General features: G+C 68.0%; 50 protein-coding genes (2 of these 50 only partly in view). 31 read left to right on the forward strand and 19 right to left on the reverse strand.

Going from position 1 to position 55025, the window contains the following annotated elements; translation table 11 throughout:
* On the reverse strand, positions 1 to 628 hold the 5' portion of the coding sequence (gene minC / locus ACLSSQ_RS04975; protein WP_287873909.1) for a septum site-determining protein MinC. It extends 221 nt beyond the left edge of the window; 628 of the gene's 849 nt are visible here — the first part of the coding sequence; it begins with the start codon at positions 626 to 628; its stop codon lies off the left edge, out of view.
* A 308-nt stretch (positions 629 to 936) separates the two neighbouring features.
* On the opposite strand from minC, the gene ACLSSQ_RS04980 reads away from it, so the two are divergent.
* The gene (locus tag ACLSSQ_RS04980; protein WP_014238465.1) at positions 937 to 2820 is read left to right on the forward strand and encodes a potassium transporter Kup; all 1884 of its coding nucleotides are present in this window, start codon (positions 937 to 939) and stop codon (positions 2818 to 2820) included.
* Between the two features lie 74 nt (positions 2821 to 2894).
* Here ACLSSQ_RS04980 and ACLSSQ_RS04985 read toward each other — a convergent pair whose 3' ends face one another.
* Positions 2895 to 3272, reverse strand: a complete 378-nt coding sequence (locus ACLSSQ_RS04985) for an oxidoreductase (RefSeq protein WP_014238464.1) — start codon at positions 3270 to 3272, stop codon at positions 2895 to 2897.
* A gap of 188 nt (positions 3273 to 3460) precedes the next feature.
* On the opposite strand from ACLSSQ_RS04985, the gene ACLSSQ_RS04990 reads away from it, so the two are divergent.
* The 3 genes from ACLSSQ_RS04990 to ACLSSQ_RS05000 all read left to right on the forward strand — a co-directional run bounded on the left by ACLSSQ_RS04990 (position 3461) and on the right by ACLSSQ_RS05000 (position 6931).
* Entirely contained in the window at positions 3461 to 3664 is a 204-nt protein-coding gene (locus ACLSSQ_RS04990) for a hypothetical protein (protein WP_287873908.1), read from the forward strand.
* A 46-nt stretch (positions 3665 to 3710) separates the two neighbouring features.
* Positions 3711 to 6437 (forward strand): HD domain-containing phosphohydrolase, encoded by a 2727-nt coding sequence (locus ACLSSQ_RS04995; RefSeq protein ID WP_416243951.1) that lies wholly within the window; start codon positions 3711 to 3713, stop codon positions 6435 to 6437.
* Positions 6438 to 6514: 77 nt separating this feature from the next.
* Positions 6515 to 6931 (forward strand): YbhB/YbcL family Raf kinase inhibitor-like protein, encoded by a 417-nt coding sequence (locus tag ACLSSQ_RS05000; RefSeq protein WP_152089673.1) that lies wholly within the window; start codon positions 6515 to 6517, stop codon positions 6929 to 6931.
* 85 nt (positions 6932 to 7016) lie between these two features.
* On the opposite strand, the gene ACLSSQ_RS05005 is transcribed toward ACLSSQ_RS05000, so the two are convergent.
* Together ACLSSQ_RS05005 and rfaE2 are read right to left on the reverse strand one after the other, a co-directional pair.
* Positions 7017 to 7925: a cation diffusion facilitator family transporter gene (locus tag ACLSSQ_RS05005; protein ID WP_152089672.1), complete on the reverse strand. Its 909-nt coding sequence runs from the start codon at positions 7923 to 7925 to the stop codon at positions 7017 to 7019.
* Between the two features lie 9 nt (positions 7926 to 7934).
* Positions 7935 to 8426 (reverse strand): D-glycero-beta-D-manno-heptose 1-phosphate adenylyltransferase, encoded by a 492-nt coding sequence (gene rfaE2, locus ACLSSQ_RS05010; RefSeq protein WP_014238460.1) that lies wholly within the window; start codon positions 8424 to 8426, stop codon positions 7935 to 7937.
* 172 nt (positions 8427 to 8598) lie between these two features.
* Here rfaE2 and ACLSSQ_RS05015 point away from each other — a divergent pair, with 172 nt between their 5' ends.
* The gene (locus ACLSSQ_RS05015) at positions 8599 to 9882 is read left to right on the forward strand and encodes an MFS transporter (RefSeq protein WP_152089671.1); all 1284 of its coding nucleotides are present in this window, start codon (positions 8599 to 8601) and stop codon (positions 9880 to 9882) included.
* A gap of 73 nt (positions 9883 to 9955) precedes the next feature.
* On the opposite strand, the gene ACLSSQ_RS05020 is transcribed toward ACLSSQ_RS05015, so the two are convergent.
* Both ACLSSQ_RS05020 and ACLSSQ_RS05025 read right to left on the reverse strand, forming a co-directional pair.
* The gene (locus tag ACLSSQ_RS05020; protein WP_130459022.1) at positions 9956 to 11251 is read right to left on the reverse strand and encodes an acetyl-CoA hydrolase/transferase family protein; all 1296 of its coding nucleotides are present in this window, start codon (positions 11249 to 11251) and stop codon (positions 9956 to 9958) included.
* 139 nt (positions 11252 to 11390) lie between these two features.
* Positions 11391 to 13514 carry a putative bifunctional diguanylate cyclase/phosphodiesterase gene (locus ACLSSQ_RS05025; protein ID WP_130459021.1) on the reverse strand — a complete coding sequence of 708 codons (2124 nt, stop codon included), beginning with the start codon at positions 13512 to 13514 and terminating at the stop codon, positions 11391 to 11393.
* 86 nt (positions 13515 to 13600) lie between these two features.
* Here ACLSSQ_RS05025 and ACLSSQ_RS05030 point away from each other — a divergent pair, with 86 nt between their 5' ends.
* Both ACLSSQ_RS05030 and ACLSSQ_RS05035 read left to right on the forward strand, forming a co-directional pair.
* Positions 13601 to 14299: a winged helix-turn-helix domain-containing protein gene (locus ACLSSQ_RS05030; RefSeq protein ID WP_287873902.1), complete on the forward strand. Its 699-nt coding sequence runs from the start codon at positions 13601 to 13603 to the stop codon at positions 14297 to 14299.
* Entirely contained in the window at positions 14299 to 15669 is a 1371-nt protein-coding gene (locus ACLSSQ_RS05035) for an ATP-binding protein (protein WP_416243952.1), read from the forward strand. Before ACLSSQ_RS05030 ends, ACLSSQ_RS05035 begins: the two co-directional genes overlap by 1 nt.
* 228 nt (positions 15670 to 15897) lie before the next feature.
* Here the strand turns inward: ACLSSQ_RS05035 and ACLSSQ_RS05040 are convergent, their stop codons facing one another.
* Genes ACLSSQ_RS05040 through aroG form a run of 3 tightly spaced genes read right to left on the reverse strand, consistent with a single transcriptional unit; the run spans position 15898 to position 19561 of the window.
* Entirely contained in the window at positions 15898 to 16806 is a 909-nt protein-coding gene (locus tag ACLSSQ_RS05040; protein WP_014238454.1) for a decaprenyl-phosphate phosphoribosyltransferase, read from the reverse strand.
* A complete protein-coding gene (locus ACLSSQ_RS05045; RefSeq protein WP_416243953.1) occupies positions 16806 to 18452 on the reverse strand; it encodes an ArnT family glycosyltransferase in 1647 nt (548 codons plus the stop codon). Before ACLSSQ_RS05045 ends, ACLSSQ_RS05040 begins: the two co-directional genes overlap by 1 nt.
* Before the next feature lie 11 nt (positions 18453 to 18463).
* Positions 18464 to 19561: a 3-deoxy-7-phosphoheptulonate synthase AroG gene (gene aroG / locus ACLSSQ_RS05050; RefSeq protein WP_014238452.1), complete on the reverse strand. Its 1098-nt coding sequence runs from the start codon at positions 19559 to 19561 to the stop codon at positions 18464 to 18466.
* A 328-nt stretch (positions 19562 to 19889) separates the two neighbouring features.
* On the opposite strand from aroG, the gene ACLSSQ_RS05055 reads away from it, so the two are divergent.
* From ACLSSQ_RS05055 to ACLSSQ_RS05130, 16 genes are all read left to right on the forward strand, one after another.
* Complete coding sequence (locus ACLSSQ_RS05055; protein ID WP_416243954.1) at positions 19890 to 20924, forward strand: efflux RND transporter periplasmic adaptor subunit; 1035 nt, start codon at positions 19890 to 19892, stop codon at positions 20922 to 20924.
* 82 nt (positions 20925 to 21006) lie between these two features.
* Entirely contained in the window at positions 21007 to 22281 is a 1275-nt protein-coding gene (locus ACLSSQ_RS05060; protein WP_416243955.1) for an NAD(P)/FAD-dependent oxidoreductase, read from the forward strand.
* Between the two features lie 26 nt (positions 22282 to 22307).
* Positions 22308 to 25559: an efflux RND transporter permease subunit gene (locus tag ACLSSQ_RS05065; protein ID WP_152089663.1), complete on the forward strand. Its 3252-nt coding sequence runs from the start codon at positions 22308 to 22310 to the stop codon at positions 25557 to 25559.
* Positions 25556 to 25765, forward strand: a complete 210-nt coding sequence (locus ACLSSQ_RS05070; RefSeq protein ID WP_014238448.1) for a DUF2892 domain-containing protein — start codon at positions 25556 to 25558, stop codon at positions 25763 to 25765. Before ACLSSQ_RS05065 ends, ACLSSQ_RS05070 begins: the two co-directional genes overlap by 4 nt.
* Before the next feature lie 127 nt (positions 25766 to 25892).
* Positions 25893 to 27542 carry a methyl-accepting chemotaxis protein gene (locus ACLSSQ_RS05075; protein WP_416243956.1) on the forward strand — a complete coding sequence of 550 codons (1650 nt, stop codon included), beginning with the start codon at positions 25893 to 25895 and terminating at the stop codon, positions 27540 to 27542.
* A gap of 145 nt (positions 27543 to 27687) precedes the next feature.
* Positions 27688 to 28587 carry an NAD(P)-dependent oxidoreductase gene (locus ACLSSQ_RS05080; RefSeq protein ID WP_130459013.1) on the forward strand — a complete coding sequence of 300 codons (900 nt, stop codon included), beginning with the start codon at positions 27688 to 27690 and terminating at the stop codon, positions 28585 to 28587.
* Between the two features lie 13 nt (positions 28588 to 28600).
* Positions 28601 to 31633: a PAS domain-containing protein gene (locus tag ACLSSQ_RS05085; protein ID WP_416243957.1), complete on the forward strand. Its 3033-nt coding sequence runs from the start codon at positions 28601 to 28603 to the stop codon at positions 31631 to 31633.
* Positions 31630 to 32520, forward strand: coding sequence for an NAD(P)-dependent oxidoreductase (locus ACLSSQ_RS05090; RefSeq protein ID WP_130459011.1), 891 nt, complete (start codon positions 31630 to 31632; stop codon positions 32518 to 32520). The genes ACLSSQ_RS05085 and ACLSSQ_RS05090 overlap by 4 nt, the downstream gene beginning before the upstream one ends.
* A gap of 690 nt (positions 32521 to 33210) precedes the next feature.
* Entirely contained in the window at positions 33211 to 33528 is a 318-nt protein-coding gene (locus ACLSSQ_RS05095) for a hypothetical protein (protein ID WP_416243958.1), read from the forward strand.
* Between the two features lie 86 nt (positions 33529 to 33614).
* Positions 33615 to 34277 (forward strand): hypothetical protein, encoded by a 663-nt coding sequence (locus ACLSSQ_RS05100; protein ID WP_416243959.1) that lies wholly within the window; start codon positions 33615 to 33617, stop codon positions 34275 to 34277.
* Between the two features lie 70 nt (positions 34278 to 34347).
* Positions 34348 to 34755, forward strand: a complete 408-nt coding sequence (locus ACLSSQ_RS05105) for a lysozyme inhibitor LprI family protein (RefSeq protein ID WP_416243960.1) — start codon at positions 34348 to 34350, stop codon at positions 34753 to 34755.
* A gap of 96 nt (positions 34756 to 34851) precedes the next feature.
* Positions 34852 to 35505, forward strand: coding sequence for a hypothetical protein (locus ACLSSQ_RS05110; protein WP_416243961.1), 654 nt, complete (start codon positions 34852 to 34854; stop codon positions 35503 to 35505).
* Positions 35506 to 36060: 555 nt separating this feature from the next.
* Positions 36061 to 36168: an excalibur calcium-binding domain-containing protein gene (locus ACLSSQ_RS05115; protein WP_416244286.1), complete on the forward strand. Its 108-nt coding sequence runs from the start codon at positions 36061 to 36063 to the stop codon at positions 36166 to 36168.
* A 217-nt stretch (positions 36169 to 36385) separates the two neighbouring features.
* Positions 36386 to 36784: a hypothetical protein gene (locus tag ACLSSQ_RS05120; RefSeq protein WP_416243962.1), complete on the forward strand. Its 399-nt coding sequence runs from the start codon at positions 36386 to 36388 to the stop codon at positions 36782 to 36784.
* A 1095-nt stretch (positions 36785 to 37879) separates the two neighbouring features.
* Entirely contained in the window at positions 37880 to 38137 is a 258-nt protein-coding gene (locus ACLSSQ_RS05125) for a YjhX family toxin (protein WP_416243963.1), read from the forward strand.
* An 83-nt stretch (positions 38138 to 38220) separates the two neighbouring features.
* Positions 38221 to 38727, forward strand: a complete 507-nt coding sequence (locus tag ACLSSQ_RS05130) for a GNAT family N-acetyltransferase (protein ID WP_416243964.1) — start codon at positions 38221 to 38223, stop codon at positions 38725 to 38727.
* A gap of 124 nt (positions 38728 to 38851) precedes the next feature.
* Here ACLSSQ_RS05130 and ACLSSQ_RS05135 read toward each other — a convergent pair whose 3' ends face one another.
* From ACLSSQ_RS05135 to ACLSSQ_RS05155, 5 genes are all read right to left on the reverse strand, one after another.
* Entirely contained in the window at positions 38852 to 40120 is a 1269-nt protein-coding gene (locus ACLSSQ_RS05135) for a TolC family protein (protein ID WP_416243965.1), read from the reverse strand.
* An 8-nt stretch (positions 40121 to 40128) separates the two neighbouring features.
* Positions 40129 to 40449: a DUF3240 family protein gene (locus ACLSSQ_RS05140; RefSeq protein WP_014238439.1), complete on the reverse strand. Its 321-nt coding sequence runs from the start codon at positions 40447 to 40449 to the stop codon at positions 40129 to 40131.
* A complete protein-coding gene (locus tag ACLSSQ_RS05145) occupies positions 40446 to 43532 on the reverse strand; it encodes an efflux RND transporter permease subunit (protein ID WP_416243966.1) in 3087 nt (1028 codons plus the stop codon). Before ACLSSQ_RS05145 ends, ACLSSQ_RS05140 begins: the two co-directional genes overlap by 4 nt.
* Positions 43532 to 44680: an efflux RND transporter periplasmic adaptor subunit gene (locus ACLSSQ_RS05150; protein ID WP_416243967.1), complete on the reverse strand. Its 1149-nt coding sequence runs from the start codon at positions 44678 to 44680 to the stop codon at positions 43532 to 43534. Before ACLSSQ_RS05150 ends, ACLSSQ_RS05145 begins: the two co-directional genes overlap by 1 nt.
* 219 nt (positions 44681 to 44899) lie before the next feature.
* Positions 44900 to 45859, reverse strand: a complete 960-nt coding sequence (locus ACLSSQ_RS05155; protein ID WP_416243968.1) for a helix-turn-helix domain-containing protein — start codon at positions 45857 to 45859, stop codon at positions 44900 to 44902.
* A 118-nt stretch (positions 45860 to 45977) separates the two neighbouring features.
* Here ACLSSQ_RS05155 and ACLSSQ_RS05160 point away from each other — a divergent pair, with 118 nt between their 5' ends.
* Positions 45978 to 46502 (forward strand): cysteine hydrolase family protein, encoded by a 525-nt coding sequence (locus ACLSSQ_RS05160; RefSeq protein WP_416243969.1) that lies wholly within the window; start codon positions 45978 to 45980, stop codon positions 46500 to 46502.
* A gap of 137 nt (positions 46503 to 46639) precedes the next feature.
* Here the strand turns inward: ACLSSQ_RS05160 and ACLSSQ_RS05165 are convergent, their stop codons facing one another.
* Positions 46640 to 47542: a LysR substrate-binding domain-containing protein gene (locus tag ACLSSQ_RS05165; protein ID WP_416243970.1), complete on the reverse strand. Its 903-nt coding sequence runs from the start codon at positions 47540 to 47542 to the stop codon at positions 46640 to 46642.
* Between the two features lie 188 nt (positions 47543 to 47730).
* Between ACLSSQ_RS05165 and ACLSSQ_RS05170 the strand changes: the two genes are divergently transcribed.
* Positions 47731 to 48129 carry a RidA family protein gene (locus ACLSSQ_RS05170; RefSeq protein WP_416243971.1) on the forward strand — a complete coding sequence of 133 codons (399 nt, stop codon included), beginning with the start codon at positions 47731 to 47733 and terminating at the stop codon, positions 48127 to 48129.
* 82 nt (positions 48130 to 48211) lie between these two features.
* Here ACLSSQ_RS05170 and ACLSSQ_RS05175 read toward each other — a convergent pair whose 3' ends face one another.
* On the reverse strand, positions 48212 to 48790 hold the full coding sequence (locus ACLSSQ_RS05175; RefSeq protein WP_416243972.1) for a cob(I)yrinic acid a,c-diamide adenosyltransferase: 579 nt from the start codon (positions 48788 to 48790) through the stop codon (positions 48212 to 48214).
* Between the two features lie 85 nt (positions 48791 to 48875).
* Here ACLSSQ_RS05175 and otnI point away from each other — a divergent pair, with 85 nt between their 5' ends.
* Positions 48876 to 49670 (forward strand): 2-oxo-tetronate isomerase, encoded by a 795-nt coding sequence (gene otnI, locus ACLSSQ_RS05180; RefSeq protein ID WP_416243973.1) that lies wholly within the window; start codon positions 48876 to 48878, stop codon positions 49668 to 49670.
* Between the two features lie 289 nt (positions 49671 to 49959).
* Here otnI and ACLSSQ_RS05185 read toward each other — a convergent pair whose 3' ends face one another.
* Entirely contained in the window at positions 49960 to 50436 is a 477-nt protein-coding gene (locus ACLSSQ_RS05185; RefSeq protein WP_014238430.1) for a bacteriohemerythrin, read from the reverse strand.
* Positions 50437 to 50795: 359 nt separating this feature from the next.
* On the opposite strand from ACLSSQ_RS05185, the gene ACLSSQ_RS05190 reads away from it, so the two are divergent.
* The gene (locus tag ACLSSQ_RS05190; RefSeq protein ID WP_416243974.1) at positions 50796 to 52115 is read left to right on the forward strand and encodes a glycerate kinase type-2 family protein; all 1320 of its coding nucleotides are present in this window, start codon (positions 50796 to 50798) and stop codon (positions 52113 to 52115) included.
* 13 nt (positions 52116 to 52128) lie between these two features.
* Here ACLSSQ_RS05190 and ACLSSQ_RS05195 read toward each other — a convergent pair whose 3' ends face one another.
* A complete protein-coding gene (locus ACLSSQ_RS05195; protein ID WP_416243975.1) occupies positions 52129 to 52266 on the reverse strand; it encodes a hypothetical protein in 138 nt (45 codons plus the stop codon).
* 77 nt (positions 52267 to 52343) lie between these two features.
* Between ACLSSQ_RS05195 and ACLSSQ_RS05200 the strand changes: the two genes are divergently transcribed.
* Positions 52344 to 52469: a hypothetical protein gene (locus ACLSSQ_RS05200; RefSeq protein ID WP_416243976.1), complete on the forward strand. Its 126-nt coding sequence runs from the start codon at positions 52344 to 52346 to the stop codon at positions 52467 to 52469.
* Positions 52470 to 52494: 25 nt separating this feature from the next.
* Here ACLSSQ_RS05200 and ACLSSQ_RS05205 read toward each other — a convergent pair whose 3' ends face one another.
* The gene (locus ACLSSQ_RS05205) at positions 52495 to 53394 is read right to left on the reverse strand and encodes a LysR family transcriptional regulator (protein ID WP_416243977.1); all 900 of its coding nucleotides are present in this window, start codon (positions 53392 to 53394) and stop codon (positions 52495 to 52497) included.
* 109 nt (positions 53395 to 53503) lie between these two features.
* Here ACLSSQ_RS05205 and ACLSSQ_RS05210 point away from each other — a divergent pair, with 109 nt between their 5' ends.
* The 3 genes in view from ACLSSQ_RS05210 to ACLSSQ_RS05220 are tightly spaced (at most 56 nt apart) and all read left to right on the forward strand, a layout consistent with a single transcriptional unit that may run on beyond the window.
* On the forward strand, positions 53504 to 54238 hold the full coding sequence (locus ACLSSQ_RS05210; protein WP_416243978.1) for a sulfite exporter TauE/SafE family protein: 735 nt from the start codon (positions 53504 to 53506) through the stop codon (positions 54236 to 54238).
* Positions 54231 to 54626 carry a hypothetical protein gene (locus ACLSSQ_RS05215; protein WP_416243979.1) on the forward strand — a complete coding sequence of 132 codons (396 nt, stop codon included), beginning with the start codon at positions 54231 to 54233 and terminating at the stop codon, positions 54624 to 54626. The genes ACLSSQ_RS05210 and ACLSSQ_RS05215 overlap by 8 nt, the downstream gene beginning before the upstream one ends.
* A 56-nt stretch (positions 54627 to 54682) precedes the next feature.
* Positions 54683 to 55025, forward strand: partial view of a FadR/GntR family transcriptional regulator gene (locus tag ACLSSQ_RS05220; protein WP_130458994.1) — the start only. Its footprint extends 467 nt past the window's final position; 343 of the gene's 810 nt are visible here — the first part of the coding sequence; its start codon is at positions 54683 to 54685; its stop codon lies off the right edge, out of view.

Consider the following 55025-nt stretch of genomic DNA (forward strand, 5'->3'; position numbering starts at 1 on the left):
TGCCGTCGGCGATGACCTCGGCACCCGGGCTGACCATGGCCAGCACCACCAGGTCGCCGCCTCGGGCATAGACCTGCTGGCCGCTGCGCAGGGGCTTGTCCAGCACCAGGGTGCCTCTGGGGGCCGCTTCTGCTGCCGGGGCGGGGGCCGGGGCGGCAGCGGGCGCTTCATTGGCCGGGGCGTTGGCGGGGGCGATGTCCAGCTCGGCCTGGGCCGGCGCGGCGGCGGCTGCCGTCGGGGCTGCGGGGGCGGCCGGAGTCTCGGCTTCGGCCCGGCGCGGGCTGTGGCGCACCTGGGTTTCCGCCTCTTCGACCACGATCAGGCCGACGTTGCGGGCCGCTTCGGCCTGGGCCGGGGAGGCGTTGCGCACGCCGATGGGGGCCACCTGGTAGCGGCGCAGCAGGGGCAGCAGGCCGGCCCAGTCCAGCTCGATGTCGGCGGGCAGTTCGCCCAGGTCGATGACGGTGGGCTCGAAACTGAAGAAATCCGAACTGGGGCCATACTGGTCGGTCAGGCTGTCGGCCAGGGAGGGCAGGTCCGCCGAACGGAGGGCGGCCTGCAGCACCGTCATGGCCAGGGTGGTGCCTTTGATTTCGAGCAGGGGGACGGACTTGGGGGCTGACTTCATGGGGGCCCGGGGGCATGGACGTGAGAAAACGCGAGTTTACCAGACAGTTGGGGCCTTTCCGCCACCATCGGCGGCAACATTCAGGACGCGGTCATTTGCCGCCCTGCCGGGGCCGTACGGAGGGGAATGTTGCGTCGCAATAAATGGGTGTAGACTGGCGCACCCCGGTTGCCTCCATGCTGTAGCGGAAGGTTGGCCGGATGTCGGTATGCCCCTGGGCAAGGGGCGCCGGCCCGTCTTCCAAACCGCGGCAAAAGCGGGGAAGACCCAGCGCTGTCATTACTTTCGACACCCCTGCGGGAGTTCGCATGCACGATTCCGTTCAGACCACCAAGGCGCGGCTGGCAGCTCTGGCCCTGGCCGCCCTCGGCGTGGTCTATGGCGACATCGGGACCAGTCCCCTGTACGCCATGAAAGAAGTTTTCGCCGGCAACCATCCTATCCCCCTGACCGAGACCAACGTCCTGGGCAGCCTGTCCCTGTTCTTCTGGGCGCTGATCATCGTCGTTTCCCTGAAGTACGTGGTCTTCATCATGCGGGCCGACAACCGGGGCGAAGGCGGCATCATGGCCCTCATCGCCCTGGCCCTGCACGAGGCCCAGGACCGCAAGCGGCGCCAGCAGATCATCATGATCATCGGCATCCTCGGTGCCGCCATGTTCTACGGTGACGGCATGGTGACCCCGGCCATTTCCGTGCTCTCCGCGGTGGAGGGCCTGGAGATCGTCACCCCGGCCTTCAAGCCCTTCGTCATCCCCATCACCCTGGTGGTGCTGTTCGGCCTCTTCTTCATCCAGCGCCGCGGCACCGCCACGGTGGGCGTCATGTTCGGGCCGGTGATGATGCTGTGGTTCTCCACCCTGGCCCTGCTGGGCCTGTGGAACATCATGGCCAACCCCCACGTGCTGCTGGCCGCCAACCCGGTCTACGGCTTCGAATTCCTCCTCGCCAACAAGGCCATGGCCCTGGTGGCCATGGGCAACGTGGTGCTGGCGGTGACCGGGGCCGAGGCCCTCTACGCCGACATGGGCCACTTCGGCCGCAAGCCGATCCAGCTGGCCTGGTTCAGCTTCGTGCTGCCGGCCCTGATGCTCAACTATTTCGGCCAGGGCGCCCTGATCCTGGCCGACCCCGCCGCCGCCACCAATCCCTTCTTCAACCTGGCTCCTGAATGGGCGGTCATGCCCCTGGTCTGCCTGGCCACCCTGGCCACGGTGATCGCCTGTCAGGCGGTCATTTCCGGCGCCTTCTCGGTGACCCGCCAGGCCATGCAGCTGGGCTTCGTGCCGCGCATGGAAGTGCAGCACACCTCGGAGAAGGAGCAGGGCCAGATCTACCTGCCGGGCGTGAACTGGGGCCTCTTCGGCGCCGTGGCGGTGCTGGTGCTGGGCTTCAAGTCCTCCAACAACCTGGCGGCGGCCTACGGCATCGCTGTCACCGGCGACATGGTCATCACCTCCCTGCTCGCCACCGTGGTGGCGGCCAAGGTCTGGCGCTGGGGCTGGAGCCGGGCGGTGCTGCTGTTCACCGGCTTCCTGGTGGTGGAACTGACCTTCCTCACCGCCAACATCCTGAAGATTCCCGACGGCGGCTGGTTCCCCCTGGTGGTCGGCGTCTTCGTCTTCGTCCTCATGACCACCTGGAAGCGGGGCCGCCAGCTCCTGGCCGACCGCCTCAAGGGCGAGGCCCTGCAGCTGCTGCCCTTCATCGACAGCATCGCCGTCTCGCCGCCGACCCGGGTGCCCGGCACCGCCGTCTTCCTCAATGCGGACCCCAACGGCGTGCCCCATTCCCTGCTGCACAACCTGATGCACAACAAGGTGCTGCACGAGCGGGTGATCATGGTCTCGGTGCAGATCTTCGACGTGCCCTACGTGCCGGAGATCGACCGGGTGGAGGTGCACAAGCTGAAGGAAAACTTCTTCCGCGTCATCGTCCAGTACGGCTTCAAGGACGATCCGGACATTCCCCAGGCCCTTTCCCTCTGCGCCGACTACGGCCTCTCCTTCGAGATGCTGGAGACCTCCTTCTTCCTCGGCCGGGAGACCCTGATCCCCCGCCTCGGCTCGGAAATGGCCTTCTGGCGCGAGAAGCTGTTCATCGCCCTGTTCCGCAACGCCGGCAGCGCCACCAGCTTCTTCAAGATTCCCTCCAACCGGGTGGTGGAGCTGGGCACCCAGGTGGTGCTGTAAGCCCTTTGCCCCGGCCTTCCGGCCAAAGAAAAAGCCGCCCGCGGGCGGCTTTTTTCATGGTCCGGGACCTGGCCTCAGACGTATTCCTGGTCGCCGTGCTTGCCGCTCACCAGCTTGCCGGCGGAGAGGGACATCATCAGCAGGGCGATGGACTCGTGCATGATCAGGGTGTGGGTGTTGCCGCTGTCCACCATGTGCTTGCGCAGGGCTTCGCGCACCTTGGGGGCGCCGGTGACGTCGATGATGATGTCGACTTCGTTGCCCAGGGCGGCCAGCTCCATGAAGTTGTTGGTGACCTTGACGCCGTGCTCCTTGGCCAGGGCGATGCCGGGCATGGACAGGTCCAGGTCGGCGACGCCGAGGACGGTGACGAAGGGGGCGGTCAGCAGCTGCTTGAGCAGGGGGGTGCCGGTTTCGCCGGCGCCGACGACGGCAATGCGGAATCCTTGCATGGTGGAAATACTCCGGGATCGGGAAAAGCGCCAGTCTGCCGCCAGAATCGATCGCCAGGCTTGACCTAAATCAACGCCGGCGCCCCCGTCCCCGGCCACTTCGTGACGGATGTGGCGTTTCCCCCCGGCGTCCCGGTGTTAGCCTGTGACCATGTCGCGGCCCCGACGGGCCTCAGCGGAGAATGGTCATGGCACTTCAGGCAGCAGTCTTTCCCAGGGGCCAGCGGGGCCGCCTCTATCCCCTGCACATCCACATCGCCTACCTGTTCACCCTGCTCATTTTCGTTGCCTGCTCGGTGATCGGCTGGTTCAATTTCCACCAGTCACGCCGCATCGTCCTGACCGCCGCCAGCGACGTCTTCGAGCGCACCGCCCGCCAAGACCGGGGATGACCTGCAGCGCCTCTACGGCCCCCTGGAAACCCTGGTCGAACTGCTGGTGCACCATCCCCTGGCCGCGGCTCCCAGCCTGGATTCCCGGCTGCAGGCCCTGCCCATGCTGCGGGAGGCCCTGGAAAAGAACGCCCATCTCTCCGCCGTCTATGTGGGCTACGGCAACGGGGACTTTTTCCTTATCCGCTCCCTGGCCAGCCGGGCCGTGGCCCTGGCAGTGCAGGCGCCGGCCGGCGCCCGTTTCCTGGTGCAGAGCATGGAGCGCCAGGGCAGGGCGGCGCGCCCCACCTTCATCTTTTTCGACGAGTGGCTGCAGGAACTGGAGCGGCGCCATCCGGCCGCCTACGATTTCGATCCCCGGGGCCGTCCCTGGTTCATCCGGGCCCAGACCGCCACCGCCCTGGTGCGCACCGAGCCCTACGTCTTCTTCACCACCCGGGAGGTGGGCAAGACCTTCGCCCGCCTCGCCGGCAGCGGCGCCGTGGTGGCGGCGGACCTGACTCTGGAAGAGATTTCCGCCTCCCTCGCCGGTGCCGGCATCACCCCCGGTTCCCAGCTGGCCCTGGTAGATGCCCGGGGCCGGGTTCTGGCGGAGCGGGACCGGGAACGGCTGCACCGGGCCAATGCCCGGGCCGGCGGCCAGCTGCCGACCCTGGACCAGCTGGGAGTGCCGGTGCTGGGGGCCCTGGCCGCGGCTGGCGCCGGGAATTCCCGGGTGATCGAGGCTGCCGGCCAGGTCTGGCACGGGCGGGCGGTGGCGGTCCCCGAGGCCGGGGACGAGCCCAACTACCTGCTGGTGGCGGCGCCGGAAAACGAATTGCTGGCCGAGGCGGTGCGCATCCGCACCTGGACCCTGTGGGTCACCCTGGCCCTCATCGCCCTGGCCATTCCCGGCACCTGGTGGCTGGCCCGGCGCATCTCCGGCGAGCTGAAGGACCTGATCCGGGAGTCGGCGGAAATCCGCCGCTTCCGCTTCGACGGCACCCCGGCCAAGGGCTCCCCCATCTGGGAGATCGACGAGCTGTCCCACTCCATGAACCAGATGAAGGGCACCATCCGCAAGTTCCTCGACATCAGCGCCACCCTCACCGCCGAGCGCAATTTCGACCGGCTGCTGGAACGGGTGCTGCAGGAGACCCTGGCCAGCGCCGAGGCCAGCGGCGGCATCGTCTACCTGATGGCGGAGAACGGCCGCGGCCTGCTGCCGGCGGCCCTGCGCTGGGAGGTGGGGACCACCGCGGAAGAACAAGGGGCGCCGGCCAGCGGCGAGGTGGCGGGGCTGCCGGGCCTGGTCTTCCTGCCGACGGCCCGGGAGACCCATCCCCTGCTGCTGGCGGTCCTGGAGGCACGCACCCAGGTGCTGGATGTGCCGCCCCAGCGTCCCCCCGGCATGGAATTCCTCGATGCCCCGGGCAGCCCCCTGGTGGGCCTGCCGGTGCTGCTGGTGGCCCTGCCCCTGAAAAACCGGGCCCAGGAGGTGGTGGGGGTGCTGGCCCTGTTTCTGCCGGGCAGCGCCGAGGCGCCGTCGCCGGAGCGCATTTCCTTCATCGAGGCCCTCTCCGGGGCTTCCGCCGTGGCCATCGACAACCAGCGCCTGATCCAGGCCCAGAAGGCCCTGCTGGAAAGCCTGATCCAGCTGGTGGCCGGTGCCATCGACGCCAAGAGCCCCTACACGGGCGGCCACTGCCAGCGGGTGCCGGAGCTGACCAAGATGCTGGCCCGGGCCGCCTGCGACGCCACCGCCGGCCCCTACGCCGACTTCACCCTCAGCGACGAGGAATGGGAAGCCCTGCACATTGCCGGCTGGCTGCACGACTGCGGCAAGGTGACCACGCCCGAGTACGTGGTGGACAAGGCGACCAAGCTGGAAACCCTGTATGACCGCATCCACGAGGTGCGCATGCGCTTCGAGGTGCTCAAGCGGGACGCGGAGATCGAGTTCTGGCAGCAGGTGGCCGCCGGCGGCGACGGTGCGGCCCTGCGCCAGGCCCTGGAAGCCCAGTGGCAGGTGCTGGACGAGGAGTTCGCCTTCGTCGCCAGCTGCAATCAGGGCGGCGAATTCATGGCGCCGGAGAAGCTGGAGCGCCTGCAGCGCATCGCCGGCCGCACCTGGCGGCGCACCCTGGACGACCGTCTGGGTCTGTCCTGGGAAGAGGGGCGGCGCAAGGCCCAGCTGCCGCCGGTGCCCCTGCCGGCTCCCGAGCCCCTGCTGGCGGACAAGCCGGAGCATCTCCTGGAGCGGGGCCCGCGGGACCTGATGCCGGCCGACAATCCCTGGGGCTTCAAGCTGCAGGTGCCGGCCTGGAAGTTCAACCGGGGCGAACTGCACAACCTGGCCGTGGCCCGGGGCACCCTGTCCGAGGAGGACCGCTACATCATCAACGACCACATCGTGCAGACCATCATCATGCTTACCGCCCTGCCGTTCCCGCGGCATCTGCAGAACGTTCCCGAGCTGGCCGGCGGCCACCACGAGAAAATGGACGGCAGCGGCTACCCGAGGCGCCTGCGGCGGGAGGAAATGAGCGCGCCGGCCCGCATGATGGCCATCGCCGACATCTTCGAGGCCCTCACCGCCGTGGACCGGCCCTACAAGAAGGGCAAGACCCTCTCCGAAGCCGTCCGCATCATGGTGGCCATGAAGCGGGAAGGGCACATCGATCCGGAACTGTTCGACCTCTTCCTCACCTCGAGCGTGTACCGGGAATACGGCGAACGCTACCTGCGCCCGGAGCAGATCGATTCGGTGGATGTGGGGAGTTGTATCGGCTGAGGCTTTTGTCACGTCACCGAAGCTGCCGGTGTCATAAACTGGCGCCGCTGTTTCTTCTTTCTTCTTTGGAGCCTTGCATGCCGTCCCTGCGCACCCTTCTCGCCGTCTCCGCCTTGCTCGTCAGCCCCCTGGCCCTGGCCCAGTCGTCCCTCAGTGTGAACTGGGAGTGGCTGAAAAAGCACCGCTGCGACAACACCTCCCCTGCCCTGGAGATTTCCGGCATTCCCGAAGGGACTGCCTCCCTGGCGGTGGTGATGAACGACCTGGATTTCCAGAACAAGGACCATGGCGGTGGCACGGTGCCCCATGCCGGCGGCGCCACTGCGAGCCTGCCCGAGGGCGCCCTGGGGCGTTATCTGGGTCCCTGTCCCAACAACTTCGGCACCTTCGGCCACGATTACAGCATCACGGTGCGGGCCCTGGCCGCCGACGGGCAGACGGAACTGGGCCGGGGCAGCGCGACCAGGAATTTTTCCGCCAGCAAGGCCAAGTAGGAACGCTATCCCGGGAGAGCATCCGGCTTTCCCGGCGTGAAAAAGGCCCCGCCAGCGGGGCCTTTCGCTTTCCTGCGGGCGGCTTTCAGGCCGGGCGGTGCAGCGGTTCGATGGGGCCCGTTTCGGGCTGCAGGGTGACGTGGCGGATGTGCCAGCGCTGCTGCAGTACCTGGCGCAGCCCGGCCAGGGTCTGGGGCCAGGCGGCCAGGTCGGCCACCTGCAGATGGGCCGAGAGCATCACCTCGCCGTCGCCCACCGTCCACACATGCAGGTCGTGGACCCCGAGCACACCGTCCACCTGTTCCATGGCGGCGCTGACCTCGGCGGCGGAGATGTGGGGCGGCGTGCCTTCCATCAGGGCGTGTAGCGCCTCCCGCAGCAGACGCAGGCTGGAGACGGAGATGAGCAGGGCGATGCCGGCGGCCAGCAGTGGGTCGGCCTGTTTCCAGCCGGTGAAATAGACGATGGCGCCGGAGGCGATGGCGGCCACGGAGCCGAGCATGTCGCCCAGCACGTGCAGCAGGGCGGCCCGGGTGTTGAGGGAGCTTTCGCCGCGGCTGAGCATCCAGGCCACCAGGGCGTTCATCAGCAGCCCCACCACGGCCACCGCCATCACCGCCGGGCCGGCCACCGGGGCGGGGTCCTGGAAGCGTTGCACCGCCTCCACCAGGATCGCCACCACCAGGGCCAGCATGGCCAGGCCGTTGAGCAGGGCGGCTAGCACTTCGGCCCGGCCCCAGCCGTAGGTGTGGCGATGGCTCGGCGGGCGCCGGGCAACCCAGGCGGCGGCTGCAGCCAGGGCCAGGGCAACGCCGTCGTTCACCATGTGGCCCGCATCGCCGATGAGGGCCAGGGAACCGCTCCAGGCGCCGGCCACGGCCTCCACCCCGGCAAAACCCAGGGTCAGCAGGGTGGCCAGCAGCAGGCCCTTGCCGCCGTGGTGGTGGCTGTGGGCGTGCCCGTGGCCGCAGTCGTGGTGGTGGGCGTGAGCCATGGCGTGCCTTTAGAGGGCGCGGATCTTGGTCAGCAGGGCGGTGGTGGATTTTTCGTGGAGGAAGGGGATGGAGTGGACGCTGCCGCCCCAGCCCAGGACCTCGCTGGCACCGACGATGCGTTCCGGCGCCCAGTCGCCGCCCTTCACCAGGACTTCGGGGCGGGCCTCGAGGACGCGCTGCAGGGGCGTGTCCTCGTCGAACCAGGTGACCAGGTCCACACAGCCGAGGGCGGCCATCACCGCCAGCCGGTCTTCCAGCCGGTTTACCGGCCGGTCGTCGCCCTTGCCCAGGCGCTTGACCGAGGCGTCGGTGTTGAGGGCCACCACCATGGCGGCGCCCAGGGCCCGGGCCTGGGCCAGATAGGTGACGTGGCCCCGGTGCAGGATGTCGAAACAGCCGTTGGTGAATACCAGGGGGCGGGCCAGGCGGGCGGCGCGCTCGGCCAGTTGGTCGGGGGGGCAGATCTTGGCTTCGAAATCGGGCAGGGCGTAGGTGGTCATGGCGGCGGCAATGGGATTGGGTGCGGCAGGGCGCTCAGGGGGCCAAGGATAGCACGGCAGGGGCCGCCCTTTCTGGGCCCCGGACCGACCGCGGGCATTCCCCAATGGCGTGACATACGGTTGCGTATGCTACGATGCCGTTCCCCCAAAGGAGACAAGAGGAGAGGCATAAATGCCCCCACATCAAAGCGGCGGTTCTTCCGCCCGCACGGCCCGTGCCGTGACCCTGGCGGTGGTCATCGCCGCCTACATGCTGTCCTTCTTCCACCGCTTCGCCCCGGCGGGCATCGCCCACGACCTGACCCTGGCCTTCCAGACCACGGCGGCGTCCCTCGGCGCCCTGGCGGCCACCTATTTCTACGTCTACACCATCATGCAGGTGCCCACCGGTATTCTGGTGGATACCCTGGGGCCGCGGCGCATCCTCTTCCTCGGCGGCCTGGTGGCGGCGGCGGGCAGCGTTCTCTTCGGCCTCGCCGACACCCTCAACGAGGCCCTGGTGGGGCGCACCCTGGTGGGTCTGGGGGTGTCGGTGACCTTCATTGCCATGCTCAAGATCATCGCCGTCAACTTCGACGAGCGGCGCTTTGCCACCCTGGTGGGGGCTTCCATGCTGGTGGGCAACCTGGGCTCGGTGCTGGCCGGTGCCCCCCTTTCCCTGCTGGCCCAGAGCATTTCCTGGCGCGGCATTTTCGTCGGCGCCGGCGCCCTCTCGGCCCTCCTGGGCGTGGCCTGCTGGTTCTTCGTCAAGGACGGCGGCGGCGAGCGGCCCCGCTTCGACCGCACGGTGATCTTCGGCGGCCTGGCTTCGGTGCTGAAGAACCGCTCCACCTGGCCGGCGGTGGTGGTCAATTTCGGCCTGGCCGGCAGCTTCTTCTCCTTCGCCGGCCTGTGGGCCACGCCCTACCTGATGCGGGTGCATGAGCTGACCCGGGCCCAGGCCTCCTCCCATCTTTCCCTCTATTTCGCCGGCTTCGCCCTGGGCTGCTTTTTCATCGGCACCCTCTCGGACCGGCTCGGCAAGCGCAAGCCGGTGGTCATCGCCGGGGCCTTCCTCTACTGCCTGCTGTGGCTGTTCTGGCTGACCAACATCCGCCTGCCCCTGGCGGCCACCTACTGCCTGTTCGGCCTCATGGGCCTGACCACGGCCAGCTTCGCCCTCACCTGGGCCTGCGCCAAGGAGGTCAATCCGCCCATGCTGTCCGGCATGTCCACCAGCGTCACCAACATGGGCGGCTTCCTCGCCGGCGCCCTGCTGCAGCCCCTGGCCGGCTGGGCCATGGACCAGGTGTGGGACGGCACCCTGGCCAACGGCGTGCGCGTCTATGGGCCGGACACCTTCCGCGTCGGCATGGCCTGCATGGCCGCCGCCGCCTGCATCGGCTTCGTCGCCAGCTTCTGGGTCAAGGAGACGGGCTGCCGCAACATCTGGCAGGCGCCCCGGCCGGGGCCATGAAAAAGGGCGCGGTGGTGACCGCGCCCTGTCGCTCCAGCGAGTCCCGCCAGCCTGCGCTGCCGGGGCTTTCGTTTTAGAGCAGGTTCATCTTTTTAGCCGCTTCCCGCAGTTCATTGCGGAAGTTGGGGTGGGCGATGCCGATCAGGGCTTCCACCCGCTGCTTGGCGCTCTTGCCGCGCAGCTGGGCGACGCCGTACTCGGTGACCACGTAGTTGATGTCGTTCTTGCTGGTGGTGACGTGGGTGCCCGGAGTCAGGGTGGGGACGATGCGGGAGATGGTGTCGTCCTTGGCGGTGGAGGGCACCACGATGAAGGCCTTGCCGTCCTTGGAACGGTTGGCGGCGCGCACGAAGTCGGCCTGGCCGCCGGTGCCGGAGTAGGGGGAGAAGCCCAGGCTCTCGGAGCCGCACTGGCCCAGCAGGTCCACCTGCATGGTGGCGTTGATGGCGATCAGCTTGTCGTTGCGGGCGGCGATGTAGGGATCGTTGGTGAATTCCACCGGATGCATTTCCAGGGCCGGATTGCGGTGCATGAACTTGTACAGCTTGTTCGATCCCAGGGCGAAGGTGGCCACGGACTTGCCGGGCATGAAGGTCTTCTTCTTGTTGGTGACGGCACCGGACTCGATCAGGGAAAGGATGCCGTCGCCGATCATCTCGGTGTGGATGCCCAGGTCGTGCTTGTGCTGGAGCTGCATCACCACGGCGTCGGGAATGCCGCCGTAGCCGATCTGCAGGGTGGAGCCGTCCTCGATCAGGTCGGCCACGTATTTGCCGATGGCTTCCTGCACCGGACCGATGGTGGGCAGGCCCACTTCCAGCACCGGGTCGCTGCTTTCCACCAGGGCGGCGACCTTGGAGATGTGCACGTAACAGTCGCCGTAGGCGAAGGGCACGTTGGGGTTCACTTCGAGGACGATGGCCCGGGCCTTCTTCACGGCGGCCATGGTGTAGTCGGCGGCCAGGGAGAGGGCGAAGTAGCCGTGCTCGTCCATGGGCGAGGCCATGGTGAAGACCACGTCGGCGGGCGACAGGCCGCGCTCGATCAGCTGGGGCAGCTCGGCGAAATAGTTGGGGATGAAATCGACCCAGCCGGCCTGGCCGCCGGGGCGGGTGGCGCCGCCGAAGAAGTAGGCGGTGTGGCGCACGTGGTCCCGGGTTTCCGGGTCGATGTAGCCGTATTTGCGCAGGGCCAGGATCTGGGAGACGGTGACGTCCCGGTAGTTGCGCCGGGCATCGGAGAGAGCGGTGAGCAGGGCGGGCGGTTCGCCGACCCCGGTGGGAACGACGATGGTGTCGCCATTCCTGACGCAGGCGATGGCGTCGGCGGGAGTTACGAGTTTTTCCTGGTACAGGGCCTGCAGGTCCATGCTGTCTCCTTTTTTAGATCGCGGGGAATCTTTGTCGCGCAACATTATACGTACACTCCATACGATTGCGTATGGAGTCTTGCCGACGCGCGAAAATCCGCCGGACGGCCGTACGGGATCTACCGGGAGGGAGCGGGGTTCAGGCCGGGGACGAGGTGCTGGCGGCGGCCGGGGCGTGGCCCAGCATGGCCGCCACTTCCACGGCGCCGATGGCCTTGGAGAAGAAGTGGCCCTGGATTTCGGCGCAGGCCCGGGCCTTGAAGAAGCCGGCCTGGTCGGCCGTTTCCACGCCCTCGGCCACCACCTTGAGGTTCATGGACTGGGCCATGGAAATGATGGCGTCCACGATCACCGCGTCGTCCTCGTTACGGGTCACGTCGGTGACCAGGGAGCGGTCGATTTTCAGGGTATCCACCGGCAGGCGGCGCAGGACGTTGAGGTTGGAATACCCGACGCCGAAGTCGTCCAGGGTGATGCCGACCCCCAGACGCTTCAGGGCCGAGAGCACCCGCAGGTTGCGCTCGGTGTCGTGCATGAGGGCGCCTTCGGTGAATTCCAGCTCGATCCAGCGCCCTTCCACCCCTTCCTCGCTCAGGATGCGGCCCAGGGCCTCGGCGAAATCGGGCTGGCGCAGCTGGGCTTCGCACAGGTTGATGGCCACCGGCACCAGGGTCAGGTTCTGCCGCCGCCAGTCGGCCAGCTGTCGTGCCACCCGGCGCAGTACCCAGAGGGAAATAGGCAGCACCAGGCCGCTTTCCTCGGCCAGGGGGATGAACTGGCTGGGCAGGAGCAGGCCCCGCTCCGGGTGCTGCCAGCGGATCAGGGCTTCCAGGCTGAGCAGGCGGCCCGAGGGGTTGTCCACCTGGGGCAGGTAATGCAGTTCGAACTCGTCCCGGTCCAGGGCCCGGCGCATGGCGTTTTCCAGGGTCAGGCGGGTGAGGGCGCCCTGTTCCAGCTCGGGGCTGAAGAACTGGTAGTTGTTGCGGCCCACGCTCTTGGCCCGGTACATGGCCAGGTCGGCGTTCTTCATCAGGGTGTCCGGGTCGGCGCCGTCGCTGGGGTAGCAGGCGATGCCGATGGAGCAGGTGACGCTCAGTTCGTGGCCCTCGAAGTACATGGGCTCGGCCAGGGCCTCGAGGATCTTGTCGGAGACCACGGCGGCGTCGGCGGACATGTCCAGGTTGGCCAGCAGCACCACGAACTCGTCGCCGCCCTGGCGCGATACCGTGTCCTCCTCGCGCACGCAGCGGCGCAGGCGCTCGGCCACCTGCTTCAGCAGCTCGTCGCCGACCCGGTGGCCCAGGGTGTCGTTGACCACCTTGAAGCGGTCCAGGTCCACGAACATCAGGGCCACGCTCTGGTCGTAGCGGCGGGCGTGGATCAGGGCCTGGGTGAAGCGGTCGTTGAACAGCACCCGGTTGGGCAGGTCGGTGAGGGCGTCGTAGTGGGCCAGGTAGTGGATGCGGGCCTCCGCCTCCTTGCGTTCGGAGATGTCCGACCACATGGCGACGTAGTTGAGCACGGCGCCTTCGGGGGAGAGCACCCGGTCCACCGCCAGCCATTCCGGATACAGCTCGCCGTTGCGCCGCCGGTTCCAGATTTCGCCCCGCCAGTGGCCGTACTGGTTGATGGCCGCCCACATCTCCCGGTAGAAGTGCTCGCTCTGGATGCCGGACTGGAGGATGCGGGGATTGCGGCCCAGCACCTCGCCCCGGGAGAAGCCGGTGATGCGGGTGAAGGCGGGATTGACGTCCACGATGCGGTTTTCCGCATCGGTGATCATGATGGCTTCGCTGGAGGCGTGGAAAACGGTGGTGGCCAGGCGGTGTTCCGACTCCAGGCGGGCGGCCCGGGCGCAGGTGGCCATGGCTTCGAGCAGGGCGCTGGCCTTGAGGGGCTTGAGCACGTAGCGGTCGATGCCGATCTCGATGGCGTCGAGCAGGGCGCCGCTGTCGCTGTGGGAGGTGATGATGACGATCGGCGTCGCCGGGCTCTGGGCCTTGATCTCCCGGGCCAGGGAGAGACCGTCCCGGTGGGGCATGACGATGTCGGAAATGACCAGGTCCGGCTGGTGCCGGCGGAACAGCTGCAGGCCCTCGTCGCCGTCGGCCGCTTCCCACAGGGTGCCCACGTGGCGGCTGAGGATGCCGGCGGCGGCGCAGCGCGCCACCGGGTCGTCCTCCACCAGCAGCACCCGCAGGCCGCGCAAAAGCTCGCGTTCTGGATCGTCCTGCCGGGCAGCGTTGTCCATCCTGGGGGTCATGACGGCATCGGGGGGGCCATGAAAAGCGGTTATTCTAGCGCCTAATTCTCCGTAGTCATTTCGTTTTTTTCAAATAGCATAAAGCCATGCGAATCCTCATCGTCGAGGACGATTCCCTGCTGGGAGACGGGCTCCAGGTCGGTCTGGGCCAGGCCGGCTTCACCGTGGACTGGCTGCGCGACGGCCAGGAAGCCGCCACCGTCCTTGCCAGCCCCGAGGCCCACTGCTTTGCCGCCGTGGTGCTGGACCTCAACCTGCCCCAGCTGTCGGGCCAGGAGGTGCTGGCCCGCTGCCGCGCTGCCGGCAACCCGGTGCCGGTGCTGGTGCTGACCGCCCGGGACGGGGTGCCCGACAAGCTTTCGGCCCTGGACGGCGGCGCCGACGACTACCTGGTCAAGCCTTTCGATCTGGACGAGGTGGCGGCCCGCCTGCGCGCCCTGATCCGCCGCAGTGCCGGCCGGGCGGCGCCGCTGCTGGTGCACGGGGCCATCCGCCTCGACCCGGCGGCCCGCCGGGTGGAGCTGGCGGGGCAGCCGGTGGAGCTGTCGCCCCGGGAGTTCGCCCTGCTCGAAGCCCTGCTCGCCGCCGCCGGCCGGGTGCTGACCCGGCACCAGCTGGAGGAGGCCGCCTACGGCTGGAACGAGACGGTGGACAGCAATGCGGTGGAGGTGCACATCCACCACCTGCGACGCAAGTTCGGCAGCGACCTGATCCGCACCGTGCGCGGCGTCGGCTACACCGTGGCCCGGGAGGCGTCCGCCGCGCCCGCGGCGCCGGAGTCCTGATGGCTGCCGTGCAACGCCCGACGCCGGCCTATTCCCTGCGCCGCCGCCTGCTCCTGCTGCTGCTGGCCGTGTCGGCCCTGATCTGGCTGGCCACCATCGCCGCCGCCTTCCTGCGGGCCCACGACCTGGCCGACGACATTTTCGACGCCCACCTGCAGCAGACCGCCCGCCTGCTGCTGGCCACCGAGCCCGCCAGCGGCCATGTGGAAGTGCGGCCCACTCCCGGCGCCGCCGGCGGCGAAGTGCTGTTCCAGATCTGGCGTCGCACCCCCCAGGGGCCGATGCTGGCCCTCCATTCCGCCGGGGCCGGGCAGACGCCCCTGACGGCGGTGGAGGGCTTTGCCGAGACCCGCTGGAACGGCGGCGAATGGCGCTTCTACAGCGAATGGAGCCGGGACGGGCTGCGCCAGGTGCAGGTGGGCCAGAGCCACGACATCCGCTATGCCCTGGCCCAGGAGGCCGCCATGCGCCTGCTGGCGCCCCTGATCCTGGGCCTGCCCCTGCTGGCGGCAGCCCTGTGGGTGGCCGTCGGCCGCGGCCTGGTGCCCCTGGCCCGCATCGCCGAACAGCTGGACCGGCGTCCCCCCGATTCGCCCCAGCCCCTGGGCAGCGGCCCGGTGCCGGCGGAAGTGGCGCCCCTGGTGCAGGCCCTGGACGGCCTCTTCGCCCGCATCGCCCGTCTGCTGGACAACGAGCGCCAGTTCACCGCCAACGCCGCCCACGAACTGCGCACGCCCCTGGCTGCCCTCAAGACCCAGGCCCAGGTGGCCCTGCGGGCCGGGGAGGGGGAGGTGCGGCAGCGGGCCCTGCTCAATGTGCTGGAAGGCACCGAACGCCTGGCCCGGCTGGTGGAACAGCTGCTCACCCTGGCCCGCCTGGACCCGGGCGCCAACGCCAGCCTGCAGCCCCTGGACCCCCGGCCCCTGGCGCGGGAGGTGTGCGCCGTGCTGGCCCCGGCGGCCCAGTCCCGGCAGGTGGACCTGGCCCTGGACCTGGCCGGCAGCGACGGCGACGGCAGCCTGACCCTGGCCGGCAATGGGGACCTGCTGCGCATCCTGCTGCGCAACCTGGTGGACAACGCCATCCGCTACACCCGGGAGGGCGGCCATGTGTGGGTGTCCCTGGCCCGGGACGGAGAGCGGGTGGTGCTGGCGGTGGCCGACGACGGTCCGGGCATCCCGGCCGAGGCCCGGGAGCGGGCCCTGGGGCGCTTCACCCGGCTGGCGCCGGCCCGGGCGGAAGGTTCCGGCCTGGGGCTGTCCATCGTGCAGCGGGTGGCGGAGCTGCATGGCGCCGCCCTCAGCCTGGGCGTGGGGCCGGAAGGCAACGGCCTGCGGGTGCTGGTGGTGTTTCCGCCCCTGGCGGCATAGGCGGCTTGTGATGCCTCCCCTGGGAGGCAACAGGGACGGTGCTTTTGGGGGGGCGTGGCTGACAGGGCCGCCCCTATTGGCTCCTGGCGATGGTGCCGACGAGATTCCGCGTCATGCCGCCAGCGGCGGTGTCGGCGAGGGGCGGAGCAGGTCCCTCGGTAAGGTCCTTCAGCCGGCCGGTTGCGTAGGCCGGTTTCCGCTGACCTGGGTCGGCGGAAACCGGCTGGCTCAGATCACCAGCAGGACGGTGGCGAACCAGCCGACGAAGGCGGCGATGAGATGGGGGTCGGCCAGCAGGTCCGCTGCCGGGTCGCCGCCGCCGCCGCGCCGGTGCAGGCGGAACAGGTAGCGGCAGATGCCATAGACGACGAAGGGCACGGTGGCGATGAGCCACTGGCTGCCATGCATGGCCACCGTCTCCGGGGCCACGGTGTACAGGCTGTAGGTGACCACGGTGCCGGCGGCGCAGAGGGTGATGAACTGGTCCAGCAGCACCGGATCGTAGTCGTCCAGCACCTTGCGGTGACTGCCCGCATCCTCCTCCAGGGCCTTCAGTTCGGCGCGGCGCTTGGCGAAACCGAGGAACAGGGTCAGCAGCAGGCCGCACACCAGCAGCCAGTGGGAGGGGGCGATGCCCACCCCCAGGGTGCCGGCCAGGATGCGCAGCATGAAGCCGGCGGCGATGATGAAGACGTCGAGCACGGCCACGTGCTTGAGGCCCATGGAGTAGGCCACGTTGAGGCCGGCGTAGAGGGCCACCACCAGCAGCACGGTGAGGGAGACGCTGTAGGCCAGCATGAGGGCGCCGAACAGGCAGGCCCCGGCCAGCAGCAGGGCGGCGGTGACATTGACGGTGCCGGCGGCCAGGGGGCGGTGCCGCTTGACCGGATGCAGGCGGTCCTTTTCCCGGTCCGCCAGGTCGTTCACCACATAGATGCTGGAGGCGGCCAGGGAAAAGGCCAGGGCCGCCAGGACCACGGACTGCAGCAGGGCCAGGTCGGCGAAGGCCTCGCCGAAAATGAGGCCGACGAAAACGAAGCCGTTCTTCACCCACTGGTGCGGGCGCAGCAGTTTTACGTAGGGCCAGAGGCCGCCGCGGGGCGTGCTGTCGCCGGCCTTTTGGGGACGGCGGGCCATCAGCGGCATTCCTCGTCAGGGAAATAGCGTTCGCAGAAGTAGCAGCCGTTCATGGGCAAAAAGCCGGGGATGCGGTAGTAGCGCTGTTTCACTTCCCGCAGCACCCGTTCCCGGTAGGTGTGGAAGTCGAAGCCGTGGCCCAGCACCTGGTAGAAGGTGACGCCCTCCACCTGGAAGGCCAGCTGCTGCACGTCCCGGAAATAGGGCGCGTATTCCCCCGGATTGGGCTCGCTCTTCCGCAGGATGAGGATGTTCTTGCCGTCCAGCTCGCGGAAGTCGGTGAGGATGTCGTCGTGGCGGGCATGGGAGGAGGCCAGGCCGAAGACCATGAAATAGCGCCGGGCGTTGTAGCCCAGGGTGACGGCGTTGGAATAGCCGTCGGAAGCGAAGGCGTAGTCGTTGGCGTAGGGCTCCAGCCGCTGCAGCAGCTCCTGGCTGCGGAAGGTGAGCACCAGGCCCCGGTGGAAGTCCGCCTTCTCCCAGGTGGACAGGGGCAGCTGGCTGACCACCAGCAACAGCACCACGTGCAGGGCGGCGAAAGCGCCGAGCCAGGCCGCCAGGCGACGCAGGGCGGTCATGGGCAGGCTGCTGGCGGCCAGGATGCAGAGCAGGGTGATGAAGGAGAGCAGCCAGTGCAGGCCGATCTTCTTGGCCAGGGCCAGGGCGGCGAACAGGCCCAGGGGCACGGCCGCCAGCCAGAAGGCGGTGCGGGCCAGGCCCGGCTGGGCGATGGCGTTCTTCACCTCGTCGCGGAACTTCCACAGGGCCGCCAGGAGGAAGGGGGTGGCGACATAGCCCAGGGTCAGCACATAGAGGAAGGGATTGGCCCAGGACTTGCCCCAACCGGAACTCTCGTGCCGGTTGTAAAGGTTGAACATGATGTTGGCCCAGCAGTGGCTGCAGTTCCACCAGATGTTGAGGGCCGGCCCCAGCAGGGCCACGGCGACGAACAGGGCGAACTCGGCGAAGCGCCTCCAGCCCTCCTCGCGGCGGGCGATGATGACATGCACCAGGAAGGCGACGCCCAGCAGCACCGAGAAATACTTGGAGAGGAAGGCCAGGCCCAGCATCAGGCCGGCCAGGGCGTGCAGGGCCCAGCGCTGCCAGCCCTGGCGCTCCAGGGCCACGACGTAGGCGGCCACCGAGAGCAGAGAGAAGAAGACCAGGGGCGTGTCGGTGGTGATGAAGACGTTCCACACCGAGGTGGGCAGCAGCAGCACCAGCAGGGCCGTCAGCCAGCCCCGCTCCTCGGCGAAGGCAATGCCGGAGCGGCGCACCAGCCAGCCGGAGAGTCCGGCCAGGACGAAGGGCAGCAGCAGGGCCGGCAGGCGCACCACCCATTCGTCCCAGGAGAGGGCCATGAGGGGCGCCAGCCACCAGCCCACCATGGGCGGGTGGTCGTAGAAGCCCCAGTCCGGCTGCCAGCCCCAGAAGGCGAAATAGGCTTCGTCGCCGGTGATGGGGGTGACCGCCGCCAGCCAGATGCGGAACAGCAGCAGCACTGCCGCCACTCCCAGCACCAGGCGGTGCATGGGCAGGCGGGCGAGGGAGTGGCCGGGGCCGAGCAGGGCGCGGGTGGAAGTGTCCGTGCCGGCCTCGGTCGGCGTCGGCGTCTCGGTCGGGGCTGGGGAGTCGTGTTCCGCCAAAGCGGGGGCCCTTATTCCGTGGCTTCCACCAGGCGGCGCTCGCGCACCGCCCGGGCCAGGATGTCCAGCACCCGCACCGAGTCTTCCCAGCCGATGCAGGCGTCGGTGACGCTCTTGCCGTATTCCAGGGGCTTGTCCGGGGTGATGTCCTGGCGGCCTTCCACCAGGTGGGATTCGACCATGACGCCGATGATGCGCTCGTCGCCGGCGGCAAGCTGGGTGGCCACGTCCTTGGCCACGTCCACCTGGCGCTCGAACTTCTTGCTGCTGTTGGCGTGGGAGAAATCCACCATCAGGCGGGCTGCCAGGCCGGCCGCGGCGATGTCCTTGCAGGCCGCATCCACGCTGGCCGCATCGTAGTTGGGGCCCTTGCCGCCGCGCAGGATGACGTGGCAGTCCTCGTTACCGGCGGTGGAGACGATGGCCGAGTGGCCGCCCTTGGTCACCGAGAGGAAATGGTGGGGGGCGGAGGCGGAACGGATGGCGTCCACGGCGATGCGCACGTTGCCATCGGTGCCGTTCTTGAAGCCCACGGGGCAGGAGAGGCCGGAAGCCAGCTCCCGGTGCACCTGGGATTCGGTGGTGCGGGCGCCGATGGCGCCCCAGGCGATCAGGTCCGCCGTGTACTGGGGGCTGATGGTGTCGAGGAATTCGGTGGCGCAGGAGAGGCCCAGCTCGTTGATGTCGAGCAGGATCTTGCGCGCCAGGCGCAGGCCTTCGTTGATGCGGAAGGAGCCGTCCATGCGCGGGTCGTTGATGAGGCCCTTCCAGCCCACGGTGGTGCGGGGCTTCTCGAAATAGACGCGCATCACCACCAGCAGGTCGTCCTTGAGGCGCTCGGCTTCCTTCTGCAGGCGCTGGGCGTACTCCATGGCGGCCTCGTAGTCGTGGATGGAACAGGGGCCGATCACCACCAGCAGCCGGTCGTCGGCGCCGTGCAGGATGCGATGGATGCCCTGGCGGGCGCCGTAGGTGGTCTGGGCCGCCCGGTTGCTCACCGGATATTCGCGGAAGACGTGGGCCGGCGGCACCAGTTCCTTGATCTCGCGAATGCGCACATCGTCGGTGACGGGTTTGGTGGCGTGGGAGGCGGCTTTCAGGGACGTCATGGTACAGACCTCGGAACAGCAGCGCCCACAAGGGCGCCAGGCAATGGGAAAGCGCCCGATTCTACGCCAAAGCCCGCCTGGGGCGAAGGGCGGGGCTGTTTTGGCGGGGGTGACGAGGGCCCGCCGCCTACCTTTTGCGCTGTCGCTTTTTCCCGGCCAGCCGGAAACGGCCATGACCGGTACTGCTGCCTGGCGATGCGCCATTCGTCATCACGCTTCATGCGCGTCCCCGCGGCGGAACCGGCATGGCGGACGGAACGTTCCCCCGAATGAGCCGAAAGCAATGCCCCGCTTGTCGATTCTCGAACATAAGTATATTCTTATATACATGAATACCTCATCCCTCTTCCTCCGTCGCTGCCTGAGCCTGGCCCTGTCGCTGGCGGTCGGGTCCGTCGTGGCTGCCGAAACGTCCCCGAGCGAGTTGCCGACCCGGGTGGTGCAGCCCCGGGAAGTGGCACTGACATTGCCGGCGGAAGGGGTGGTGGAAGCCCTATCCCAGGCCGTGGTGGCGGCCCAGGTGGCCGGCCGGGTGACCGAGATGCGGGTCGATGCCGGGCAGGCGGTGAAGAAGGGCGAAGTCATGCTGCGCCTGGACGTGCGCGAGGCGGCCGAGACTGCCGCCGGGGCCCAGGCGGCCCTGGTCAATGCCCGGGCCCAGTACGAGCGCAGCCGCAGCCTGCGACAGCAGAATTTCATCAGCCAGTCGGCCCTGGACAAGGCCAAGGCCGACCTGGACCTGGCCATGGCCAATGCCGGAGCCTCCGGCGCCAGCCAGAGCCACGGCACCATCACGGCGCCCATCAGCGGCCTGGTGGCGCGGCGCCACATCGAGCTGGGGGAAATGGCGGCCCAGGGCCGGTCCCTGGTGACCCTCTACGACCCGGCGGGCTTGCGCGTGACGGTGGAAATTCCCCAGTACCGGCTGAAGGAACTGAAGGGCGGCAAGGATCTGCAGGGCCGCATCGAATTCCCGGAGCTGCAGCGCCAGGTGGCGGCGGCCAAGGTGACCGTGCTGCCGGCGGCGGATGCCGCCACCCATACGGTCCAGGTGCGCCTCAACCTGCCCGGCGATGCCGCTTCCCTGCAGGATGTGCTGCCGGGCATGGCGGCCCGGGTCCATTTCGTCCTCGGCCGGGCGGTCAAGCTGACGGTGCCGGCCAGCGCCGTGGTGCGTCGCGGCGAGGTGGCCGGTCTCTATGTGCGCGACGGCCAGGGCCGTCTGTCCCTGCGCCAGCTGCGCCTGGGCCAGGCCGTCGGCGACGGCGAGGTGGAAGTGCTGGCGGGGCTGTCCGCCGGCGAGACCATCGTCCTCGATCCGGTCCGGGGCGGCATCGCCCTGAAGCAGGACGCAGCCCGCTAGGCCTCGGCAGCACCCGGCCCCAGTTTCCCCAGAAGCGGCAGAAGACCGCTCATCCACGCACCACGCCAACGGAGGAGACACCATGGCGCACATCATCATCATCGGCGCGGGCCTGGGCGGCATGCCCATGGCCTACGAAATGCGCGAACTGCTGCGCAACGGCGACAGGCTCACCGTCGTCTCCAACCAGTCCCGCTTCCATTTCGTGCCGTCCAACCCCTGGGTGGCGGTGGACTGGCGCCAGCGCCAGGACATCGAGCTGGAACTGGCGCCCCTGCTGAGCCGCAAGGGCATCGCCCTGGTCCAGTGCGGTGCCCGCCGGGTGCATCCGGAGCGTAACCAGGTGGAGCTGGAGGACGGCAGCAGCCTGGACTACGACTTCCTCATCATCGCCACCGGCCCCCGTTTGGCCTTTGACGAGATCGAGGGCCTGGGGCCCCAGGGCCATACCCAGTCCATCTGCCACGTGGATCACGCCCAGCAGGCGGCCGAGAGCTGGAAGAGCTTCGTCGCCGCACCCGGCCCGGTGGTGGTGGGGGCGGTGCAGGGCGCCTCCTGTTTCGGCCCGGCCTACGAATACGCCTTCATCATGGAAACGGACCTGCGCAAGCGCAAGATCCGGGACCGGGTGCCCATGACCTTCGTCACCTCCGAGCCCTACATCGGCCACCTGGGCCTGGGCGGCGTCGGCGACTCCAAGGGCATGATCGAGTCCATGTTCCGCCAGCGCCACATCAAGTGGATCTGCAACGCCACGGTGAGCAGGGTGGAGGCCGGCAGGATGTTCGTTACCGAGCACGACGAGGAGGGCCAGCCGAAGAAGGAGCACGAGCTGCCCTTCAGCTACTCCATGATGCTGCCGGCCTTCAAGGGCGTGGAGGCGGTGTTCGGCATCGAGGGCCTGACCAATCCCCGGGGCTTCGTCCTCATCGACGAGCACCAGCGCAACCCGCGCTATCCCAACATCTTCTCCGTCGGCGTCTGCGTCGCCATCCCCCCGGTGGAGGCGACGCCGGTGCCCACGGGCACGCCCAAGACCGGCTATATGATCGAGTCCATGGTCACCGCCACGGCCAAGAACATCCGCGCCGTGCTGGACGGGCGCGAGCCCACCGAGAAGGCCACCTGGAATGCGGTCTGCCTGGCCGATTTCGGCGACTCCGGCGCCGCCTTCGTGGCCCTGCCCCAGATTCCGCCGCGCAACGTCAGCTGGTTCTCCGAGGGCAAGTGGGTGCATCTGGCCAAGGTGGCCTTCGAGAAGTATTTCCTGCGCAAGATGAAAACGGGGGCCACCGAGCCGGTCTATGAAAAGATCGTCATGGAGGCCCTGGGCATCATCAAACTGAAAGGCAAATAGCCCGGTTCGTCCGGGTCGACACAGACATGGGAATTTCCGGCCGTATCGCCCACACCTTCCAGGCGTCTCCCATGACGCCCCTGCTGGCCCTGGTGCTGCTGCTCCTCGGGTTGTTCGCCGTCATGGTGACGCCCCGGGAGGAGGAGCCCCAGATCGACGTCACCATGGCCAACGTGGTGGTGCCCTTCCCCGGGGCCTCGAGCAAGGATGTGGAAAACCTGGTGGCCACCCCGGGGGAGCAGGTGCTCTCGCGCATGACCGGGGTGGACCATGTCTTTTCCGTTTCCCGCCCGGGCATGGCAGTGATCACGGTGCAGTTCGAGGTGGGGGTGAAGAACCAGGATGCCCTGGTGCGTCTCTATGACACGGTCCATTCCAACCGGGACTGGCTGCCGGCCAACCTGGGCGTCGGCGAACCCATCGTCAAGCCCAAGGGCATCGACGACGTGCCCATCGTCTCCCTCACCTTCTGGACCCGGGACAGCCGCCGCTCCGCCTTCGAACTGCAGCAGATCGCCCGCTCCGCCGAGGTGGAATTCAAGCACCTGGCCGGCACCCGGGACGTCACCACCCTGGGCGGGCCGGACCACGTCATCCGGGTCGCCATGGACGCCGAGCGCATGAATGCCTACGGCGTCACCGCCCAGGACCTGCGCGACGCCCTGCAGATCGCCAACAACGAGCAGCCTTCCGGCCGCCTGGTGGAGGGCGGGCGGGAAATGCTGGTGCACACCGGCACCCTGATCGAATCGGCCCAGGACGTGAAGAACCTGGTGGTGGCCGTGCGCAGCGAAGGCAGCATCCGCAAGCCCGTGTTCCTGGCCGACGTGGCCACGGTGGAGGACGGTCCGGACCAGCCCAAGCGCTACGTCTGGTTCGGCGCCGGCCCGGCGGCAGCCCAGCGGGGCATCGCCGCGGGGGGCGAGGATGCTTCCCCCGACGGCACCTATCCGGCCGTCACCCTGGCCATCTCCAAGAAGCCCGGGGTCAATGCGGCGGACGTGGCCGACGCCGTCATCGCCCGGGCCGAGAGCCTCAAGGGCAGCCTCATCCCCGAGGGCGTGGAAGTCACCGTCACCCGCAACTACGGCGCCACCGCCACGGAGAAGGCCCAGAAGCTGATCGGCAAGCTGCTCTTCGCCACCGCCTTTGTCGTGCTGCTGGTGTTCTTCGCCCTGGGGCGGCGGGAGGCCCTCATCGTCGGCATCGCCGTCTCCCTGACCCTGGCCGCCACCCTGTTCGCCTCCTGGGCCTGGGGCTTCACCCTGAACCGGGTCAGCCTGTTCGCCCTTATCTTCTCCATTGGCATCCTGGTGGACGACGCCATCGTGGTGGTGGAGAACATCCACCGCTGGAAGCTGCTGCATCCCGAGAAGACCCTGCTGGAGCTGATCCCCGGGGCGGTGGACGAGGTCGGCGGACCCACCATCCTGGCCACCCTGACGGTGATCGCGGCCCTCCTGCCCATGGCCTTCGTCACCGGCCTGATGGGGCCCTACATGAGCCCCATCCCCATCAATTCCTCCCTCGGCATGGCCATCTCCCTGGCCGTGGCCTTCATCGTCACCCCCTGGCTGGCGGCCAAGTTGCTAGCCCACGGCGGCGGCCACGGGGCCGACGACGGTAAGGTGGCGGGCAAGCTGGACCGGCTCTTCCACAAGGTGCTGCCGCCCTTCCTTGACGAGCGCAGCGGCGCCGCCGCCCGCAAGAAGCTCTTTCTCGGGGTGCTGGCGGCCATCTTCCTTTCCGTCTCCCTGGCGGTGGTGAAGCTGGTGGTGCTGAAAATGCTGCCCTTCGACAACAAGAGCGAATTCCAGGTGGTGCTGGACATGCCCGTGGGCACGCCCCTGGAAGAGACGGCCCGGGTACTGAAGGACATCGGCGCCGTGCTGCAGCAGGTGCCGGAGGTGACCGACTACCAGGCCTACGCCGGCACCGCCAGCCCCATCAACTTCAACGGTCTGGTGCGCCAGTACTACCTGCGCAGCGAGCCGGAGATGGGCGACATCCAGGTCAATCTGGTGGACAAGCACCACCGCTCCCGCCAGTCCCACGAGATCGCCGTGGCGGTGCGGGCCGAGATCGAGGCGGTGGCCCGCCGCGCCGGCGGCAACGCCAAGGTGGTGGAAGTGCCGCCGGGGCCGCCGGTGATGAGCCCCATCGTGGCCGAGATCTACGGGCCGGAAGAGGCCGGGCGCATCGCCGTGGCCAAGCAGGTGCGCGGCGTGTTCGAGAAAGCTCCGGATTTCACCAGCGTGGACGACTCGGTCCAGGCCGATGCGGAAAAGACCGTGCTGCGGGTGAACCAGACCAAGGCGGCCCAGCTCGGCGTGGCCCAGAAGGACATCGTCGAGGTGGTGCGCATGGGTCTGGCCGGCGAGGACGTGACCCCGGCCCACAACCAGGATTCCAAGTACGAGATTCCGGTGCGCATCACCCTCCCGGCCGAGGTGCAGAGCAGTCTGGACGCCCTGCTGCGGCTCAAGGTGCGGGCCCGTTCCGGCGCCCTGGTGCCGGTCTCCGAGGTGGTGGAAGTGCGCCGCCTGGCCCGGGAAAAGGCCATCTACCACAAGGACCTGCTGCCCGTGGTGTACGTCTATGGCGACATGGGCGGCGACCTGGATTCGCCCCTCTACGGCATGTTCGCCGCCCGGGGCGACATCGTCGGCATGAACCTGGACGGCCTCAAGGGCGCCGGCGGCACCCTGGCCGACACCTTCATCCGCCAGCCGGCGGACCCCTATGCCGGCTTCTCCCTCAAGTGGGACGGGGAATGGCAGATCACCTACGAGACCTTCCGCGACATGGGCGCCGCCTACGGCGTCGGCCTGATCCTCATCTACCTGCTGGTGGTGGCCCACTTCAAGAGCTATGTGACGCCGCTGATCATCATGGCGCCGATTCCCCTCACCATCATCGGCGTCATGCCCGGCCACGCCCTGCTGCGCTCCCAGTTCACCGCCACCTCCATGATCGGCATGATCGCCCTGGCCGGCATCATCGTGCGCAACTCCATCCTGCTGGTGGATTTCATCAAGGAGGAAACGGCCAAGGGCATGCCCTTCAAGGAGGCCATCGTCACCGCCGCCGCCGTGCGCGCCAAGCCGATCGCCCTGACCGCCCTGGCGGCGATGCTGGGCGCCTTGTTCATCCTCGACGACCCCATTTTCAACGGGCTGGCCATCAGCCTCATCTTCGGCATCCTGGTTTCCACCCTGCTGACCCTGGTGGTGATCCCGGTGCTCTACTACGCCACTTTCAAGGAGCAACAACCATGACCTCGGAACGTCTCATCCGCATCTTCGCCGGCAGCTTCGTGCTGCTGTCCCTGGCCCTGGGGGTGGAAGCCAGCCCCCTGTTCGTCAATGCCAATTTCCTCTGGTTCACCGCCTTCGTCGGCGCCAACCTGCTGCAGAGCGGTTTCACCCGTTTCTGCCCCCTGGAAATGATGCTGCTGAAGGCCGGTGTGAAGCGTGGCGGCTGACCTAGGGTAACTCCCAGGTTGCTGATTAATATCCGGTTTTTCGTTATTTTTCGGAACCTCCCGGCCGTATGATGGTCCTTCGCTCAGGCCGGATCATTCGGTCCTGACAACGATTCGGGGGGATTCCATGAAAAATGCCAGCATCCGCTGGAAGCTTCTGCTTCTAGCCGCCGTTGCCGTACTCACCCTGGTGGTCATGGGCGGATTTTCCGCCCTGCAGAGCAGCCACCTGAACCGCCAGATGGTCGGGGCCCTCGACCGCCAGCAGACCTACCTGGAGGCGGTCAATACCGCCCGGGGCGTCCAGGTTGCCTTCAAGATCCAGGTGCAGGAATGGAAGAACATCCTGCTGCGGGGCAAGGACGCCCAGGCCTTCGACAAGCACCTGGCCGGCTTCGACAAGGAGGAGGCCCAGGTCATCGCCGGCCTGGAGAAGCTGGACGGCCTGGCCCGTCGCCTGGGCATCGCCGACCGGCTCAAGGTGGCCGAGGCGGGCAGCACCTTCGCCAAGCTGGGGCCGGCCTACCGGGCGGCGCTGAAATCCTACGAACGCACCGCTGGCGATCCGGCGGCGACGGTGGACAAGCTGGTGCGGGGCATCGACCGGGAGCCGACCCAGATGATCGACGGACTGGTGGCCCAGATCCAGTCGGCGGCCGCCGAGAACGGCGCCGCCGAGCAGGCCGCCGCCGCTGCCACCTACCGCACCATGCTGCTCTGGCTGGGGGCCTTCCTGGCCCTGGCGCTGGCGCTGCTGGCCGCTCTTTCCTTCTATCTGATCCGGGCCATCACCGGGCCGGTGCAACTGCTGGAAGGCACCATCACCCGCATCGCCGCCACCGGCGACCTGACCCAGCGGGTGGGCATCGACCAGCGCGACGAAATCGGCCGCATGGCGGCGGCCTTCAACGACATGATGGGCAAGATGCACTCCCTGGTGGGGCAGGTGGCGGCCTCGGTCCAGACCGTGGACCACACCGCCGACGAACTGGCCCACACTTCCGGGCTGCTCAACGACGCCTCCCATGCCCAGTCCGAGTCCGTGGCCAGCAACGCCGCCGCCATCGAGGAATTGACGGTGGCCATCGCCACCGTGGCCGAAGTGGCCGGCGACGTCCATGGCCAGTCCCAGGAAAGCGTCAGCTCCACCAACGCCGGCAGCCAGCAGGTGAGCGAGCTGGTGGCCGAGATTCACCGCATCCGCGACACGGTGGATGACGTGGCCCGGGTTGTGGAGGACTTCGTGCACAGCACCAGCGCCATCACCCACACGACCCAGGAAGTGCGGGAGATCGCCGACCAGACCAACCTGCTGGCCCTGAATGCCGCCATCGAGGCGGCCCGGGCCGGGGAGGCGGGCCGGGGCTTCGCCGTGGTGGCCGACGAGGTGCGCAAGCTGGCGGAAAAATCCGGCGGCTCCGCCTCCGAGATCGCCCGCCTGGCCAGCGCCATCGTCAGTCAGACCGACCAGGTGCGGGCGGCGGTGGGGGCCGGGCTGCAATCCATCGAAGCCAGCGCCGGCCTGGCCGGCGGTGTCGAGGGCACCCTGGAGCAGGCCCGGGGCAAGGTGGAGCAGGCCAGCCGCGGGGTCGATGAAATCGTCCTCTCGGTACGGGAACAGCAGGTGGCCAGCACGGAAATCGCCCAGAACATGGAGCGTATTTCCTCCTCGGCGGAAGAGGCCAGCGAAGTGGCCGGGCAGATGAGCCAGTCCGCCGTGCAACTGCGTTCCGCCGCCGGCGGTTTGAGTACGGCCATCGCCGGCTTCCGCGTCTAACCCCCGTCGCGCAGGAAATATGCAAAAGCGCCCGCCCGGGCGCTTTTTTTCATGCCGCGAGGGGGTTAAACTAACTATGACTTTAGTATGAAGAGGCCGCCCGGCAGAGGCGGCCGGAACGACATCAATCACCAGAGGAAACAGTATGGAAATCGGATTCATCGGTCTTGGCATCATGGGCCGCCCCATGGCTCTCAACCTGCTCAAGGGCGGCCACGGCGTCCATGTCTGGGCGCGCCGGCCCGAATCCATGGCGCCCCTGCTGGAGGCCGGCGCCGTCGGCTGCAGCAGCCCGGCGGCCGTAGCCGGCCAGGTCGAGGTGGTCATTTCCATGGTGGCCGATGCCCCCGACGTGGCGCAGGTGATGCTGGGCCCCGACGGCGTTGCCGCCGGCGCCGAGGGGGCCGGCAAGCACGGTCTGGTGGCGGTGGACATGAGCACCATCGCTCCCGCCGCGGCCCGCGACCTGGCCGCCAGGCTGCAGGCCCGGGGCGTGGACTTCGTCGATGCCCCGGTCTCCGGCGGCGAGGTGGGGGCCATTGCCGGCAGCCTTTCCATCATGGCCGGCGGTTCCGCCGAAGCCTTTGCCAAGGCCCTGCCGGCCTTCCTCTGCCTGGGCCAGAACGTGGTCCACGTGGGCGCCGCCGGCGCCGGCCAGGTGGCCAAGGCCTGCAACCAGATCGTCACCGGCATGGGCGTGCTGGCGGTGGCCGAAGCCTTCAACTTCGCCCGCCAGGCCGGGGTGGACCCTGCCAAGGTGCGCGAGGCCCTGCTCGGCGGCTTCGCCTACAGCCGCATCCTGGAGAACCACGGCCAGCGCATGCTGGAGCGCAACTTCAAGCCCGGCTTCAAATCCTGGATGCACCAGAAGGACCTCAACATCGTCATGCAGAGCGCCCATGAACTGGGCCTGTGCCTGCCCGGCGCCGCTGCCACGGCCCAGATGTTCAACGCCATGGTCGGCTCCGGCCTGGGGGAGGAGGATTCGGTGGCGGTGCTGAAACTGCTGGAGCGCCTTTCCGGCCGGACCGACGGGGCCGACTGAGAACCCGCCGGCCATGCCCAAACTCTTGTTCCCGGGGCGCCGCTGGCCCGTCGCGCTGCTGCTCATGGTGGCGGCGGCCCTGGCCCTGATCTGGACCTTCCTGCTGCGGGAAAACCGCCTCTTCGCCGAGGAGCGGCAGCAGCGCTTCGAGGCGGAGCGCCGGGTGGTGGCCGACCTGGTGGCGGAAAACCTGCTGCGCCAGCTGCAGCGCCTGGACGACGTGCTCCTGCTCCTGCGCAGCGAATACGTGGCCGAGCGCAAGTCAGTCGACACCACCATCGCCCTGCTGCGCCAGGGCTCCCTGCAGGAGCTGGGGGCCCGGGTCACCGTCATCGACCGGGACGGCTACGTCGCCACCTCCGATGCCCCCCGCCGTCCCGGCGAGCGGGTCTATCTGGGGGACCGGGACAACTACATCCATTTCTCCAGCGGCGGCCGCGACAGCCTCTACATCAGCGGGCCGGTCCAGGGGCGCATGACCGGGGCGCCCGGGGTGCAGCTGTCCCGCCCCATCTTCGATGCCCGGGGCCAGTTTGCCGGGGTCGTCGCCTTCTTCATGGAGCCGCGCCAGCTCACCGCCTTCGTCCAGCACCAGGACCTGGGTCCGGACGGGGTGCTGACTCTGTATTCCGCCGCCGGCAAGGTCCTGGGCCGCTCCCGGGAAATGGAAAAGCACCTGGGCAAGCAGCTCAGCGACGAGTTGTTCGGCCCCTTCAAGAAAAGCTCCCACGGCCTGGTCACCCGGGTTTCGGCCCTGGACGGCATCACCCGCACCGTCGCCTACCGCTGGCTGGACCGCTATCCCATGCTGGTGATGGTGGCCGTGTCGCCCCGGGGCCTGGAGGAGGAACTGCTGGCCCAGCGCAACGCCAACCTGCGCAAGGGCATGCTGCTGTCCCTGCTGGTGCTGCTGTGCGGCGGCGCCGTCGCCTTCTACCAGCTGCGCCGGGACCGGCTCGAAACCATGCTGGCCCGGGAGCGGGGCCATTTCATCGAAGCCCAGCGGGTGGCCAACCTGGGCAGCTGGGAGCGGGACATTCCGGGCAACCAGGTGTGGTGGTCCGACGAGACCTACCGCATCCTGGGCTATCTGCCGGAGAGCCAGAAGCCCTCCCTGCAGGCCTTCCTGGCCCGGGTCAATCCCCGGGACCGCAAGCGCATCGAGGTTAACTTCGCCCAGGTGCGGGAGCAGGGCGGTTCCCTCGATATCGCCTGCCGCCTGTTGCTGCCGGGCAATGTGGAGCGCTACGTGCACCTGGGCGGTCGCGCCGAGCGGGACGGCAGCGGCCGTCCCAGCCGCCTCACCGGCACCCTGCAGGACGTCACCGACTACATGAACATGCAGCAGGCCCTGGCCGATGCGGAGGAGCGCTGGAAATTCGCCCTGGACGGGGCCGACGCCGGGGTCTGGGACTGGTTCGTGGCGGACAACCGGGCCTATTTCTCGCCGCGCTGGAAGGCCATCCTGGGCTACCGGGACGAGGAACTGCCGAGCCGCCACGAGGAGTGGCTGGAGCGCCTGCATCCGGACGACCGGGAACGGGCCATGGCTGCCGTCACCGACCATTTCGCCGGGCGCACGCCGGTGTACGAGATGGAATTCCGCCTGCGCCACAAGGACGGCAACTACCGCTGGGTGCTGAGCCGGGGCAAGGTCTGCGCCCGGGACCCGGAGGGCCGGCCCCTGCGCATGCTCGGCATCATCTCCGACATCTCGGCGCGCAAGCAGGCCGAGCTGGACCTGGCCCGCAGCGAAGCCATGCAGCGTTCCCTGGTCTCGGCCATGGCCGAGGGCGTGGTGGTGCAGGACCAGGCAGGCAAGATCATTTCCGCCAACGCCTCGGCCCGGCGCATCCTGCGCATCGGCGAGAACCTGGTGGGCCTGGATTCCACCGACCCGGAATGGCAGGCGGTGCGGGAGGACGGCAGCCCCTTCCCCGGCTGCGACCATCCGGCCATGGTCACCCTGCGCACCGGCGTCTCCTGCGACAACATCATCATGGGCCTGCACCGGCCCGACGCCGGCCTCATCTGGCTCAGCGTGAACAGCCGGCCCCTCAACTTCGCCGACGAGCGGCAGCCCTTCGCCGTCGTCACCTCCTTCGCCGACATCACCGAGATCAAGGCGGCGGAACTCTCCAGCCGCATCTACCGGGACGTGCTGGAACGGGCCGGCCGGGCCATCCTCATCACCGACGGCGACGGCACCATCAACAACGTGAACTCCGCCTTCGTCAGCCTCCTCGGTTACAGCCGGGAGGAGTGCCTGGGCCGGCGCACCGGCTTCTTCCGCTCCAACCGCCACAGCCCGGAATTCTTCTCCCGCATGTGGCAGGCCCTGAAGACCCGGGGCGAGTGGCGCGGCGAAATCTGGAACCGGCGCAAGACCGGCGAAGCCATCCTGGTGGAGCTGGACGTCCGCTCCGTCACCGACGCCCAGGGCGGGGTGCGCCAGTTCGTCGCCGTGTACCAGGACGTCACCGAACTGCGCCGCAGCCAGGAGGAAATGTGGCGCCTGGCCCACCATGACCCCCTTACCGGCCTGCCCAACCGCTCCCTCTTCCTCGAGCGCCTGGATCAGGCCCTGGCCCACGCCCGGCGCCAGGGCGAGCGGCTGGGCCTGCTCTACATGGACCTGGACGGCTTCAAGAGCGTCAATGACACCTACGGCCACCAGGCCGGCGACACGGTGCTGCAGGAGGTGGGGCGCCGCCTGCAGAATGCCGTGCGCACCAGCGACACGGTGGCCCGCCTGGCCGGCGACGAATTCGCCGTACTCCTCGCCCACCTCTCCGTCGAGGACGATCTGGAGCGGGTGATGGGCGAGATCGAAAACGCCGTCGCCCGCCCGGTGATGTGGCAGGGCCAGGAACTGCGGGTCGGCGTTTCCATCGGCAGCGCCGTCTTCCCCGACCAGGCCGACGTGGCCGAATCCCTCATCGGCGCCGCCGACCAGGCCATGTACCTGGCCAAGCAGCAGCACCGCCAGGCCGCCGGCCCCGGCGGCGCCCCATCCCCATCCCTTCAGTCACTGCATTCCACATGACCGCCAGCTCTTCCGCCAAACCCGCCGTCGGCTTCATCGGCCTCGGCGTCATGGGCCGCCCCATGGCCGGCCACCTGCTCGACGCCGGCTATCCCCTCACCGTGTGGGGCCGCCGCCCGGCCAGCACCGCGCCCCTGGCCGAAATGGGCGCCGCCGTCGCCGCCACCCCGGCCGAGGTCGGGCGCCGGGCCGAGATCGTGTTCACCGTGGTCACCAGCGGCAGCGACGTCAAAAGCGTGGTCCTCGGCGAAGCCGGCCTCATCGAAGGCCTGGCCCCCGGCAGCGTGGTGGTGGACATGAGCACCATCGCCCCCGGCGATGCCCGGGAGATCGCCGCCGCCCTGGCCGCCCGGGGCATCCACTTCCTCGACGCCCCCGTTTCCGGCGGCGAGCAGGGCGCCATCCACGCCACCCTGGCCATCATGGCCGGCGGCGACGCCGCCGTGCTGGAGCGGGTGCGGCCCCTGCTGCTGCGCCTGGGAAAGACCGTGGTGCACATCGGCGACAACGGCGCCGGCCAGGTGGCCAAGGCCTGCAACCAGATGATCATGGTGGCCGCCATCCAGGCCTGCGCCGAAGCCATGCACCTGGCCGCCGCCAGCGGCGTGGACACCTCCCGCCTGCGCGAAGCCCTGCTCGGCGGCTCCGCCGGCAGCCGGGTGCTGGAGGTGATGGGCGAGCGCATGGCGGAGCGGGACTTCGCCGCCGGCATCGAGGCCCGGCTGCACCACAAGGATTTCGGCATCCTCCTGGCCGAGGCCCACGCCCTGGGCGCGCCCCTGCCGGTGGCGGCCCAGGTGGGCCAGCAACTCAACGCCCTGATGGGGCAGGGCATGGGCAAGGACGACACTTCCTCCCTGCTGCGGGTGCTGGAGGGGAAGGGGTAGTCTCGACGGTGTTGATCTGATCCGGGCATTGGCCCGGGAGGCAATGGGGACGGGCGTTTTCACCGGGGTATGGTGGGGATGGCCGTCTTTTTTGTTTGGTGGCGGGGTGGGGGTTTGGCTTTGTTACTGGGGGATTGGTTGGGCTTGGTTTGCTGATTTTGCGGCTGTGTTCCGCGCTTGACGCGCGGGTTACTTATTCTTGTCTCGCCAAGAATAAGTAACCAACAAGAAGGCGACCCTCACCCCCGGCCCTGCGGGCTCCCCTGCGCTGCTCAGTCGGACGGGGCGGCTGCGGAACTCGGTCCCTGCGGGACCTCAGACAGTCCTCGCCGAAAGCCCCCCGCCCGCCTTGCGCTGCTCGGCGGGGGTGGAAGGGGATGGAAAGCCGGTGGCGTAGCGAAGGTGGTCGCGCCGGTTGGGGCTGGGGGGTAGTTCTTTGGGATATGCGATTTGCAACTTTTGGTTGCGGTGTGGGTGTGCCGACGGTAACTTTGAGGCTGTCCGGTTTCACGGATTTTTAGTGAGGCCAGTAAACGGAAGGTTTGCTGAATCCGATGCGGGACAATCGATTTGGCTGTCCGGTGTTCCAAGATATTGGACAGTCCCATTTTTATTGGACGTTTTTGTCGTCTACTACTAGTTATGTACCTTAGAACTAAGGCGCGGCTCGTTACCGCAATCCTCTACTTGGTGGCCGCACTTTTCTTTGCAGCCATCGTTTTCATTCTTGCCGCTATCGGTGGTAAAGAAGGTTTTAGTGCATTGTTCGCCGCAGACAGTCCAGCTCGTGCGGCTGTTACTTACCTGTTTGTGGCCGGAGCCTTTTCCCTCGTCGTTTCTGTACTGCTCTTTTCTCCTGCATCGCTGTCCCATCTTCAACGCCTCGGCCTGCTCGTCCTCGGTGCAGTTCAAATGCTCGCGGGCATCTTCTTCGCGTCGAGCTCCGCGGTTGTGACGGTTGTTCCTCTATGGTTTCTCTTCAAGTTCTATCGTGAGGCAAGTACATAACATGCCGCTCAACGTTGCTCCCTCTGGTCGCTGGACACTGCGCGATAAGGCCACGCAGCGCCCGTTAGCTCAACGTTAGCAGTCTTATGCCACGACTATTCACCTACACGATTCCCGTCGATGACGGAGCAGCCCCGAATCCATTTCAAGGCATGTGCTCCCTCGCCATTTGCAAACCCGGTATTCGTCGAGTGGCGAAACCCGATGATTGGGTTGCGGGCCTTGGTTCCAAGAACGCGCCAAGCGGAGACCTGAGAGGGCACTTGGTATATGCGATGCGTGTCGAGGAAGTTATGTCTTTGCGGGACTACGACATTTACGCCAGTACCCGCTGGCCGCATCGCATTCCGAATGTTCAAAGTTCTGCGCTCCAAGATCGACTTGGCGATTGCATTTACGATTTTTCCAGCGGTACCGCCGTCCAAAGGGCGGGCGTTCACGGGCCCGGAAACGTTGCTACCGACCTCAGCGGCGAAAATGTTTTGGTATCGAAAGACTTCTACTACTTCGGCAGTCGAGCCAGAAGACTGCCTGACTATTTACTCCCTATTTGCCACCAAACGCAGGGGCATCGAAGCAACTCGAACGCGCCATTCTTCGATCAATTTGTTTCGTGGGTTCGCTCCCTTGTCTCGGCTCCTGGGCAACTCTACGGTTGGCCCGATCACGTTGTCGAATGGGGTTCAGTTTCTGCATGTGGGGGCTGCACACCCAGAAAGCTCGACGATGAATTCGACCCAGACTGCTAACCCTGTGGTCAACACGGACCTCGCGCGAAAAGCCGCGCGAGGCCGGTTACCTTCACGTTAGGGCCAAGCCATGCGCAGATGCTATGCCATAACCATTGCCATTCTCTTAGCGCTCACGGCTGCAGCGGTTCGAGCCGACGACGATCATATCAATCGAGATTGCGACAACGGCTTGCCAATGCTCGAAATTAACCAATGCGCCAGCTTTAAATTCGCCGAAGTCGATGGCCAAATGAACGAGTTGTACAAAGAGAAACTTACAGCGACAAAATCAGAGGCCAGCAAGAAACGTCTTCGTGACGCACAGCGCACATGGATCGCATTTAGAGATAAAGCGTGCCTTTATGAGGCCGGCCCTGAAAAAGAGTCAGGTTCTATATGGCCATTCCATCAATTTGGCTGCATGGAGTTTTATACAAAGAGGCGTATCCAAGATATTCAACTTTATCTTAAGTGCACAACGGATGATTGTCCCTAACATTCCGTTCCAGCGGACCTGCCGAACAGCCGCCTTGGTTTCCTCAATCTCTTCAGCTCGGCAGTCCGCTGAAGTCCGCCGTTAGGGTGCTGACTCTTGTCCTCTCTCACTACAAAACAGATACTTGCTTCGGCGCTTTCTCTGTACAAGAGAGCCTTGCCCTCGCTGGCTAAGACAACGCTTCCGCTCCTCGCGCTGGGCGAGGTCATCAATCTTTTCGCCGACTCAAGTTCAGAGCCAACCTCATTTTTTGCTACCGCCGCCTCCGGGTTGGCTGGTTTACTCGCAAGTGCGCGGGCCCTTTCTCTGTTCTTCCGCACTGAGTTTTCCGGTACCTCCGCTACCGTTACCCCCGCATCTTTCCTGTTGTTTCTTCTCGCCGGAGCGTACGTTTCTGTAGCTGTTGGTCTGGGTATGCTCTTACTTGTCCTTCCGGGTCTCGTAATCCTGTCCGCCACCTTTCTGGCTCCGGCACTTGCGCTTGCCTACCGTCAGGGACCCATTAGCGCTGTCGCCTCCAGTTCTGAATATACCAAGGGCAATGTTCTCCCAATCTGCTTGGCCATCTTGGTTTTTTGCACTGCTACTGCCGTTCCCTCGCTGCTAGTCGACCTCCTGCCGCAACCAGTTTTCTTCGTTGCCAACTTGGCGCTTGCGTTTGCAGGGCTCTATCTGAACGCCATGGTCGTGGTGGTGTTTGAGCGGCTTCACCCTAACACTGTAGTCGAGCGTAACGAGTACACGCCTTAGCCGAACTGGTCGTTCAACAGGGATGTCAATGCTGCGCAGTGCCGCCCGTTAACCTAAGCGTTTGTGTCCCTGAGGAATTTGCAATGGTGGCCAAGTGTTCAGTGTTTATCGCCACAAGTTTTGACGGCTTTATCGCCCGCAGCGATGGGAGCATTGATTGGCTGAACGAGGCAAACAAGTCCATAACACCTGGAGAAGATTGTGGCTGCGCAAGCCATTCAACTCCGCGTTGAGTATCCGCTTTCCAGAGTTGGTAGTTGCTGCCTGGTGTCGATAGCAGAATCCAGAGAGCGTCAGTTCTCACCCTGCGCAGCATCCGGTTACCTTATTCGCTAGCCCGTTCAAATAGGAGGAGCAATGTTGCGTCTCATCGTCGTCATGTTGTTTGTAGCTGTAACCACCCAAGGTTACGCTCAAGACAAATACCGTCATGCTGTGGAAGTGGCGCCGAAGGGGTATCCAAGCGCCACACAATCAAACCCTCCGTCACCATCCCCGCGCAACTCTTCCGTTGCAGGCCAGTACAAATGCGACGGCCGCACTTACTGCTCGCAGATGACGTCCTGCGCCGAGGCGACCTACTTTCTTAGGAATTGTCCTGGTGTGAAGATGGATGGAAACAACGATGGAATACCTTGCGAGATGCAATGGTGTAAACCCTGAAGGACAGCAGTATCTGATCATGGGGCCCGTCGGCCTTGGTGCGATCTCATGTGGGGCAGCTTTTTGATGACGCATTCTCTCTGCGCCGAGTAGGCGTTGCCAGCGGCTCATCGATGCCGCAGTGTCTAATCGGTTGGTCGACCTCGCTCAATTCGGTAGCTGGATGCTGTGTGATCCATCCGCGCAGTTCCGGTCCTCTCCTCGTTCGGTTGTAAACATGAGTACGTTGCGTTGGCTATTCGTCCTGCCTGGATTTGCATTTGGTCTGCTTGTCGCATTTGTATTGTCTGGACTGTTAGTGATGAGTGTGGATTCCATGTGCTTATCCCGAGAGGATATACAAACCACACTTGTGCCTTGGTGGTGTTCCGTTTTCAACCACGCGGCAGTCTCAGTCGGGTGTTTCGTCGGCTCGTCTGTTGCCATTCTTCTCCCGGTCGCATTGGCCCCAAGGTATAAAAACGAAACCGCCAATTTGGCATTTTTATTTGGCGCGATTTCCTTCGGCTTCCTGCTTGCTCAATTCGAAGCGATGTTCCCAGCCTATATTGCAGCGCTCTTATCAGCCTTTTTCAGTGTCGTGCTGGTCAGGTGGCGGTTTCCCAATGCAATCTAATCCAGCCCTTAACCTCGTGCTGTGGTCCCCGGGGCGCTGCCCGTAAGACCGTGACGCGCCCGCTACTTTTGCGTTAGAAAGCTATTCAATGGACTGCCCAAACTGCCAGCAGAGAATTCCCTTTTTCTCAAAAGCTATCCACTCGTGGGGAAAGATCAAAACCTGCCCCCATTGCACTTCTCCAATGCGTCAGGATTTTGCCTATGGAAAATTCTTTACTTTGGCATTTGTCATCGGCTTACCGATTAAGCTGCTTGGGGTATTTATCCCTGTCTTGGCTTTCTTGAAAAGCTCATTGGCCACGGGGCTGATCTTGGGGGTTTTTATGATGCTCTGCATGCGTTTCAAACAAGTCGAGCCATAAGCTCCCTTTGCATTCGCTTCCTGACATCCCTCTCCTGGTGACCATCAAAAAACTACGCTTTTTGCCTTCAACCTTGGCCTCTGAGTGGCTGGGTCAATAGCAAAATTCTGAGAGCGCCTATCCCTCCCTGTGCGGCGCCGAGCAACTGGGCTTTTGGCGGGAAAAGGGCGCGCACTGTTTGAGGCCCGCAGGGCCGAGTTGCGCAGCCCCCGCCGGAGGCGAGTAGCGCAGGGGACCCCGCAGGGGCGCCAAACCGGGCTCGCCTTTTCTTTGGTTACTCTTCTTTTGGCGAAGCAAAAGAAAGTAACCCGCGCGTCAGGCGCGGAACACAGCGGTCACTAAACTCACTACGCCCGAAGACTCAGACCGGCAACCACGCGCCCGCAGTCCTAGAAACAACAGCGCCACGATCCAATAACGACGCCACTCTCCGCCATGCCATGGCTGGGAGGCCCGTCCCTCCTGCCTTGCAGGCCGGGTGCCAGGCGTCCGGCGGCGCCCTGCCCAGCACCGCCCCGATTGCCCCGCCCCGAGGGGAGCGCTATCATTCGCGCCTGCCCGGCAAACGGGCAAGCCCATTCCATTTGAGTTAGGTCTGTATGTTGGAGATTGCCGCAATCCGATAACTCCGTCTGGCCCCGCCGGCCGCGAGTTATCGATATGCCCATAGCGTCGATGGCGCCTCTCGGAGGCTGCCGTCGTGTGTGCATTTGATTGCGGAACAATCCAACATGAATCTTTCCAAGCCCGAGCAGCGGACGTTGCACGTCCTCGCCAAAGGCGGCCATATCGAACATCACCGCGATGCTTCCGGCCGCATTACCCACGTCGATTGCTATACCCGCGAAGGTTTCGTCCTCAGCGACTGCACCTTGCAGGTGTTCAAGAAGCTGAAGGCCAAGCGCCTCATCGCCTCCCTGGACGGCCGGCCTTACCGGATCAACCGGGCCGGCCTGGGGGCCGTGCGCGGCCAGCTCGACAACCAGTAAATCATCCCGCGCCACCGCTCGGCCCGGGCCCCTACTGGCGGCCGGGCGGCACGGCGCCTGCGTTGCAAAAAGGAATTCATCACATGACCATCACCATTCGTCCCGAACAGCCGGCCGACAGCGCCGCCATTTTCGACCTGACCCGCCTGGCCTTTGCCACGACGGCCCACAGCGCGGGCACCGAGCAGTTCATCGTCGGCGCCCTGCGAGATAGCGGCAGGCTCAGCCTTTCCCTGGTGGCGGAGGAGGGCGGGCGCCTTCTCGGCCACGTGGCCTTTTCGCCGGTGACCCTGAGCCCGGCCGCTCCCGGCTGGTTCGGGGTCGGCCCGGTCTCGGTGCTGCCAGAGCATCAGGGCTGCGGCATCGGCAGCCGGCTGATGCGGCACGGCCTGGAGGAACTGCGCCGGCGCGGCGCCGCCGGCTGCGTGCTGGTGGGGGAGCCGGCCTTCTACGGCCGCTTCGGCTTCGTCCAGGCGGCGCCGCTGCTGCTGCCGGAGGTGCCGCCCCAGTACTTCCAGGCCCTGGCCTTCCAGGGCCCGCTGCCGGCTGCCAGCGTCGCCTTCGATCCAGCCTTCTTCGCCACCGCCTAGCCGTAGCGGTCCGCTGCCTGGCAGCGGCACCATCGCCACCAACAAGAAGGGACGGGCTTTCTCACCGTTGCACGGTGGGGAGGCCCGTCCCTTCTGCCTTCCAGGGCGGTGCTTCGTGACGGCCTTATTTCTCCGTGTGCTCCCCGTCCACCGGCCACAGGCCGTGGCCGTCCAGGTACACCCGGTAGCGGCTTTCCAGGGCGTCGAGGCGGCTCTGGTTGGCGGCGAGGCGGGCTTCGTTGGCCTGGCGCTGGGCGGTGAGCAGTTCGGTGATGCCGGCTTCGCCCAGCTGGTAGGCCCGGGCCATGAGGGCGGCGGCCTGCTCGATGCGCTGGGCGGCATCCTCGGCCCGGCGCCAGGATTCGTAGGCAGCCCGGGCGTTGGCCAGGAGGGCGGCCACTTCGGCGTTGATGCGGGCCAGGGTGGCGGCTTCCCGGCTGGCGGCGGCGCTGGCGTAGGCGGCGTCGCGGCGGGCGGTGGCGCTGCGCAGGCTGCCGGAGAAGGGGATGGAGATGCTGACCCCGGCGATGCGTTCCTCGCCGCCCTTGTCGGATCCCACGTGTACTCCCAGGGTGGGGTCGGGCATCCGCTCGGCGTCGGCCCGGTTGGCCACCAGCCGGGCCTGTTCGCTCTCGGCCCGGGCCAGCATCAGCTCGTGGTTGTGTTCCAGCAGGTGCTCGCGCCACTCGGCCTCTTCCAGGGGCAGGGGTTCGCTGGGGGACACCTGCCTGGGCTGGGGCAGGCCGGGGAAGCGGGCCGCCAGGTCGGCCTCGGCCACCTGGCGGCGCAGGCGGGCCTGTTCCAGGGCGGCCTGGGCCTGGGCGGCGGCGGCTTCGGCCTGCATCAGTTCCAGGCGCGGCGCATCCCCCAGCTGCACGCGGCGGGCGGTGACCTGGCGCTGGCGGGCCAGGGATTCGCTCTGGCGCTGCCACTGGGCGGCGCCTTCGTTTTCCCGCAGCCAGATGAACCAGTAGCGTAGCAGGCTGCGGGAGGTTTCGTGCAGGGTGTCGCCCAGGGCCACCTTGGCCATGGCTTCGCCGTTGGCGCCGAGCTGCTCGTCGAGGGCGGCCTTGCTGGGCAGGCGGATGCCCCGCTCGATGCCGCCGCTCCATTCCCGGTAGCGTTCGTTGGCGGCACCATTGACGCCGTTGACGTTGCGCCGCTGGCTGCCGACCCGGGCGGTCCATTCATAGGGGCCGGCTTCCAGGCGCTTGCGGTTTTCGCCCTCGGCTTCCAGCATGGCTTCGGCGGCCTTGGCCTGGGGCGCCAGGCGGATGGCGTTGACCGCCGCTTCCCGCGGCGGCAGGTCGGTGGGGTAGGCCAGGGGCGGCGGTTCGGCGGCCTGGAGGGCTGCGCTGCAGAGCAGGGCGGCCAGGGGCATCAGTTTCAGCATGGGGCCCATTACAGCCTCCCGGATTGCTGGACCGGAGCGGTCCAGTAGTAGATGTCGGCGCCGGTGAATTGCTGGCGCAGGTCCCGCAGCAGGTCGTGCACGTGGGTGCCGGCCATGAGGGCCTGGATGCGGAAGCGGCGGGCCCGGCCGCGCACCCGTTCGGCGGCGGTTTCGTAGGCGATGTCGCCGCCGTGGGCATCCACCGGGCGGGAGGTGAAATGGCCCACGGTCTCGGCCCGGTCGAGGAGGAAGTCCACCACCGCATCTTCCAGATTGGGGTGGATCACCAGGGTCAGGCAGGTATCCACGGGGCGATTGTTTGCGCTCATGGCCGTTCTCCCGGAGTGTTGTCGAAGCCGAAGCGGCGGTAGAGGATGGGCAGCAGCAGCAGGGTCAGCAGGGTGGAGCTGAGCAGGCCGCCGATGACGACGATGGCCAGGGGCTTCTGGATCTCGGAACCGGGGCCGCTGGCGAAGAGCAGGGGCACCAGGCCGAAGGCGGCGATGGAGGCCGTCATCAGCACCGGGCGCAGGCGCCGCCTGGCCCCTTCCCGCACCACCTGCTCCAGGGGCAGGCCCTGGGTGCGCAGCTGGTTGAAGTAGGTGAGCATCACCACGCCGTTGAGCACGGCAATGCCGAGCAGGGCGATGAAGCCGACCGAGGCGGGCACCGACAGGTACTGGCCCGAAAGCAGCAGGGCGAAGACGCCGCCCACTAGTGCGAAGGGGATCATGGCCAGGACCAGGCCGGCCTGGCGCAGGGAACCGAAGGTGGAAAAGAGCAGCATGAAGATCAGGCCCAATGCCACGGGCACCACCAGCATCAGGCGCTGGGCGGCCCGCTGCTGGTTCTCGAACTGGCCGCCCCAGACGATGCGGTAGCCCTGGGGCAGCTTCAGCTGCTGGGCCACCTTGGCCTGGGCTTCCTCGACGAAGCCCACCAGGTCCCGGTCCCGCACGTTGGACTGGATCACCACGTAGCGCTGGGCGTTTTCCCGGTCCACCTTGACCGGGCCTTCCACCCGCTCGATCTTGGCCACCTGGGACAGGGGCACGGTGCGGACATTGGCGCCTTCGCCGGGCAGGGACAGGCGCAGGTCGGCGAAGCGCTCGACGCTGGTCTTGTAGTCGGGGCCGCCCCGCAGCAGCACCGGGGTGCGCCGCCCCGGCTCCACCACCAGGCCGGCGGGCAGGCCTTCCACCAGGGTCTTGAGGGCGTTCTGCACGTCTTCAATGGGCAGGCCCAGGCGGCCGGCGGCGAGGCGGTCGATATCCACCTTGAGGTACTGCACCCCTTCGTTCTTCAGGGTGAACACGTCCTCCGCGCCCTTGATGCCCTTGAGCAGGGTGACAATGCCGTCGGCGGCGTGGTTGAGCTGGTCCAGATCGGTGCCGAAGACCTTCACGGCGATGTCGCCCCGGACGCCGGTGAGCATTTCCGAGATGCGCATGTCGATGGGCTGGGTGAAGGTGTAGGCGATGCCGGGGAAGTCTTCCATCACCTGGCGCAGCTGGTCGGTGAGCCAGTCCTTGTCCGGCTGGCGCCATTCGTTGATGGGCTTGAGCACGAGGAAGGTGTCGGTCTGGTTGAGGCCCATGGGGTCCAGGCCCAGTTCGTCGGAGCCGACCCGGGCGATGATGTTCTTCACCTCCGGCACCCGCTCCAGGATGGCCCGCTGCACCCGCTGATCCGTTTCCACCGTTTCCTCCAGGCTGATGGAGGGCAGCTTTTCCAGCTGGATGATGAGGTCGCCCTCGTCCATGGTGGGCAGGAAGGTCTTGCCCAGCAGGGTGTAGGCGCCGATGGCCAGCACCAGCAGGGCCAGGGCGGCGACCACCACCTGCCGGGTGTGGGCCAGGGCCCAGTCCAGGGCCGGGGCGTAGGCGGCGTTGAGTTTCTTCACCAGCCAGGCCTCGTGGTGGCCGCCCCGCTGCATGAGCATGGAGGCCAGGGCCGGGATGACGGTGAGGGCCAGCAGCAGGGAGGAGACCAGGGCGAAGACGATGGTCAGGGCCACCGGGATGAAGAGCTTGCCTTCCAGCCCCTCCAGGGTCAGCAGGGGCACGAAGACGATGACGATGATGGCGATGCCGGAGGCCACCGGCACCGTCACCTCCCGCACCGAGCGGTAGATGACGTGCAGCAGGGGCAGGCGGGCGGAGGTATGGGGGCTGGAGAGGTGGCTCTCCACGTTTTCCACGATCACCACCGCCGCATCCACCAGCATGCCGATGGCGATGGCCAGGCCGCCCAGGCTCATCAGGTTGGCGGAGAGGCCGAAGTACTGCATGAGGATGAAGGTGAGCAGGGCCGAGAGGGGCAGGATCACCGACACCACCAAGGCCGCCCGCAGGTTGCCGAGGAAGGCCAGGAGCAGGATCACCACCAGCACGATGGCCTCGCCCAGGGCCTTGGAGACAGTGCCCACGGCCCGCTCCACCAGATGGCCCCGGTCATAGAAGGGCACGATGCTGACGCCTTCGGGCAGGGTGGCCTGGATCTCGGCCAGCTTGGCCTTCACCTGGTCCACCACCTGCTGGGCGTTGGCGCCGCGCAGGCCCAGCACCAGGCCTTCCACCGCCTCGCCCTGGCCGTCCTTGGTCACCGCGCCGTAGCGGGTGAGGGCGCCGAAGCGCACCTCGGCCACATCGCCCACTCGCACCGGATTGCCGCCGCGCTGGGCGATGACGATGGCGCGCAGGTCGTCCAGGCTGTGCACGGCCCCTTCGACCCGCACCAGCAGGGTTTCCTCGCCCTCGGTGAGGCGGCCGGCGCCGTCGTTGCGGTTGTTGCCTTCCACCGCCTGGCGCAGTTCGTTGAGGCTGACGCCGCGGGCGTTGAGGGCCGCCGCGTCGGGCACCACCTCGAAGGCCTTGGCGTGGCCGCCCAGGCTGTTCACGTCGGCGACGCCGCGCAGGGTGCGCAGCTGGGGGCGGATGGTCCAGTCCAGGATGGTCCGCTTCTCCTCCAGGGAGAGGGGGCCTTCCACGGTGAACATGAACATTTCCGAGAGGGGCGTGGTGATGGGGGCCAGGCCGCCGCTGGCGCCGGGGGGCAGCTCGACGCCGCCGAGGCGCTCGGCCACCTGCTGGCGGGCCCAGTAGATGTCGGTGCCGTCCTCGAAGTCGATGGTGACGTCGGCGATGGCGTATTTGGAGGTGGTGCGCAGGATGCGCTGCTTGGGGATGCCCAGCATTTCCTGCTCGATGGGCACCACGATGCGGGCCTCCACCTCTTCCGGGGTCATGCCCGGCGCCTTCATGATGATTTTCACCTGGGTGGTGGAAACGTCGGGGAAGGCGTCGATGGGCAGGTTGTGGAAGGCCATGATGCCGGCGCCCACCAGCAGGGCCGTCAGCACCAGCATCAGGAGGCGCTGGGCCAGGGAGAATTCGACCAGGCGGGAGAGCATTATTGGGCGCTCCCGGCATCGCCCGCGGCAGTGCTCCAGGCGGACTTGAGGGCGCTGACGCCCTTCACCGCCACCGCCGCGTTGGCCGCCAGGGCGCTGCCGCTCACCAGCACATCGGCGCCGGCGTTACCGGCCACGCTCACCGGGGTGGCCTGGAAGCCGGGTCTGGCGCCGGCCGTCTGCACGAAGACCCAGGCCTGGCCGGCCTGGCGCACCACGGCGGCCTGGGGGATGCGGTAGGTGGCGCTCTTGCCGGCAGTGGCGCCGGCCTGGGGCGCCGCGGCCACCGTGGCTTCCACCATCTGGCCCGGGTGCAGTGAGTCGAGACCCGCGTCCATCCTTGCCCGCAGGGTCACGGTCTGGCTGCCGGGGCTGATCTGGCGGCCCACGTTGATGAGCTTGCCGCTGGCCTCGCTGCCGGCGATGCGCACCGCCGCCCCTTCCTTCAGGTTGCCGGCCAGGGCGGCGGGGGCCTGGATTTCCAGCCACAGGGGATTCAGTTGGGCCACGGTGAACAGGGCGGTGGCCGCCTCCACCCGGCTGCCCACGGCGGCGCTGGCTTCCAGCACCACGCCGTCCAGGGGCGCGCTGACCGCCACTTCCGGGGTCAGGCTGCCGCCGCCGGCGGTGGCGCCGGCAATGCGCAGTTCGGCCTGCAGTTCCCGCGCCGCCACCGCCGCCTGGGCCTGGCTGGCGCGGCTGGCCTGGAGCCGGGCTTCGGCGATGATGCCTTCCTTGAACAGCTGTTCGTCCCGGGCCAGGCTGCGCTGGGCCAGGTCGGCCTGCTGTTTGGCCTGCAGGTAGTCCCGCTGCACCTGCAAGAGGCCCGGGCTGGCCAGGCGGGCCAGCATCTGGCCTTTCTTCACCGTCTGCCCGGCCACGGCGCCCACCTGGGTCAGCAGGCCGGCCAGGGGCGCCGCCACCACCCGCATCTGCTCCACCGGCACCACCACCTTGGCCGGCAGGCCGGCGGCGCTGCCCGTGTCGGCGGCGGCCAGGGGCCGGGTTTCCACCCCCAGGGCCTTGGCCTGGGCGGGGGCCAGGGCAATGAAGTCGGCCGGATTGGCGGCCTGGGCCGGGAAGGCCAGGGCGCAGAGCAGGGTGACGGTGGCGAGGCTGAAGCGGGGGGAAGGATGGCGACGGTTCATGGCGGCACTCTGAGTCAGTTTGTGCGCCACCTTAACCGGCGAATCTTAAGGCGGTCTTAAGGCGCAGGGATGGGGCTTGCCGCCCTGCCTGCCCGGCGGGGCAGGAAGGACGCGGATTTCCGCCATGCCATGCCGGAGATGCAGGCGGGGCAAGGAATTCCGGGCATGGGTGCCGTGGTGGACTGAGTAGCGGGCGGTGTTGCAGGCATGGCGGCGCCCTCAGGCCCCGTCCCGGGCACCGAAGGATTGCCGCCACTGGCTGGGGGAAACCCCCAGGCTGCGGCGGAAGTGCAGACGCAGGGCTTCCGGGGAGCCGAAGCCGGCCAGCTGGGCGATGTGCTCGATGCCGTGGTCCGTGCTCTCCAGCAGGCGCTGGGCCAGGCCCAGCCGTTCCCCCAGCAGCCACTGGCCGACCGTGGCGCCGGTGAGCTGGCGGAAGTGGCGGGTGAAGGTGCGCCGGCTCATCAGGGCCTGGGCCGCCAGGCTGTTGAGGTCGTGGGGTTGTTCCAGGCTGGCCCGCACCCGGTCCAGCAATGCTGCCAGGCGGGAATCGCCGGCGCTGGCGGGCAGGGGCTGGGGGATGTACTGGGCCTGGCCGCCCTGGCGGTGGGGCGGCGTCACCAGGCGGCGGGCCACCCGGTTGGCGGCAGTGGCGCCGCAGCGCTGGCGCAGCAGGTGCAGGCAGGCGTCGATGCCCGCCGCCGTGCCGGCGGAGGTGAGGAGGTTGCCTTCGTCCACGTAGAGCACCCCCGGGTCCAGGGTCACGGCCGGGTAGCGGCGGGCGAAGTCCGCGGCGAACTCCCAGTGGGTGGTGGCGCGGCGGCCGTCCAGCAGGCCTGCCTCGGCCAGCACGTAGGCCCCCAGGCACAGGCCCACCACCTGGGCGCCGCGCCGGTGGGCGGCCACCAGGGCGTCGAGCACTGCCTGGGGTGGTCGTTCCGCCGGGTCGCGCCAGCTCGGCACGATCACCACCCGGGCCGTGGCCAGGGCCTCCAGGCCCTGTTCCACGTTGAGGCTGAAGCCGGCGCTGGTGGCGAGGGGGCCGTCCTCCCAGGCGCACACCCGCAGTTCGAAGGCCGGGGCGCCCAGGTGGCGCTCGCCGAAGACGACGCAGGGCACGGAGAGGTGGAAGGGGCTGATGCGCTGGTAGGCCAGCACGGCAACGGGGAGCCGGTTCATGGCAGTTCCCGGGATATGGTGTGGCCCGATATTAACGGAAATTGTCATTCGGGCCACTGCCGGTGGTGCCGGGGCTGGCCAATAATCGGCCCATCGCACCCCACTCAAGGAGATTCCCATGAGCAACAGCAAACCCGCCCTGGTCGTCATCGACCTGCAGAACGACTATTTCCCCGGCGGCGCCTTCCCCCTGTGGCAGCCGGAGGCAGTGCTGGAGCGCACCCTGGCGGCGGTGGCCGCGGCCCGGGCCCGGGGCGTGCCGGTGATCCTGGTGCAGCACGTGGCCGACCCGGCCAAGGGGCCGGCACCTTTCTTCAACCAGGGGACGCCGGGCGTGGACATCCACCCCCGTCTCCTGGCCGCCGCGCCGGAGGCGCCGGTGGTGCTGAAGCGCTTCGCCGACAGCTTCCACCAGACCGATCTGGAAGCCGTGCTGGCGCAGCAGGGCATCACCGAGCTGTGGCTGTGCGGCATGATGACCCACAACTGCGTCACCCATACCGCCCTCTCCAAGGCGGCGGAGAAGTACCCGGTCTCGGTGCTGAAGGACTGCTGCACCACGGTCAGCGAGATGATCCACCGCATCGCCCTCAGCGCCCTGACCACCCGGGTGGCGGTGGTGGATACGGCGGCGCTGCTGTAGGCCGGCCCGCTTGGGGCGGTCGGCACCGGCGATTTGCCGGCGCTGCGGCGGCTGCTGTGGAAAGTGCCGTCTGGTGGGCCGCCAATCGCGGCGAGGGCGCCGGCAGGCCGTGGCGCGGGTCGGCTCCCGGCCCGGCGTCAGGAAATGCCGGCGATCAGTTTGGCTGCCCAGTCGATGAAGGCCCGCAGCCGGGCATTGTTGCGCCGGCTAGGGGGGAAGGCGGCATGCAGGGGCATGGGGTCCAGTTGCCAGTCCGGGAATAACCGGATCAGGGAGCCCTCGGCCACGTGGGGCCGGGCCATGTAGTCGGGCAGCCAGACGATCCCCAGCCCGGCCAGGGCCGCCGCCAGGTAGGCATTGCCGTCGTCCACGGCCAGGGCGTAGTGGCCGCGGATACCGAGGGCCTCCTGCTGCCGTCGCATCAGATAGGGCGCCTGCTGGTTCCGGTGGGCCCACAGATAGCCGACGATGCGATGCCCGGGCCCTTCCAGTTCCCGGGGGTGCTGCGGCGAACCCAGGCGTTGCAGATAGTCGGGTGCCGCATAGGTCTGCAGGCGCAGGTCGCCCAGGCGTCTGGCAATCAGGGTCGGGTCCGCCATGGGGCCGCCCCGGATGACGCCGTCGATGTTTTCGTCCAGCAGGTCCGAAGTACGGTCGCTGACCCGCATGTCGATCTGGATGTCGGGATGGCGTGCGAAAAAAGCGGGCAGGGCCGGCAGCAGCACCAGGCGCGCCAGGGGGCTGGGCACGTCGATGCGCAGGCGGCCGCCCAGGGTCTCCTGGCTCGCGGTGACGCTGTTTTCCGCATCGTCCAGATCGGCCAGCAGGCGCACCGCCCGCTCGTAAAAGGCGCTGCCGGCGCCGGTCACCCCCACCTTGCGCGTGGTCCTGTCCAGCAGCCGGACCTGCAGCCGCTTCTCCAGCTGCTGCACCAGCTGGGTCGCCGTGGCCCGGCTGATGTGCAGGGTCTCCGCCGCCTTGGTGAAGCTGCCGGTGTCGACGACGCAGGTGAAGGCGCGCATGGCATCGAAGCGGTCCATGTTTGTTTTGATTTTCCGGTGATGATTGTTTGCATTCTACAAACACTGTTGCCCGGCCGCCGCCATTTATCGGCCCCGGCCCCGGCGCTACAGTGGGCGCTCCGCTGCAGCGTGCCCCGCCTCCGGGGGGCGCTCCCCTTACCACCATGTCCGGCTATCGCCGCCGGCCAAGAAAGAGAGCCCTTGCCATGACATCACCCCGCGATGCGGTATTTCCGCCGGGGCGCCAAGCCCTGTATGAACGCAACCGCTACTCCCCCGCCGTGCGCTCGAACGGCTTCCTCTTCGTCTCCGGCCAGGTCGGCAGCCGCGACGACGGTTCGCCGGAGCCGGAGCTGGAGCCCCAGATCCGCCGCGCCTTCGGCAACCTGAACGGGGTGCTGGAGGCCGCCGGCTGCACCTTTGCCGACGTGGTGGAGGTGACCGTGTTCCTGGTCGATCCCGAGGCCGTGCTGGAGACCTTCTGGCGGGTGTTGCCGGATTACTGGGGCGAGGCTCCCTATCCCGCCCTGACCGGGGTGGGGGTGACCTGGCTCTATGGTTTCCAGTTCGAGATCAAGGTCATCGCCCGCCTGCCGGGGGCGTGAGCCCGATACGCCCAGCACCCTGGCGCCAGGCCATGAATAAAGGCACCTGTCGGTGCCTTTTCCCTTTGCAGCGTCCTGCCGTTCAAGCCTTCTTCGGCTTGGCCTTGCGCTCGTGCTTCCACAGCACGTCGCCGCAGCCGGCGGCGTGATTGAGGGCCCGGCCGAGGACGAAGAGCAGGTCGGAGAGGCGGTTGAGGTACTGGCGCGGGCCGTCGGCCACGCTCTCGGCGTGGGCCAGGCGCACCACGGCGCGCTCGGCGCGGCGGCAGATGGTGCGGGCCAGGTGGGCGTGGGCGGCGGCCCGGGTGCCGCCGGGGAGGATGAATTCCTTGAGGGGCGCCAGGGGCTCGTTGAAGTCGGCCACCCACTGCTCCAGGCGCAGCACCTGTTCTTCCTTGACCATTTCCATGCCGGGGATGCACAGCTCGCCCCCCAGGTCGAAGAGGTCGTGCTGGACCTGGATCAGGGCTTCCCGCGCGGCGGCGTCGATGGCCTCGGGGAAGCTCTCGGCCAGCAGCAGGCCGAGGGAGGAGTTGAGCTCGTCCACCTCGCCGATGGCGTCGATGCGCAGGCTGTCCTTGCCGGTGCGGGAACCGTCGCCGAGGCCGGTTTCACCCTGGTCGCCGGTGCGGGTGACGATCTTGGAAAGGCGGTTGCCCATGGCGGTCTCCTCTGTCTTATAGATAACTTGGTGGGCCGATTATACTGAGGCTTTCCCCTTCGCCGCCCTTGCGTTTCCCGCCCTTATGTTGAAATTTGCCGCCAATCTGAGCTTTCTCTTTGCCGAGCATCCCTTCCTCGATCGCTTCGCCCGGGCCGCCGCCGCCGGCTTCCGGGGCGTCGAGTACATGTTTCCCTACGCCCACGCCAAGGAGGAAATCGCCGAGCGCCTGCGGGCCCACGGCCTGGAGCAGGTGCTGTTCAACCTGCCGGCGGGGGACTGGGAGGCGGGCGAGCGGGGCCTCGGCTGCCTGCCCGGGCGGGAGGCGGAATTCCGCCAGGGCGTTGAGCTGGCGCTGGAGTACGCGCTCACCCTGGGCTGTCGCCGGCTGAACTGCCTGGCCGGTCTGGCCCCGGCCGGGGCGGTGGAGGCGGCGGAAGTGGAAGCCGAATTGCGCGCCACCTTCATCGCCAACCTGCGCTGGGCCCACGCCAAGCTGGCGCCCCACGGCATCGAGCTGCTGGCCGAGCCCATCAACAGCCGGGTGGACATGCCCGGCTTCTGGCTCAACCGCCCGGCCAAGGGCCTGGAGGTGCTGGCGGAGGCGGGCGTGGGGCGGCTGCAGTACGACCTCTACCACGCCCAGATCATGGAGGGCGACCTGGCCCGTTTCCTGGAGCGCCATCTGGCGTCCATCGGCCACCTGCAGATCGCCGACAACCCGGGGCGCCACGAGCCGGGCAGCGGCGAAATCCATTACCCCTATCTCTTCCGCCGCCTGGCGGAACTGGGCTACGACGGCTGGATCGGCTGCGAATACAAGCCCGCCGCCGGCACCGAGGCCGGCTTGGGCTGGCTGGCGGCGGCGCGGGGCATCTGAAAGGGGAGTGACCTGGGGCCCAGGCAGGACGGCCATCTCAGCCATGGGTAATCGGAGAGTGGCGTCGTTACTGCCTCAGCGGGCAGGTGCTGTACGGCGGTCGCGCCGGGCTCCCCTCGGCGGGCGTTGTCGCTTACGGGGCAGGCGGGCCGATTTTCCCGGCGGCAGTCCCCCTATAAGCGGCAAGCCGCGGGGGCGGCAGCATCGCCCCGGGGCGCCACGGCCGCGGCAAAAAGAAACGGCAGCCTCGCTGCCGTTGTCCTGCACTGCCGGCCTCAAGCGGCCAGGCTTACCAGAAGCGCCACCAGGCCTTTTTCGAGTTCATGGCCGCCTCCACCTCCGGCGACCAGTCGGCGGCCAGGGGCACGCCGAGGAAGTGGCTGCCGAAGCGCTTGTCGGTTTCGCTGATGTGCTTGGTCAGCCACACCTTGAGGAAGTGCAGCAGCTCGAAGCTGATGGCGGCCTTGCCCGTGTCCAGCTTCTCCTGCAGCTCCCGGATCTGGCGGATCAGCTCCTCGTGCTGGGCCTTGTGGCCGGGGAAATCCGGGTAGTTGGTGACCCGCATGAGGCTCTCTTCCACGGTGAAATGGGTGCGGGTATAGTCGGCCAGCCGGTCCAGGATCTCCCGGGAGGTGGCGCTGCCTTGGTGGTCGCGGATGGCCTCGTGGAGCTGGTTGAGCAGGCCCACCAGGACCTTGTGCTGTTCGTCGATTTCCTGGATGCCGACGGAAAAATCGTCGCTCCAGGTGAAAAGTTCGGTGCTCATGGGCGTGCGCTATGGTCAGAAAGGCAGAAGGCGGTAAAAAGGCGGCAACGGGGCAACGGCCCCATGTCCTCCCCGGCCGGCCCGAGGCCGGTGCAGACCGGGCCCTTGGCCGCAGGGAGCCCGGAGGCTGGGCGGTCAGCCTAACCCCTGGACGCCGGCGACCGTTGATCCAGGTCAAGAAAGTATGCATTAGGTAATAGCGAGGTAATAGCGCGCTGCCGGGCGACCTGCCCAGCGCACGGCCGGCCCGGGCAGCACCGGCGCGGGCCATCGGCCCCGCTTCTGCCGCCAGCCGCCGCCAGCCGCCGACGCTGGCGGCGAGTGCCGTCCGGCCAGTCCCGACTTTTCCCGGAGTCCCCATGTCCACTGCCTCCCAGAAGCAACTCGCCCCCGACGCCCTGCTGCACAACCTGCTGCAGGCCGCCCTCGCCGCCGCCGATCCGGCCCGGCTGGTGCCGCCCCATCTGCCGGACCCGGCCAGCCTGCCCGAGGGCGGGCGCCTGGTGGTGGTGGGCGCCGGCAAGGCGGCAGGGGCCATGGCCCGGGCGGTGGAGGAACACTGGCCCGGCCCTCTCTCCGGCCTGGTGGTGACCCGCTACGGCCACGGCCTGCCCTGCCGCCGCATCGAAGTGGTGGAGGCGGCCCATCCGGTGCCGGACGCCGCCGGCGAGGCCGCTGCCGCCCGCATCCTGGAACAGGTGCGGGGCCTGACGGAAAAGGACCGGGTGCTGGCCCTCATTTCCGGTGGCGGTTCCGCCCTCATGGCGGCCCCGGCCCCCGGCGTCAGCCTGGCCCAGAAGCGGGCCCTGACCCGGGCCCTGCTGCTCAGCGGCGCCGACATCGGCGAGATCAACTGCGTGCGCAAGCACCTCTCGGCGGTCAAGGGCGGGCGCCTGGCCGCCGCGGCCTGGCCGGCCCCGGTGCTGACCCTGGCCATTTCCGACGTGGCCGGCGACGACCCCTCGGTCATCGCCTCCGGCCCCACCGTGGCCGATCCTACTACCTGCGCCGACGCCCTGGCGGTACTGGCCCGCCATGGCATCGAGGTGCCGCCGGAAGTGGCCGCCCTGCTGCAGTCCGGCGCCCTGGAGACGCCCAAGCCCGGCGATCCCCGGCTCGGCCGCAGCGACTACCGGCTCATCGGCCGGCCCCAGCAGTCCCTCCTGGCCGCCGCCGAGGCCGCCCGGGCCGCCGGCATTACGCCCCTGGTGCTGGGGGACCGGGTGGAAGGGGAGGCGAAGGAGGTGGCCAAGGTCATGGCCGGCCTGGCCCTGGCCTGTCAGGACCACGGCACGCCCCTGGCGCCGCCCTGCGTGCTGCTCTCCGGCGGCGAGACCACCGTCAGCGTGGCGCCGGGCGCGCCCCTGGGCCGGGGCGGGCGCAACAGCGAATTCCTCCTGGCCCTGGCGCTGGCCCTCGGCGGCCGGCCCGGCATCCACGCCCTGGCGGCGGACACGGACGGCATCGACGGCTCCGAGGACAACGCCGGCGCCCGCATCGATCCGGCGACCCTGGCCCGGGCCGCCGCTGCCGGCCTGGACGCCCGGGCCCATCTGGCCGGCCACGACGCCTACGGCTTCTTCGCCGGCCTGGGGGACCTGCTGCTGACCGGCCCCACCCGCACCAACGTCAACGACTTCCGCGCCGTGCTGGTGTTGCCGGCACCGCGCGGCGGCTGAGGCCGGCCCCAGCTCAGGCAATCGGGCGGCGCGGCACCACCAGCTTGGCGGTCAGCACCTGCACCGTCTCGCCGTGCTGGTTGAGGGTTTCGCTGCGCACCGTGACCATTCCCTGGTGGGGCTTGGAGCGGGAGGGCACGATGGACTGCACTTCGCTTTCCACCCGCAGGGTGTCGCCGGGCCGGGTCGGCCGGGGCCAGGCGATTTCGCCGCCGGGCCTTGGCCCTGATGGCCTCCCCGGCGGGCGGTCTGGTGCTGGCCCGGACGGTGGAGGATGAAACGATTTCCGCCGCAGTCCTCGCCGCGGTGCGGGAGGAACTGGCGGACGGGTCGCCGGGCAGGGGCGGCGAATGAGGCGCCGGGGGCCGGGTGTGGCGCCTTAGATGGCCGGCGGCGAGGCTTGCCGCAGATGCTCCACCAGCTGCCGGGCATAGGGCGGCAGCGCCTCCAGCCGGCGGCAGCAGAGCCGCAACTGGCGGCTGGCCCAGGCATCGGCCAGGGGCACTACCGCCAGGTCCATGCTGCGGGCGTAGCGGCGGGCTGCCGTCACCGGGACGATGCCGACGCCGACGCCCGCTTCCACCATGCGGCAGAGGGCGTCGAAATTGCCGAGCCGCACCCGGTAGCGGGGCTGGCGGCCGATGCGGGCGCCGTGGGCGGCGAGAAAGTCGGGCAGGGCGCTGCCCGGGGTGAGGCCGACCCATTCCCAGTCCAGGGTGTCGGCGAAATTGACCGTCTCGCGCCCGGCGAGCCCATGACGGCGGCTGCATACCAGCACCAGGCGGTCTTCCCGGAACGGCAGGGTTTCCAGCTCCCCCGGGTCCACCGAGTCGGCAATGATGCCCACATCGCCCAGGCCGGCGGCGATGGCCTCGACGATGTGGTGGCTGAGCCGTTCCTCCACGTCCACATCGACCTGGGGATGGGCGGCGAGAAAGGCAGCCAGGGCCTCCGGCAGGAACTCGCTGAGGGCGGCGGTGTTGCCCAGCAGCCGGATGTGGCCTTTGAGGCCCTGGGCATACTGGCCCAGGTCGCCGCGCAGATGCTGCACCTGGGCCGCGATGGTCTGGGCGTGGTGCAGCAGGGCCCGGCCGGCAGGTGTCGGCGTGACACCGCGCCGGCCCCGTTGCAACAGGGGCGTGCCCAGGGTTTCCTCCATGCCGCGGATACGGGCGCTGGCCGAGGCCAGGGACAGATGGCAGCGCTCGGCGCCGGCCGTGATGCTGCCGCTGTTGGCGACCTGGATGAAGAGATTGAGGTCCGTGAGATCGAAACGCATGGCGCGGCTCCCTGCTCAGCCTATGGATTACCCGAAGTGTGCCTGAGAAAAATGCCGATTTTCAGGGGGTGCTCCATGTTTCAGACTGAGGCTCATGGAAAACTCACTCATGCTTCTCGCCGTCGGCACCCTGGCCGGCGCCATGAATGCCCTGGCGGGCGGCGGCTCCTTCGTCACCCTGCCGGCCCTGATCCTGGCCGGGGTGCCGTCCACCGTCGCCAATGCCACCAGCACCGTGGCCCTGTTCCCCGGCGCCCTGGCCAGCGCCTGGACCCTGCGGCGGGACTTTGCCCCCTTTCCCGGGGTGGCCACCTCCCGCCTGCTGGCGGTCAGCCTGGCCGGCGGGCTGATCGGCGCCATTCTGCTGCTGCTGACACCCTCCCGCCATTTCGACCTGCTGGTGCCCTGGCTGCTCCTGCTGGGGGCCGTGGCCTTCGCCTGGGGCGGCGCGGCGGGCCGCCTGCTGCGACGGCAGCGCCATCCGGGGCCGGGCGTCATGCTGGCCGGCCAGGGCCTGCTGGCCGTCTACGGCGGCTATTTCGGCGGCGCCGTGGGCATCATGATGATGGCCCTGTGGGGCATCTGGGGCCATACCGAACTGCGGGCGGTGAACGGCGCCAAGAGCCTGTTCGTCGGCACCACCAATGCGGTGGCCGTCCTCTGCTTCATTGTCGCCGGTCAGGTGCGCTGGGGGCCGGGCCTGGCCCTGGCGGCCGGCGCCGTTGCCGGGGGCTGGCTGGGGGCGCGGCTCAGTCAGCGCCTGGAACCCCGGCGTCTGCGGCGGGGGGTGGTGCTGCTCAACTTCCTCATGGCCGGCGCCTTCTTCTGGCGCACCTATGGCTGAAGTCCTGCCGTCCTTGCCCGGGTGCCGGCAGCTGTGTCTGTACGAGAGGCCGGGGGAAGGGCTGGTCAATGGCCGGGGGGAGCCCCTGGCCGGCTGCGGGGCGGCCCGGGTGGTGTTCCTGTTCCGTCACGGCCGCTGCCGTCGGCTGCTGCTGTCGCCAACTGCCGCGAGGCTTGGTGCTGGCGGCCCGGCCGGGTTGCGCGCCTATGGGGCCGCCTATTTCCATCTGGCCCGCGACTTTAGCGGGGTCGCGCTGCCCGCTGACCCCATTGCCGGCTGGCTGGCCGGGTTCATGCTGGAAGTGCCGAGGGAGATGCCGCCGGGGCTGTTGCATTTCCTCTCCGCCCGGAGTGGGGAGCATGCTGGGGGCGGGGAGGGTTTCCCCTAGGTTGACCGGTGGCGGGGCGGGTTTTAGTCTTGGCAAAAATTTGTCAGACAACTTTCATGGCCGCTTCCCCATCCCTTGCCAGCACTGCCGCCCCGGGTTCCGCCCGGGGCCGTGGCGTGGGCCCTTCGGCCGGGCTTTCCGCCGACATCGGGGCGGCCCTGGAGCAGCGCATTCGCAGCGGCGCCTATGCGCCGGGGGCGCGCCTGCCGACGGAAATGGCCCTGGCCGCCGAGTTCGGCGTTTCCCGCGCCGTGGTGCGGGAGGCGGTGGCCCGCCTCAAGGCCGACGGTCTGGTGGCCTCGCGCCAGGGTTCGGGCATGAGCGTGGCCGCCCGGCCCGACAGCGGCAGCTTCAAGCTGGCCCCGGGGACCCCGGCGGGGGAAGCCCTCAGCCATATCT

It is taken from the genome of Azospira sp. APE16 (assembly GCF_047901315.1).
GTDB classification, from domain to species: Bacteria; Pseudomonadota; Gammaproteobacteria; order Burkholderiales; family Rhodocyclaceae; genus Azospira; species Azospira oryzae.

What these genes read in the sequence shown, in the direction of transcription:
- ACLSSQ_RS05170 (WP_416243971.1), top strand. Translation starts at nt 47,731, where the DNA reads ATGACATCACCCCGCGATGCGGTATTTCCGCCGGGGCGCCAAGCCCTG.
- ACLSSQ_RS05125 (WP_416243963.1), top strand. Translation starts at nt 37,880, where the DNA reads ATGAATCTTTCCAAGCCCGAGCAGCGGACGTTGCACGTCCTCGCCAAA.
- ACLSSQ_RS05075 (WP_416243956.1), top strand. Translation starts at nt 25,893, where the DNA reads ATGAAAAATGCCAGCATCCGCTGGAAGCTTCTGCTTCTAGCCGCCGTT.
- ACLSSQ_RS05080 (WP_130459013.1), top strand. Translation starts at nt 27,688, where the DNA reads ATGGAAATCGGATTCATCGGTCTTGGCATCATGGGCCGCCCCATGGCT.
- ACLSSQ_RS05005 (WP_152089672.1), bottom strand. Translation starts at nt 7,925, where the DNA reads ATGGCTCACGCCCACCACCACGACTGCGGCCACGGGCACGCCCACAGC.
- ACLSSQ_RS05015 (WP_152089671.1), top strand. Translation starts at nt 8,599, where the DNA reads ATGCCCCCACATCAAAGCGGCGGTTCTTCCGCCCGCACGGCCCGTGCC.
- ACLSSQ_RS05175 (WP_416243972.1), bottom strand. Translation starts at nt 48,790, where the DNA reads ATGGGCAACCGCCTTTCCAAGATCGTCACCCGCACCGGCGACCAGGGT.
- ACLSSQ_RS04990 (WP_287873908.1), top strand. Translation starts at nt 3,461, where the DNA reads ATGGCACTTCAGGCAGCAGTCTTTCCCAGGGGCCAGCGGGGCCGCCTC.
- ACLSSQ_RS05030 (WP_287873902.1), top strand. Translation starts at nt 13,601, where the DNA reads ATGCGAATCCTCATCGTCGAGGACGATTCCCTGCTGGGAGACGGGCTC.
- ACLSSQ_RS05040 (WP_014238454.1), bottom strand. Translation starts at nt 16,806, where the DNA reads ATGGCCCGCCGTCCCCAAAAGGCCGGCGACAGCACGCCCCGCGGCGGC.
- ACLSSQ_RS05000 (WP_152089673.1), top strand. Translation starts at nt 6,515, where the DNA reads ATGCCGTCCCTGCGCACCCTTCTCGCCGTCTCCGCCTTGCTCGTCAGC.
- ACLSSQ_RS05035 (WP_416243952.1), top strand. Translation starts at nt 14,299, where the DNA reads ATGGCTGCCGTGCAACGCCCGACGCCGGCCTATTCCCTGCGCCGCCGC.
- ACLSSQ_RS05060 (WP_416243955.1), top strand. Translation starts at nt 21,007, where the DNA reads ATGGCGCACATCATCATCATCGGCGCGGGCCTGGGCGGCATGCCCATG.
- ACLSSQ_RS05055 (WP_416243954.1), top strand. Translation starts at nt 19,890, where the DNA reads ATGAATACCTCATCCCTCTTCCTCCGTCGCTGCCTGAGCCTGGCCCTG.
- ACLSSQ_RS05115 (WP_416244286.1), top strand. Translation starts at nt 36,061, where the DNA reads ATGACGTCCTGCGCCGAGGCGACCTACTTTCTTAGGAATTGTCCTGGT.
- ACLSSQ_RS05135 (WP_416243965.1), bottom strand. Translation starts at nt 40,120, where the DNA reads ATGCTGAAACTGATGCCCCTGGCCGCCCTGCTCTGCAGCGCAGCCCTC.
- ACLSSQ_RS05145 (WP_416243966.1), bottom strand. Translation starts at nt 43,532, where the DNA reads ATGCTCTCCCGCCTGGTCGAATTCTCCCTGGCCCAGCGCCTCCTGATG.
- ACLSSQ_RS05140 (WP_014238439.1), bottom strand. Translation starts at nt 40,449, where the DNA reads ATGAGCGCAAACAATCGCCCCGTGGATACCTGCCTGACCCTGGTGATC.
- ACLSSQ_RS05215 (WP_416243979.1), top strand. Translation starts at nt 54,231, where the DNA reads ATGGCTGAAGTCCTGCCGTCCTTGCCCGGGTGCCGGCAGCTGTGTCTG.
- ACLSSQ_RS05205 (WP_416243977.1), bottom strand. Translation starts at nt 53,394, where the DNA reads ATGCGTTTCGATCTCACGGACCTCAATCTCTTCATCCAGGTCGCCAAC.
- ACLSSQ_RS05065 (WP_152089663.1), top strand. Translation starts at nt 22,308, where the DNA reads ATGGGAATTTCCGGCCGTATCGCCCACACCTTCCAGGCGTCTCCCATG.
- ACLSSQ_RS05165 (WP_416243970.1), bottom strand. Translation starts at nt 47,542, where the DNA reads ATGGACCGCTTCGATGCCATGCGCGCCTTCACCTGCGTCGTCGACACC.
- ACLSSQ_RS05210 (WP_416243978.1), top strand. Translation starts at nt 53,504, where the DNA reads ATGCTTCTCGCCGTCGGCACCCTGGCCGGCGCCATGAATGCCCTGGCG.
- ACLSSQ_RS05070 (WP_014238448.1), top strand. Translation starts at nt 25,556, where the DNA reads ATGACCTCGGAACGTCTCATCCGCATCTTCGCCGGCAGCTTCGTGCTG.
- ACLSSQ_RS05025 (WP_130459021.1), bottom strand. Translation starts at nt 13,514, where the DNA reads ATGACCCCCAGGATGGACAACGCTGCCCGGCAGGACGATCCAGAACGC.
- ACLSSQ_RS05130 (WP_416243964.1), top strand. Translation starts at nt 38,221, where the DNA reads ATGACCATCACCATTCGTCCCGAACAGCCGGCCGACAGCGCCGCCATT.
- ACLSSQ_RS05085 (WP_416243957.1), top strand. Translation starts at nt 28,601, where the DNA reads ATGCCCAAACTCTTGTTCCCGGGGCGCCGCTGGCCCGTCGCGCTGCTG.
- ACLSSQ_RS05020 (WP_130459022.1), bottom strand. Translation starts at nt 11,251, where the DNA reads ATGGACCTGCAGGCCCTGTACCAGGAAAAACTCGTAACTCCCGCCGAC.
- ACLSSQ_RS05200 (WP_416243976.1), top strand. Translation starts at nt 52,344, where the DNA reads ATGGCCTCCCCGGCGGGCGGTCTGGTGCTGGCCCGGACGGTGGAGGAT.
- otnI (WP_416243973.1), top strand. Translation starts at nt 48,876, where the DNA reads ATGTTGAAATTTGCCGCCAATCTGAGCTTTCTCTTTGCCGAGCATCCC.
- rfaE2 (WP_014238460.1), bottom strand. Translation starts at nt 8,426, where the DNA reads ATGACCACCTACGCCCTGCCCGATTTCGAAGCCAAGATCTGCCCCCCC.
- ACLSSQ_RS05100 (WP_416243959.1), top strand. Translation starts at nt 33,615, where the DNA reads ATGCCACGACTATTCACCTACACGATTCCCGTCGATGACGGAGCAGCC.
- ACLSSQ_RS05120 (WP_416243962.1), top strand. Translation starts at nt 36,386, where the DNA reads ATGAGTACGTTGCGTTGGCTATTCGTCCTGCCTGGATTTGCATTTGGT.
- ACLSSQ_RS05090 (WP_130459011.1), top strand. Translation starts at nt 31,630, where the DNA reads ATGACCGCCAGCTCTTCCGCCAAACCCGCCGTCGGCTTCATCGGCCTC.
- ACLSSQ_RS05155 (WP_416243968.1), bottom strand. Translation starts at nt 45,859, where the DNA reads ATGAACCGGCTCCCCGTTGCCGTGCTGGCCTACCAGCGCATCAGCCCC.
- ACLSSQ_RS05150 (WP_416243967.1), bottom strand. Translation starts at nt 44,680, where the DNA reads ATGAACCGTCGCCATCCTTCCCCCCGCTTCAGCCTCGCCACCGTCACC.
- aroG (WP_014238452.1), bottom strand. Translation starts at nt 19,561, where the DNA reads ATGACGTCCCTGAAAGCCGCCTCCCACGCCACCAAACCCGTCACCGAC.
- ACLSSQ_RS04980 (WP_014238465.1), top strand. Translation starts at nt 937, where the DNA reads ATGCACGATTCCGTTCAGACCACCAAGGCGCGGCTGGCAGCTCTGGCC.
- ACLSSQ_RS05185 (WP_014238430.1), bottom strand. Translation starts at nt 50,436, where the DNA reads ATGAGCACCGAACTTTTCACCTGGAGCGACGATTTTTCCGTCGGCATC.
- ACLSSQ_RS05105 (WP_416243960.1), top strand. Translation starts at nt 34,348, where the DNA reads ATGCGCAGATGCTATGCCATAACCATTGCCATTCTCTTAGCGCTCACG.
- ACLSSQ_RS04985 (WP_014238464.1), bottom strand. Translation starts at nt 3,272, where the DNA reads ATGCAAGGATTCCGCATTGCCGTCGTCGGCGCCGGCGAAACCGGCACC.
- ACLSSQ_RS05190 (WP_416243974.1), top strand. Translation starts at nt 50,796, where the DNA reads ATGTCCACTGCCTCCCAGAAGCAACTCGCCCCCGACGCCCTGCTGCAC.
- ACLSSQ_RS05160 (WP_416243969.1), top strand. Translation starts at nt 45,978, where the DNA reads ATGAGCAACAGCAAACCCGCCCTGGTCGTCATCGACCTGCAGAACGAC.